This window comes from Streptomyces sp. NPDC048192 (assembly GCF_043202415.1).
Classification (GTDB): Bacteria; Actinomycetota; Actinomycetes; order Streptomycetales; family Streptomycetaceae; genus Streptomyces.
The window spans coordinates 12429-68362 of the sequence record NZ_JBIDAL010000022.1; the positions used below are offsets into that span (position 1 = coordinate 12429).

The 55934-nt window shown below is 72.5% G+C and carries 54 protein-coding genes (1 of these 54 only partly in view); 24 read left to right on the forward strand and 30 right to left on the reverse strand.

Translation table 11 applies throughout. The features are described 5' to 3' along the window. Window positions 1-362: 362 nt before the first annotated feature. Window positions 363-1187 (reverse strand): sugar phosphate isomerase/epimerase family protein, encoded by an 825-nt coding sequence (locus ACGFZN_RS35085; protein WP_393862606.1) that lies wholly within the window; start codon window positions 1185-1187, stop codon window positions 363-365. A gap of 114 nt (window positions 1188-1301) precedes the next feature. After that, window positions 1302-2234 carry a Ppx/GppA family phosphatase gene (locus ACGFZN_RS35090; RefSeq protein WP_393862513.1) on the reverse strand — a complete coding sequence of 311 codons (933 nt, stop codon included), beginning with the start codon at window positions 2232-2234 and terminating at the stop codon, window positions 1302-1304. A 71-nt stretch (window positions 2235-2305) separates the two neighbouring features. Here ACGFZN_RS35090 and ACGFZN_RS35095 point away from each other — a divergent pair, with 71 nt between their 5' ends. Further along, the gene (locus tag ACGFZN_RS35095; protein ID WP_393862514.1) at window positions 2306-3139 is read left to right on the forward strand and encodes a hypothetical protein; all 834 of its coding nucleotides are present in this window, start codon (window positions 2306-2308) and stop codon (window positions 3137-3139) included. A gap of 93 nt (window positions 3140-3232) precedes the next feature. Here ACGFZN_RS35095 and ACGFZN_RS35100 read toward each other — a convergent pair whose 3' ends face one another. Then, window positions 3233-4984, reverse strand: coding sequence for a hypothetical protein (locus ACGFZN_RS35100; RefSeq protein ID WP_393862515.1), 1752 nt, complete (start codon window positions 4982-4984; stop codon window positions 3233-3235). A gap of 197 nt (window positions 4985-5181) precedes the next feature. Here ACGFZN_RS35100 and radA point away from each other — a divergent pair, with 197 nt between their 5' ends. Together radA and disA are read left to right on the forward strand one after the other, a co-directional pair. After that, on the forward strand, window positions 5182-6591 hold the full coding sequence (gene radA / locus ACGFZN_RS35105) for a DNA repair protein RadA (RefSeq protein ID WP_393862516.1): 1410 nt from the start codon (window positions 5182-5184) through the stop codon (window positions 6589-6591). 81 nt (window positions 6592-6672) lie between these two features. After that, a complete protein-coding gene (disA, locus tag ACGFZN_RS35110) occupies window positions 6673-7797 on the forward strand; it encodes a DNA integrity scanning diadenylate cyclase DisA (RefSeq protein ID WP_330338559.1) in 1125 nt (374 codons plus the stop codon). Window positions 7798-7837: 40 nt separating this feature from the next. Here the strand turns inward: disA and ACGFZN_RS35115 are convergent, their stop codons facing one another. Beyond that, window positions 7838-8656 (reverse strand): hypothetical protein, encoded by an 819-nt coding sequence (locus ACGFZN_RS35115; RefSeq protein WP_393862517.1) that lies wholly within the window; start codon window positions 8654-8656, stop codon window positions 7838-7840. A gap of 180 nt (window positions 8657-8836) precedes the next feature. Between ACGFZN_RS35115 and ACGFZN_RS35120 the strand changes: the two genes are divergently transcribed. From ACGFZN_RS35120 to cseC, 5 genes are all read left to right on the forward strand, one after another. Then, window positions 8837-9712, forward strand: coding sequence for an A/G-specific adenine glycosylase (locus tag ACGFZN_RS35120; RefSeq protein ID WP_393862518.1), 876 nt, complete (start codon window positions 8837-8839; stop codon window positions 9710-9712). Window positions 9713-9989: 277 nt separating this feature from the next. Continuing rightward, complete coding sequence (locus tag ACGFZN_RS35125) at window positions 9990-10529, forward strand: SigE family RNA polymerase sigma factor (protein ID WP_330338561.1); 540 nt, start codon at window positions 9990-9992, stop codon at window positions 10527-10529. Then, window positions 10517-11167, forward strand: coding sequence for a hypothetical protein (locus tag ACGFZN_RS35130; protein ID WP_393862519.1), 651 nt, complete (start codon window positions 10517-10519; stop codon window positions 11165-11167). The genes ACGFZN_RS35125 and ACGFZN_RS35130 overlap by 13 nt, the downstream gene beginning before the upstream one ends. A gap of 34 nt (window positions 11168-11201) precedes the next feature. Further along, window positions 11202-11906, forward strand: coding sequence for a two-component system response regulator CseB (gene cseB / locus ACGFZN_RS35135; RefSeq protein WP_393862520.1), 705 nt, complete (start codon window positions 11202-11204; stop codon window positions 11904-11906). A gap of 10 nt (window positions 11907-11916) precedes the next feature. Beyond that, complete coding sequence (cseC, locus tag ACGFZN_RS35140) at window positions 11917-13272, forward strand: two-component system sensor histidine kinase CseC (protein ID WP_393862521.1); 1356 nt, start codon at window positions 11917-11919, stop codon at window positions 13270-13272. Window positions 13273-13312: 40 nt separating this feature from the next. Here cseC and ACGFZN_RS35145 read toward each other — a convergent pair whose 3' ends face one another. Continuing rightward, window positions 13313-13894 (reverse strand): TetR/AcrR family transcriptional regulator C-terminal ligand-binding domain-containing protein, encoded by a 582-nt coding sequence (locus ACGFZN_RS35145; RefSeq protein ID WP_393862522.1) that lies wholly within the window; start codon window positions 13892-13894, stop codon window positions 13313-13315. A 165-nt stretch (window positions 13895-14059) separates the two neighbouring features. Here ACGFZN_RS35145 and ACGFZN_RS35150 point away from each other — a divergent pair, with 165 nt between their 5' ends. Beyond that, window positions 14060-14812, forward strand: a complete 753-nt coding sequence (locus tag ACGFZN_RS35150; RefSeq protein ID WP_393862523.1) for an SDR family oxidoreductase — start codon at window positions 14060-14062, stop codon at window positions 14810-14812. Window positions 14813-15107: 295 nt separating this feature from the next. Here ACGFZN_RS35150 and ACGFZN_RS35155 read toward each other — a convergent pair whose 3' ends face one another. The 3 genes from ACGFZN_RS35155 to ACGFZN_RS35165 form a co-directional block, all read right to left on the reverse strand. Beyond that, window positions 15108-15554 (reverse strand): VOC family protein, encoded by a 447-nt coding sequence (locus tag ACGFZN_RS35155; RefSeq protein WP_393862524.1) that lies wholly within the window; start codon window positions 15552-15554, stop codon window positions 15108-15110. Next, entirely contained in the window at window positions 15551-16057 is a 507-nt protein-coding gene (locus ACGFZN_RS35160) for a helix-turn-helix transcriptional regulator (RefSeq protein ID WP_393862525.1), read from the reverse strand. Before ACGFZN_RS35160 ends, ACGFZN_RS35155 begins: the two co-directional genes overlap by 4 nt. A 124-nt stretch (window positions 16058-16181) precedes the next feature. Beyond that, window positions 16182-17750: an MDR family MFS transporter gene (locus ACGFZN_RS35165; RefSeq protein WP_393862526.1), complete on the reverse strand. Its 1569-nt coding sequence runs from the start codon at window positions 17748-17750 to the stop codon at window positions 16182-16184. 124 nt (window positions 17751-17874) lie between these two features. Here ACGFZN_RS35165 and ACGFZN_RS35170 point away from each other — a divergent pair, with 124 nt between their 5' ends. Beyond that, window positions 17875-18474: a TetR/AcrR family transcriptional regulator gene (locus ACGFZN_RS35170; protein WP_393862527.1), complete on the forward strand. Its 600-nt coding sequence runs from the start codon at window positions 17875-17877 to the stop codon at window positions 18472-18474. Window positions 18475-18650: 176 nt separating this feature from the next. Beyond that, window positions 18651-19271: an HAD family acid phosphatase gene (locus ACGFZN_RS35175; protein WP_393862528.1), complete on the forward strand. Its 621-nt coding sequence runs from the start codon at window positions 18651-18653 to the stop codon at window positions 19269-19271. 84 nt (window positions 19272-19355) lie between these two features. Here ACGFZN_RS35175 and ACGFZN_RS35180 read toward each other — a convergent pair whose 3' ends face one another. Further along, on the reverse strand, window positions 19356-21881 hold the full coding sequence (locus ACGFZN_RS35180; RefSeq protein WP_393862529.1) for an ATP-dependent Clp protease ATP-binding subunit: 2526 nt from the start codon (window positions 21879-21881) through the stop codon (window positions 19356-19358). A 430-nt stretch (window positions 21882-22311) separates the two neighbouring features. On the opposite strand from ACGFZN_RS35180, the gene ACGFZN_RS35185 reads away from it, so the two are divergent. Further along, window positions 22312-22962 (forward strand): SCO3374 family protein, encoded by a 651-nt coding sequence (locus ACGFZN_RS35185; protein ID WP_393862530.1) that lies wholly within the window; start codon window positions 22312-22314, stop codon window positions 22960-22962. On the opposite strand, the gene ACGFZN_RS35190 is transcribed toward ACGFZN_RS35185, so the two are convergent. The 10 genes from ACGFZN_RS35190 to ACGFZN_RS35235 form a co-directional block, all read right to left on the reverse strand. After that, on the reverse strand, window positions 22941-23276 hold the full coding sequence (locus ACGFZN_RS35190; RefSeq protein WP_059251614.1) for an Lsr2 family protein: 336 nt from the start codon (window positions 23274-23276) through the stop codon (window positions 22941-22943). The two genes, ACGFZN_RS35185 and ACGFZN_RS35190, sit on opposite strands and share 22 nt — an antisense overlap. A gap of 214 nt (window positions 23277-23490) precedes the next feature. Then, complete coding sequence (locus ACGFZN_RS35195; RefSeq protein WP_393862531.1) at window positions 23491-24024, reverse strand: amino-acid N-acetyltransferase; 534 nt, start codon at window positions 24022-24024, stop codon at window positions 23491-23493. A gap of 9 nt (window positions 24025-24033) precedes the next feature. Further along, window positions 24034-24450: a BlaI/MecI/CopY family transcriptional regulator gene (locus ACGFZN_RS35200; protein ID WP_393862607.1), complete on the reverse strand. Its 417-nt coding sequence runs from the start codon at window positions 24448-24450 to the stop codon at window positions 24034-24036. Window positions 24451-24624: 174 nt separating this feature from the next. Further along, window positions 24625-24801, reverse strand: coding sequence for a hypothetical protein (locus ACGFZN_RS35205; protein WP_393862532.1), 177 nt, complete (start codon window positions 24799-24801; stop codon window positions 24625-24627). 138 nt (window positions 24802-24939) lie between these two features. Further along, window positions 24940-25617: a hypothetical protein gene (locus tag ACGFZN_RS35210; protein ID WP_393862608.1), complete on the reverse strand. Its 678-nt coding sequence runs from the start codon at window positions 25615-25617 to the stop codon at window positions 24940-24942. 130 nt (window positions 25618-25747) lie between these two features. Beyond that, entirely contained in the window at window positions 25748-26545 is a 798-nt protein-coding gene (locus ACGFZN_RS35215) for a type III pantothenate kinase (RefSeq protein WP_330338577.1), read from the reverse strand. Window positions 26546-26550: 5 nt separating this feature from the next. Further along, a complete protein-coding gene (gene nadC, locus ACGFZN_RS35220) occupies window positions 26551-27528 on the reverse strand; it encodes a carboxylating nicotinate-nucleotide diphosphorylase (RefSeq protein ID WP_393862533.1) in 978 nt (325 codons plus the stop codon). 27 nt (window positions 27529-27555) lie between these two features. Then, window positions 27556-29253: an L-aspartate oxidase gene (locus ACGFZN_RS35225; protein WP_393862534.1), complete on the reverse strand. Its 1698-nt coding sequence runs from the start codon at window positions 29251-29253 to the stop codon at window positions 27556-27558. Then, window positions 29250-30251, reverse strand: a complete 1002-nt coding sequence (gene panC, locus ACGFZN_RS35230; protein ID WP_393862535.1) for a pantoate--beta-alanine ligase — start codon at window positions 30249-30251, stop codon at window positions 29250-29252. The genes ACGFZN_RS35225 and panC overlap by 4 nt, the downstream gene beginning before the upstream one ends. Next, the gene (locus ACGFZN_RS35235) at window positions 30248-31210 is read right to left on the reverse strand and encodes a Rossmann-like and DUF2520 domain-containing protein (RefSeq protein WP_393862536.1); all 963 of its coding nucleotides are present in this window, start codon (window positions 31208-31210) and stop codon (window positions 30248-30250) included. Before ACGFZN_RS35235 ends, panC begins: the two co-directional genes overlap by 4 nt. Before the next feature lie 276 nt (window positions 31211-31486). On the opposite strand from ACGFZN_RS35235, the gene ACGFZN_RS35240 reads away from it, so the two are divergent. After that, window positions 31487-32608, forward strand: a complete 1122-nt coding sequence (locus ACGFZN_RS35240) for a threonine aldolase family protein (protein WP_393862609.1) — start codon at window positions 31487-31489, stop codon at window positions 32606-32608. A 22-nt stretch (window positions 32609-32630) separates the two neighbouring features. Here ACGFZN_RS35240 and ACGFZN_RS35245 read toward each other — a convergent pair whose 3' ends face one another. Next, a complete protein-coding gene (locus ACGFZN_RS35245; RefSeq protein ID WP_393862537.1) occupies window positions 32631-33302 on the reverse strand; it encodes a response regulator in 672 nt (223 codons plus the stop codon). 81 nt (window positions 33303-33383) lie between these two features. After that, the gene (locus ACGFZN_RS35250) at window positions 33384-34589 is read right to left on the reverse strand and encodes a sensor histidine kinase (protein WP_393862538.1); all 1206 of its coding nucleotides are present in this window, start codon (window positions 34587-34589) and stop codon (window positions 33384-33386) included. A 118-nt stretch (window positions 34590-34707) separates the two neighbouring features. On the opposite strand from ACGFZN_RS35250, the gene ACGFZN_RS35255 reads away from it, so the two are divergent. After that, entirely contained in the window at window positions 34708-35895 is a 1188-nt protein-coding gene (locus ACGFZN_RS35255) for an SAM-dependent methyltransferase (RefSeq protein WP_393862539.1), read from the forward strand. A 46-nt stretch (window positions 35896-35941) separates the two neighbouring features. Here the strand turns inward: ACGFZN_RS35255 and ACGFZN_RS35260 are convergent, their stop codons facing one another. Beyond that, a complete protein-coding gene (locus ACGFZN_RS35260) occupies window positions 35942-37093 on the reverse strand; it encodes an NADH-quinone oxidoreductase subunit D (RefSeq protein WP_393862540.1) in 1152 nt (383 codons plus the stop codon). Between the two features lie 31 nt (window positions 37094-37124). On the opposite strand from ACGFZN_RS35260, the gene ACGFZN_RS35265 reads away from it, so the two are divergent. Then, window positions 37125-37628: a PH domain-containing protein gene (locus ACGFZN_RS35265; protein ID WP_393862541.1), complete on the forward strand. Its 504-nt coding sequence runs from the start codon at window positions 37125-37127 to the stop codon at window positions 37626-37628. A gap of 86 nt (window positions 37629-37714) precedes the next feature. Beyond that, window positions 37715-38998 carry a PH domain-containing protein gene (locus ACGFZN_RS35270; protein ID WP_393862610.1) on the forward strand — a complete coding sequence of 428 codons (1284 nt, stop codon included), beginning with the start codon at window positions 37715-37717 and terminating at the stop codon, window positions 38996-38998. Window positions 38999-39050: 52 nt separating this feature from the next. On the opposite strand, the gene ACGFZN_RS35275 is transcribed toward ACGFZN_RS35270, so the two are convergent. Both ACGFZN_RS35275 and ACGFZN_RS35280 read right to left on the reverse strand, forming a co-directional pair. Then, window positions 39051-40502, reverse strand: coding sequence for a hypothetical protein (locus tag ACGFZN_RS35275; protein ID WP_393862542.1), 1452 nt, complete (start codon window positions 40500-40502; stop codon window positions 39051-39053). A gap of 106 nt (window positions 40503-40608) precedes the next feature. Then, on the reverse strand, window positions 40609-41736 hold the full coding sequence (locus ACGFZN_RS35280) for an alpha/beta hydrolase (protein WP_393862543.1): 1128 nt from the start codon (window positions 41734-41736) through the stop codon (window positions 40609-40611). 228 nt (window positions 41737-41964) lie between these two features. Between ACGFZN_RS35280 and ACGFZN_RS35285 the strand changes: the two genes are divergently transcribed. From ACGFZN_RS35285 to ACGFZN_RS35310, 6 genes are all read left to right on the forward strand, one after another. After that, the gene (locus tag ACGFZN_RS35285; RefSeq protein WP_393862544.1) at window positions 41965-43779 is read left to right on the forward strand and encodes a phosphatidylglycerol lysyltransferase domain-containing protein; all 1815 of its coding nucleotides are present in this window, start codon (window positions 41965-41967) and stop codon (window positions 43777-43779) included. Window positions 43780-43918: 139 nt separating this feature from the next. Then, window positions 43919-44893 carry a dihydropteroate synthase gene (gene folP / locus ACGFZN_RS35290; RefSeq protein WP_393862545.1) on the forward strand — a complete coding sequence of 325 codons (975 nt, stop codon included), beginning with the start codon at window positions 43919-43921 and terminating at the stop codon, window positions 44891-44893. Further along, window positions 44890-45423 carry a nuclear transport factor 2 family protein gene (locus ACGFZN_RS35295; RefSeq protein WP_393862546.1) on the forward strand — a complete coding sequence of 178 codons (534 nt, stop codon included), beginning with the start codon at window positions 44890-44892 and terminating at the stop codon, window positions 45421-45423. The genes folP and ACGFZN_RS35295 overlap by 4 nt, the downstream gene beginning before the upstream one ends. A gap of 260 nt (window positions 45424-45683) precedes the next feature. Continuing rightward, window positions 45684-46043 carry a dihydroneopterin aldolase gene (gene folB / locus ACGFZN_RS35300; RefSeq protein ID WP_059251576.1) on the forward strand — a complete coding sequence of 120 codons (360 nt, stop codon included), beginning with the start codon at window positions 45684-45686 and terminating at the stop codon, window positions 46041-46043. Then, window positions 46040-46651, forward strand: coding sequence for a 2-amino-4-hydroxy-6-hydroxymethyldihydropteridine diphosphokinase (gene folK / locus ACGFZN_RS35305; protein ID WP_393862547.1), 612 nt, complete (start codon window positions 46040-46042; stop codon window positions 46649-46651). The genes folB and folK overlap by 4 nt, the downstream gene beginning before the upstream one ends. A 92-nt stretch (window positions 46652-46743) precedes the next feature. Further along, the gene (locus tag ACGFZN_RS35310) at window positions 46744-47232 is read left to right on the forward strand and encodes a DUF3180 domain-containing protein (protein ID WP_393862548.1); all 489 of its coding nucleotides are present in this window, start codon (window positions 46744-46746) and stop codon (window positions 47230-47232) included. A 25-nt stretch (window positions 47233-47257) separates the two neighbouring features. Here ACGFZN_RS35310 and folE read toward each other — a convergent pair whose 3' ends face one another. From folE to dacB, 6 genes are all read right to left on the reverse strand, one after another. Continuing rightward, window positions 47258-47863 (reverse strand): GTP cyclohydrolase I FolE, encoded by a 606-nt coding sequence (gene folE, locus ACGFZN_RS35315; RefSeq protein WP_393862549.1) that lies wholly within the window; start codon window positions 47861-47863, stop codon window positions 47258-47260. A gap of 134 nt (window positions 47864-47997) precedes the next feature. Continuing rightward, the gene (ftsH, locus tag ACGFZN_RS35320) at window positions 47998-50037 is read right to left on the reverse strand and encodes an ATP-dependent zinc metalloprotease FtsH (protein ID WP_393862550.1); all 2040 of its coding nucleotides are present in this window, start codon (window positions 50035-50037) and stop codon (window positions 47998-48000) included. Window positions 50038-50254: 217 nt separating this feature from the next. After that, entirely contained in the window at window positions 50255-50815 is a 561-nt protein-coding gene (hpt, locus tag ACGFZN_RS35325) for a hypoxanthine phosphoribosyltransferase (protein WP_031165039.1), read from the reverse strand. 115 nt (window positions 50816-50930) lie between these two features. Continuing rightward, window positions 50931-52097 carry a tRNA lysidine(34) synthetase TilS gene (gene tilS / locus ACGFZN_RS35330; protein ID WP_393862551.1) on the reverse strand — a complete coding sequence of 389 codons (1167 nt, stop codon included), beginning with the start codon at window positions 52095-52097 and terminating at the stop codon, window positions 50931-50933. Between the two features lie 192 nt (window positions 52098-52289). Further along, complete coding sequence (locus ACGFZN_RS35335) at window positions 52290-53423, reverse strand: zinc-dependent metalloprotease (protein WP_393862552.1); 1134 nt, start codon at window positions 53421-53423, stop codon at window positions 52290-52292. 87 nt (window positions 53424-53510) lie between these two features. Continuing rightward, window positions 53511-55112: a D-alanyl-D-alanine carboxypeptidase/D-alanyl-D-alanine-endopeptidase gene (dacB, locus tag ACGFZN_RS35340; protein WP_393862553.1), complete on the reverse strand. Its 1602-nt coding sequence runs from the start codon at window positions 55110-55112 to the stop codon at window positions 53511-53513. Between the two features lie 79 nt (window positions 55113-55191). On the opposite strand from dacB, the gene ACGFZN_RS35345 reads away from it, so the two are divergent. Together ACGFZN_RS35345 and ACGFZN_RS35350 are read left to right on the forward strand one after the other, a co-directional pair. Then, window positions 55192-55683, forward strand: a complete 492-nt coding sequence (locus tag ACGFZN_RS35345; protein ID WP_029381130.1) for an inorganic diphosphatase — start codon at window positions 55192-55194, stop codon at window positions 55681-55683. A gap of 115 nt (window positions 55684-55798) precedes the next feature. Then, window positions 55799-55934, forward strand: partial view of a threonine/serine exporter ThrE family protein gene (locus tag ACGFZN_RS35350; protein WP_393862554.1) — the 5' portion only. It continues 1520 nt past the right edge of the window; the window shows 136 of its 1656 coding nt (coding positions 1-136); it begins with the start codon at window positions 55799-55801; its stop codon lies beyond the right edge, outside the window.

The window sequence follows — 55934 nt, forward strand, 5'->3', positions numbered from 1 at the left end:
GCCACGGGCGGCCTGAGCGCCGCCCGGCACGGCGGACGGCTCGGTGCCAGAGACCCCGCCACGGCCGCGGGCCGGCTGCGCGTCGCCGGGCACGGCGGACGGCTCGGGGCGCGGGGACCTGCCCGGGCCACGGGCGGCCTGAGCGCCGCCCGGCACGGCGGACGGCTCGGTGCCAGAGACCCCGCCACGGCCGCGGGCCGGCTGCGCGTCGCCGGGCACGGCCGACGGCTCGACACCCCGGACCCTGCCCAGGCCGCGGGTGTCGGTGGGCTCGGTGCGCGGGGGCGTCCCCGGGGCACGGGCGGCCTGGGTGTCTGTGGGCGGGGGGCCGCTTCGGGCGGGGGGCGGTGGGGTGGGGGCGTTCATGGTCGGCGTACCCGGGCCGCCGACGACAGGTGCTTGCGGGTGAAGGCCAGGGCCTCGGCGAGGTCGGCCTCGCGTTCGGCGCCCGACATCGCCCGCCGGGTGTTGACCTCGATGACGACGTGGCCGTCGAACCCGGACAGCGTCAGGTGTTCCAGCACCTCGGCGCAGGGCTGGGTGCCGCGGCCGGGCACCAGGTGCTCGTCCTTGGCGGAGCCCCGGCCGTCGGCCAGGTGGACGTGGCCGAGCCGGTCGCCCATGCGGCCGATCATCTCCAGGGCGTCCGTGCGGGCCGTCGCCGCGTGGCTGAGATCGATCGTGAAGTGCCGGTAGTCGTGCCGGGTGACGTCCCAGTCCGGGGCGTAGGCGAGCATCTCGCGGTCGCGGTACCGCCACGGGTACATGTTCTCGACGGCGAACCGCACGTCCGTCTCGTCCGCCATCCGCCAGATCCCGTTGACGAAGTCGCGCGCGTACTGCCGCTGCCACCGGAAGGGCGGGTGGACGACGACGGTGGAGGCGCCCAGCTTCTCGGCGGCCGCCCGGGCGCGCTGCAGCTTGACCCAGGGGTCCGTCGACCAGACGCGCTGGGTGATCAGCAGGCAGGGGGCGTGGACGGCCAGGACCGGGATGCCGTGGTAGTCGGACAGGCGGCGCAGTGCCTCGATGTCCTGGCTCACCGGGTCGGTCCACACCATGACCTCGACGCCGTCGTAGCCGAGGCGCGCGGCGGTCTCGAAGGCCGTCGCGGTCGACTCCGGGTACACGGAGGCCGTCGACAGCGCGATACGCACGTCCGTTGGTTCAGCCACGTCGGCCACCATACGGCGTGGAGCGGTGCCGGTGTCGGGTGCCAATTCGCCGTTGTGAGCTTTGCCATTCGGGCGGGTGCGGCGCCGTCGCGGTGGCGCGCGCCGCCCTCCGCGCCCCACGGGGGCCTACGCGGACCCCATGTGATCGAGCCGCCGGAGGATGACGCCCTCCCTCAGGGCCCACGGGCAGACCTCCAGGCTCTCGACGCCGAACAGGTCCATCGCGCCCTCGGCCACCAGAGCGCCCGCGAGGAGCTGGCCCGCGCGGCCCTCCGAGACGCCGGGGAGTTCCGCGCGCTGCTGGGAGGTCATGCCGGCCAGGCGCGGAACCCAGGCCTCCAGGGACTCGCGCTTGAGTTCGCGCTGGACGTAGAGGCCCTCGGCGCTGCGGGCGGCCCCGGCGATGCGCGCGAGCTGCTTGAAGGTCTTGGACGTGGCGACCACGTGGTCGGGGGCGCCGAAGCGGCTGAACTCGCCGACCGTGCGCGCGATCTCCGTGCGGACGTGGCGGCGCAGGGCGCGTACGTCCTCGGGGGCGGGCGGGTCGCCGGGCAGCCAGGCCGCGGTGAGACGGCCGGCGCCGAGCGGCAGGGAGACGGCGGTGTCCGGCTCCTCGTCCATGCCATAGGCGATCTCCAGGGAGCCGCCGCCGATGTCCAGGACCAGCAGCTTTCCGGCGGACCAGCCGAACCAGCGGCGGACCGCGAGGAAGGTGAGGCGGGCCTCCTCCGCGCCGGAGAGGACCTGGAGTCGTACGCCGGTCTCGTCGGCCACGCGCGCGAGGACGTCGTCGGCGTTGGTGGCCTCCCGGACCGCGGAGGTCGCGAACGGCAGCAGGTCCTCGACGCCCTTGTCCTCGGCGGCCTGGAGCGCGTCCCGGACGACGGCGACCAGCTTCTCGATGCCGGTGCCGTCGATGGCACCGCTGTCGTCGAGCAGTTGGGCGAGCCGCAGTTCGGCCTTGTGCGAATGCGCGGGCAGCGGGCGCGCGCCGGGGTGGGCGTCCACCACCAGCAGATGCACCGTGTTCGAACCCACGTCCAGGACACCGAGTCTCATGTACGGAACGCTACTGCCAGATCGCTGGTCGGCGGTCCCCGGAACGGGGCCCGGCCACTTACCCTGGACGGGTGCCAAAGACGAAAAAGGCCAAGTCGGGCAAGGCTGCCAAGACCGACAAAGCTGCCAAGGGACCCGGGAAGGCGCCGCAGGTGAGCGACGAGAAGGGGCTCGACTTCGCGCGCGCGTGGGTGGAGTTTCCGGATCCCGCGGACGACGAACAGGTCTTCCGCTGTGATCTGACATGGCTGACCTCCCGCTGGAACTGCATCTTCGGCAGCGGCTGCCAGGGCATCCAGGCGGGCCGCGCGGACGACGGGTGCTGCTCGCTGGGCGCGCACTTCTCCGACGAGGACGACGAGAAGCGGGTCGCCGAGCATGTGGCGCGGCTCACGCCGGAGATCTGGCAGCACCATGACGAGGGCACCCGCAACGGCTGGGTGTCCGAGGACGACGAGGGCTCCCGGCAGACCCGCCCCTTCCAAGGCTCGTGCATCTTCCAGAACCGGCCGGGGTTCGCCGGGGGCGCGGGCTGTTCCCTGCACATCCTCGCGCTGCGGGAGGGCCGGGAGCCGCTGGAGACCAAGCCGGACGTGTGCTGGCAGCTGCCGATCCGGCGGACGTACGACTGGATCGACCGTCCCGACGACACGCGTGTGCTGCAGATCTCGATCGGCGAGTACGACCGCCGGGGCTGGGGTCCGGGCGGCCACGACCTGCACTGGTGGTGCACCTCGGCGACGTCGGCGCACGGCGCGGGCGAGCCGGTGTACGTCTCCTACCGCGCGGAACTGACCGAGCTGATGGGCAAGGCCGGCTACGACCGGCTGGTCGAGCTGTGCGAACAGCGCCTGGCCTCGCAGCTGCCGCTGGTCGCGCCGCACCCGGCCGACCCGGCGCCGTAGGCGGCGCGAGCACGGGCGCGGGCGGACGGGCACGGGGAACTTCCGCCCGGCCTGCGGTATCCGCACCCGCCTCCGCCGCACCTCCGCCGCACGTCACCCGCCGGACGGGCTCGGCGTCTCGCTGTCGCCCCCGGAGGACGGCGGCGTGGACGGTGTCGGCGTCGGGGTCGGGTCGGACGGGGACGGGGAGTCGGTGGGGGGCGGGGTCGGGTCGGTCGGGGTCGTCGACGGGGGGTCCGTGGGCGGAGTGCCCGGCGGTGTCGGTGTGGACGTGCCCGGTGGCGGGGTCGGGTGGTGGGTGGGGGCCGTGCCGTAGCCGTCGATGGTGACCACCGCGCCGGCCGGGGAGATGGCCACCTGAGCGTGCCAGGGGCCGGAGGGCTCGCGGAGGTGGTCGACGTACACCTTGATCGTCAACGTGTCGCCGGGGTCGAGGGTTCCCGTGGACTGGCTGAGGTAGAGCCACGGCGCCGAGGTGGCCGCGGACCAGCGGACCGGGGCCGAGCCGGACGCGCTGAGGGTGATCAGGGTGGTGTCGCCGTCGTTCGCGGCGCCGACCGTGAGGTGTCCGGCGCCCTTCGCGCCCGCTCCGGACACGCTGACGACCTCCACGGAGACGTCCGCCTTGCCGTCCTTGCCGACGCGCACGCCGGGCTTCACGCTCGCGTTCCCGGCGTTCTCGTAGCCGCCGGCCGTGTCGCTGTGCAGGACGTCGTGGCCCTGGGACTCGCGCGCGGTGGAGGAGGGGCCGCCGCCGTCCGCCGTGGGCGCGCCCCGGTAGGCGGCCCACAGGGCCAGGACGGGCGCGGCGACGACCGTGGCGACGACCGTCGTCGTCACCGCACGCGCGCGGAGCCGGTCGCGGCGGGCCGCGCGGTCCTTGGGGTCCATGGGGAAGCCGCGCCGGTCGAAGCGGGGCGCCGCCGCACCACGCGCGCGTGAGGGGTGTGCGAGCGCGACGTGCAGCTCCGCGCGGGGCGCTTCGAGGACGGGCAGCTCGGCGGGGGTGACCGTGGTGCCGGGCCAGCGGCCGGGGGCGGCGCGCTCGGCGGTACGGCGGCAGCGCGGGCAGTCGTCGACGTGCCGGACCAGTTCGCGGCGCAGGGCGCTGCTGAGCACGAGCCCGTTGTCGCCGGTGAGATGGGCCACACCGGGGCAGCCGCCGGTCTCCACGACGGCCAGGGCCGCGCGGGTGCGCTCGACCTCGCAGGCGGCGGAGGCCAGCAGTTCGCGTGCGGCCGCCGGTTCCATGCCGAGGACGGCGGCGACCTCGTGCGCGGCCAGGTGATGGCGGACGGCCAGCTCCAGGGCCTCGCGCTGCTCGGGGGTCGTACCGGCGGCCTCCGGCCAGGCCAGCAGGGCGAGTTCGCGGCGGCGCCGCTCCTGGGCCTCGGGGGAGACGGGCGGCTCGGGGGTCTCGCGCGGGCCGGCGGGGCGGCCTGCCGCGTGGGTGGCCTGACGTTTCTGCTTGGCCTCGGCCAGCTTGCGCAGGCACGCCCAGCGGGCCAGCGCGTACAGCCAGGCCCTGTGATCGCCGGTGTTCTCCGGGGCGCGGTGTCCGCGCCGCTCCGCGAGGGAGAGGACGTCGCCGAGGGCGGCCGTGGCGGCGTCGTGGTCGCACAGCACCGACAGACAGTAGGTGAACAGTCCGTCCAGGTACGGCTCGTAGCGCGCGGGCGGCCGCTGGGCGATGGTGCGGGCGGCGGCCCGGTCGCGCCGCTCGCCGGCCTCGCGCGCCGCTGCTTCTTCGCGCCCCTTCCGCGCCGCTCGTGCTTCACGCACCTCCCCGCGCGCCCGGTGCGCGCCGGTGGTGCGGACGGTGGTCTCCGGACTACTGCTCATCACCCGTGCGACCGTAGGCGGCGGCGCAGGGCCCCTTCCCGAAGCTTGAGCTCTTTTAATTCGTACGGGTGAAACGATCCCTCATAAGGGGACACGAGCCCCGGCTCCCGCGGCCGGATCCCGATGGGTGGTGGCCGATACCCGTTCACCCGCACGCGGCCCGGGGATCCGTTGTCAGTGCCGCGGGCTACGGTTTCCGCATGGCTGCCCGTACCAAGACCACCAAGGACCGCCCGTCCTACCGCTGCACCGAGTGCGGCTGGCAGACGGCCAAGTGGCTCGGCCGCTGCCCAGAGTGCCAGGCCTGGGGCACGGTCGAGGAGTACGGCGCGCCCGCGGTCCGTACGACGGCGCCGGGCCGGGTGACGTCGTCCGCGCTGCCCATCGGCCAGGTCGACGGCCGGCAGGCCACCGCCCGCACGACCGGCGTGCCCGAGCTGGACCGGGTGCTCGGCGGCGGCCTGGTGCCCGGCGCGGTGGTGCTGCTCGCGGGCGAGCCCGGCGTCGGCAAGTCCACGCTGCTGCTGGACGTGGCCGCCAAGTCCGCGAGCGCCGAGCACCGCACCCTCTATGTGACCGGCGAGGAGTCGGCGAGCCAGGTGCGGCTGCGCGCGGACCGCATCGGCGCCCTGCACGAGGAGCTGTATCTGGCGGCGGAGACCGACCTGTCCGCCGTCCTCGGCCACTTGGACGAGGTCAAGCCGTCCCTGCTGATCCTCGACTCGGTGCAGACGGTCGCCTCCCCGGAGATCGAGGGCGCGCCGGGCGGCATGGCCCAGGTGCGGGAGGTGGCGGGCGCGCTGATCCGCGCCTCGAAGGAGCGCGGCATGTCCACTCTCCTTGTGGGCCACGTCACCAAGGACGGCGCGATCGCCGGCCCCCGCCTGCTGGAGCACCTGGTGGACGTCGTCCTGCACTTCGAGGGCGACCGGCACGCGCGCCTGCGCCTGGTCCGCGGCGTGAAGAACCGCTACGGGGCGACGGACGAGGTCGGCTGCTTCGAGCTGCACGACGAGGGCATCACCGGCCTCGCCGACCCGAGCGGCCTCTTCCTGACCCGCCGGGACGAGCCGGTTCCGGGCACGTGCCTGACCGTCACCCTGGAGGGCCGCCGCCCGCTGGTGGCCGAGGTGCAGGCGCTGACCGTGGACTCCCAGATCCCCTCCCCGCGCCGGACGACCTCGGGCCTGGAGACCTCGCGGGTGTCGATGATGCTGGCCGTCCTGGAGCAGCGCGGCCGGATCAGCGCGCTCGGCAAGCGGGACATCTACTCCGCGACGGTCGGCGGGGTGAAGCTGTCGGAGCCGGCCGCCGACCTCGCGATCGCCCTCGCGCTGGCCTCCGCGGCCAGCGACACCCCGCTGCCGAAGAACCTGGTCGCGATCGGCGAGGTGGGCCTCGCGGGCGAGGTCAGACGGGTGACGGGCGTGCAGCGCAGGCTCGCCGAGGCGCACCGGCTGGGCTTCACGCACGCGCTCGTGCCGACCGATCCGGGCAAGGTGCCGGCCGGCATGAAGGTCCTGGAAGTCGCCGACATGGGGGACGCCCTCCGGGTGCTGCCGCGCTCCCGTCGGCGAGAGGCCCCGCGGGAGGCGGAGGACCGCCGGTAGACTTTGCCCTGGTCTCGCCCGTCCGTACGAACCGCGTGCGGCTCACGGGGGCGCGTCAGAACCTGCGACCGGAGGAGTGCAGTGGCAGCCAACGACCGGGCAGCAGCTCCCGGAAAAATCGGTGGGAGTGCCGGTTCCGATGGCCTGATGCGCGCCTCGCTGAGCGCCGTGGCTCCTGGTACGGCCCTGCGGGACGGCCTGGAGCGCGTGCTGCGCGGCAACACCGGCGGGCTGATCGTCCTCGGCTCCGACAAGACGGTCGAGGCGATGTGCACGGGCGGGTTCGTGCTGGACGTGGAGTTCACCGCGACCCGGCTGCGGGAGCTGTGCAAGCTGGACGGCGGCATCGTGCTGTCGTCGGACCTGTCGAAGATCCTGCGGGCCGGTGTCCAGCTCGTGCCGGACCCGACGATCCCCACGGAGGAGACGGGCACCCGGCACCGTACGGCGGACCGGGTGAGCAAGCAGGTCGGCTTCCCGGTGGTCTCGGTCTCCCAGTCGATGCGCCTGATCGCCCTGTACGTCGACGGTCAGCGCCGCGTCCTGGAGGACTCGGCGGCGATCCTGTCCCGCGCGAACCAGGCGCTGGCCACGCTGGAGCGGTACAAGCTGCGGCTGGACGAGGTGGCCGGCACCCTCTCCGCGCTGGAGATCGAGGACCTGGTGACGGTGCGGGACGTGTCCGCCGTCGCGCAGCGCCTGGAGATGGTCCGCCGCATCGCCACCGAAATCGCCGAGTACGTGGTCGAGCTGGGCACCGACGGGCGTCTTCTCGCGCTCCAGCTCGAGGAGTTGATCGCCGGCGTCGAGCCGGACCGCGAGCTGGTCGTCCGGGACTACGTGCCCGAGCCGACGGCCAAGCGCTCCCGCACGGTCGAGGAGGCGCTGTCCGAGCTGGACGCGCTGACCCACGCGGAGCTGATCGAACTCGGCACGGTGGCGCGGGCGCTGGGCTACACCGGCTCCCCCGAGACGCTCGACTCCGCGGTGTCCCCGCGGGGTTTCCGGCTGCTGGCCAAGGTTCCGCGGCTTCCCGGCGCGATCATCGACCGGCTGGTGGAGCACTTCGGCGGCCTGCAGAAGCTGCTCGCCGCGAGCGTGGACGACCTGCAGACGGTGGACGGCGTGGGCGAGGCGCGGGCGCGGAGCGTGCGCGAGGGCCTGTCGCGGCTGGCCGAGTCGTCGATCCTGGAGCGGTACGTCTGAGGCGGCGCCGGGCGCCTGAGGGCCCGGGGCGCCTCGGCCCTCAGTCCGCGGACAGCACGAACGACGTGTGCACCGTCGCGAACCCCGGTGTCTTCGCCTCCAGCAGGTAGGTGTCCGGCTTCGCCGAGCCCGCCGCGGGCGTCGCGCACTGGGGAGCGCTCGGCTTGCGGTCCCACTTCACCGTGTAGGTGATGCTCTGCCCCGCCGGCACCCGGAACACCAGGCTGCCCGCGCCCTTGGGGCAGTCGGCCGACGACCAGAACGTCTTGCCGCTCGTCGGCGTGATGGTCAACACCGCGCTCTTCGGCCCGAGATCGACCTTGCAGTCGGCGGACGAGGTGTTCTTCGCGGTGAGTTCGAAGGCCGGCGTCTGGTCCGGCGAGTAGGTGTTGTGCAGACTGCGCAGGCTCAGCGTCACCGCGGAGGCGGTGCACTCGGGCAGCGTGGACGACGCCGGGATCGTGTCGCCCGTACCGACGGCGCCGCCGCCGGATCCCGTACCCGAGCCGCCACCGGACCCGGACCCGGAGGAACCGTCGGAACCGGACGAACCGTCGCCCGAACCGCTGCCTCCCGAGCCGGAGTCGCTCCCGCCGGTGCCGCTGCCGCCGCCCGAGTCGTCGCGTCCGCCCGGGTGTTGGCTGATGGCGGGTCCGGACGAGGACGGCCCCGGGGTGATGGTGTGCGCGGGATTCTTGCCGTCGGACCCGCCGGCGTCGTTCTTGCCGCCCCCGCCGCCGGCGGTGACGATCCAGGTGATCAGCAGCGCCAACAGGGCGATCACCGACAGCAGTACGACCCTCCTTCGCCAGTAGATGGAGGAGGGAAGCGGCCCGACCGGATTGCGCAGAGATCCCACGGCGCAAACTGTACGAGAGATCGCCGTGCTCGCCTGCGCCACCCGCCGCGCGAGCGGCAACTTTTCCGGATCATCATCCCGGCAACTGCCGTCACGGCCAAGGATCTTCACCGTTCGGCACGCTGAGTGACCGCGCCGTCACCCTCGCCGGGTGCCGACCCGTGGCAGGATCGGAAGGCCATGACTGAGAAGCTGCACACCCCCGTGATCGCCTGGTTCGACGCCCATGCCCGCGACCTCCCCTGGCGCCGCCCGGAGGCGGGCCCGTGGGGTGTGATGGTCAGCGAGTTCATGCTCCAGCAGACCCCGGTCAACCGGGTGCTGCCGGTCTACGAGGAGTGGCTGTCCCGCTGGCCGCGCCCCGCGGACCTGGCGAAGGAGGCGCCCGGTGAGGCGGTGCGCGCCTGGGGGCGGCTCGGCTACCCGCGCCGGGCGCTCAGGCTGCACGGCGCCGCGGTCGCCATAACGGAACGGCACGGCGGGGACGTGCCGACGGAGCACGCGCAGCTGCTGGCGCTGCCCGGGATCGGCGAGTACACGGCCGCCGCGGTGGCCTCGTTCGCGTACGGGCAGCGGCATCCGGTGCTGGACACGAACGTGCGCCGGGTGCTCGCACGCGCGGTGACGGGGGTGCAGTACCCGCCGAACGCGACGACGGCCGCCGAGCGCAGGCTCGCCCGCGAGCTGCTGCCCGAGGACGAGAAGACGGCCGCGCGCTGGGCGGCGGCCTCCATGGAACTGGGCGCGCTGGTGTGCACGGCGAAGAACGAGGGGTGCGCGCGGTGCCCGATCGCCGCGCAGTGCGCCTGGCGGCTGGCCGGCAAGCCGGAGCACTCCGGACCGCCGCGCCGCGGGCAGACGTACGCCGGCACGGACCGGCAGGTGCGCGGCAAGCTGCTGGCGGTGCTGCGGGAGGCGCACGCACCGGTGCCGCAGGCGGTGCTGGACCGGGTGTGGCACGAGCCGGTGCAGCGCGCCCGGGCGCTCGACGGACTCGTCACGGACGGTCTGGTGGAGCCGCTGCCGGGCGGTCTGTACCGGCTGCCGCTCAGCTGACGCACAGCCAAGTCACTGCCTTCAGGGCTTCGTTACGGCCCCAGCCTCCCGACAAAGGCCTACGGAACGGGACATAACGGGTCACCCTTTTACCCCGTTCCTACGGCTGTTACACAACCGACGGACAGCCGATTGCCAGCCGCAGGCTGGAGCGGACAACGCCGTGACAACCGCTCCCTACCTTCGTTCCCGTGCCCGGCAGACCACCGGACACGGGGAAGGTACGCAGCACTTCAGGCACGGGCCGGAGTGAACGGGGAGACGGAGGCGGTCGATCATGGCGCAGGGAGAGGTGCTCGAGTTCGAGGAGTACGTCCGCACCCGGCAGGACGCGCTGCTGCGCAGCGCCCGCCGGCTGGTCCCGGACCCGGTCGACGCCCAGGACCTGCTGCAGACGGCGCTGGTGCGGACGTACGGCCGCTGGGAGGGCATCGCCGACAAGCGGCTCGCCGACGCCTATCTGCGCCGCGTCATGATCAACACCCGTACGGAGTGGTGGCGGGCGCGCAAGCTGGAGGAGGTCCCCACCGAGCAGCTGCCCGACGCGTCCGTGGACGACTCCACCGAGCAGCACGCCGACCGCGCCCTGCTGATGGACGTCATGAAGGTGCTGGCACCCAAGCAGCGCAGTGTCGTAGTACTGCGACACTGGGAGCAGATGTCCACGGAGGAGACGGCCGCCGCCCTCGGCATGTCGGCGGGTACGGTCAAGAGCACGCTGCACCGGGCGCTCGCCCGGCTCCGCGAGGAGCTGGAGGCCCGCGATCTGGACGCACGCGCGCTGGAGCGTGAGGAGCAGGAGCGTTGCGCGGCCTGACGGGGTCCGGATCCGAACGGGTCCGCGGCAGTGCACAGGCGGTGATCGCGGCGGGGGCCGTGCTCGCCGCCGTCGCCCTTTTCCTCGCCGCGTGCGGCACCGGGGGCACCGGCACCCGCGACGAGGGGCCGGCGCACGCCTCGGCGGTCGCGGGCGTCGTCGACTCCCCCTCGCCGAGCCCGTCCGGCGGCTTCCGGCGCGTGGACGCCGTCTCGCTGCTCAGGAAGGACCCGGCGGTGTCCGCCGCGGTCAAGCGCGACCTGAAGCCGTGCAGCGGCGGCGACTACCCGGTCGACGTCACCTACGGCTATCTGACCGGCGGATCCGTCAACGACGTCCTCGTCAACGTGTCGACCTGCGGTGACTGGGTCGGCATCGGCACCTACGTGTACCGGCGGGTGGAGGGCGCGTACAAGAATGTGTTCAAGGCGGAGGAATCGCCGGTCTACTCGGAGATCGACGGCACCGACCTGAGCGTGACCAAGCAGGTGTACGCGACGGACGACCCGGTGTCGAACCCGTCCCAGGAGACGGTGATCACCTACCGGTGGAAGGCGGGCCGGTTCACCGAGATCAACCGGCACGAGACCGACTACAGCAAGACGGGCGGCGACGCGGCGGCCACGACGGACAACTGACCCCCCACACACACGAGGACTTGAGAGCACCGGGATGGCAGACCAGACCCACGTCCTGTTCGTCGAGGACGACGACGTCATCCGCGAGGCCACCCAGCTCGCCCTGGAGCGGGACGGCTTCGCGGTCACCGCCATGCCCGACGGCCTGTCGGGCCTGGAGGCGTTCCGGGCGAACCGCCCCGACATCGCCCTGCTGGACGTCATGGTCCCGGGCCTGGACGGCGTCAGCCTGTGCCGTCGTATCCGGGACGAGTCGACCGTGCCGGTGATCATGCTGTCGGCGCGCGCCGACTCCATCGACGTCGTCCTCGGCCTGGAGGCGGGCGCCGACGACTATGTGACCAAGCCGTTCGACGGCGCCGTGCTGGTCGCGCGGATCCGGGCGGTGCTGCGCCGCTTCGGGCACGCCGGCGGCAACGACCGCGGCGAGACCGGCGAGGACCCGGTGACCGGCGGCGTGCTCACCTTCGGGGACCTCCAGGTCGACACGGAGGGCATGGAGGTGCGCCGGGCCGGGCAGCCGGTCGCGCTCACGCCCACCGAGATGCGGCTGCTGCTGGAGTTCTCCTCCTCGCCGGGCACCGTGCTCTCCCGCGACAAGCTGCTGGAGCGCGTGTGGGACTACGGCTGGGGCGGGGACACCCGGGTCGTGGACGTGCATGTGCAGCGGCTGCGCCAGAAGATCGGCCAGGACCGGATCGAGACGGTCCGCGGCTTCGGCTACAAGCTGAAGGCCTGAGCGGGGCGGCATGCGGGGGATCCTTCGGCACCCGGTCCGGCGGATGGAGCGGGCGGGCCTGCACACCGGGCTCAGATGGAAGCTCAGCGCGGCGATCGCGCTGGTGGCGGGCCTGGTGGCGATCGCGCTCAGCCTGGTCGTGCACAACGCGGCCCGGGTGTCGATGCTCGACAACGCACGCGACCTGGCCAACCAGCGCGTCCAGATCGCGCAGCGCAACTACGAGCTGAGCCGGCGGCCGAACTTCCCCAACATCAAGGTCGACGACCCGGAACTGCCGGACGCGCTGCGCGAGAAGGTCGAGGAGGGCCGCAAGGCCAGCGACGTCATCGACCACGGCCGCGCACCGGACATCTGGGCGGCCGTGCCGACCAAGGACGGGCACGTGCTGTCCCTGCACAGCCACATGCCGGACCGTTCCACCGACGTGATGAAGGACCTCGACCAGGCGCTGGTCATCGGCTCCGTCGCCGTGGTGTTCTGCGGCAGCGCGCTCGGGGTGCTGATCGGCGGGCAGCTGTCCCGGCGGCTGCGCAAGGCGGCCGCCGCCGCGAACCGGGTCGCCAGGGGCGAGACCGACGTCCGGGTGCGCGAGGCCATAGGCGGGGTCGTCCGCGACGAGACCGACGATCTCGCGCGCGCGGTGGACGCCATGGCGGACGCGCTGCAGCAGCGCCTGGAGGCCGAGCGGCGGGTCACCGCCGACATCGCGCACGAGCTGCGCACCCCGGTGACGGGCCTGCTCACGGCCGCCGAACTGCTGCCGCCGGGCCGCCCGACCGAACTCGTCCTGGACCGGGCGAAGGCGATGCGCACGCTCGTCGAGGACGTCCTGGAGGTGGCCCGTCTGGACGGCGCCTCGGAGCGGGCCGAGCTGCAGGACATCATGCTCGGCGAGTTCGTGGCCCGCCGGGTGGCGGCCAAGGATCCGGGCATCACCGTGCGGGTGGTGCACGAGTCGGAGGTCACCACCGACCCGCGCCGGCTGGAGCGGGTGCTGTTCAACCTGCTCGCCAATGCCGCCCGGCACGGCAGGCCGCCGATCGAGGTGACCGTCGAGGGCCGGGTGATCCGGGTCCGCGACCACGGTCCCGGCTTCCCCGAGGAGCTGCTCGCCGAGGGCCCGAGCCGCTTCCGCACGGGCAGCAAGGACCGCGCCGGTACGGGCCACGGGCTGGGCCTGACCATCGCGGCGGGCCAGGCCCGCGTCCTCGGCGCCCGCCTGACCTTCCGCAACGTACGCCCCGCCGGCGCCCCGCCCGGCGTCCCGGCGGAGGGCGCGGTGGCGGTGCTGTGGCTTCCCGAGCACGCCCCCACGGCGACGGGCAGCTATCCGGTGCTGCCGCTGCCCGAGGGCACGTCCTGAGGCCTGGCGGCCGCCCGGCGTACGGCGCTCGGGCAGGCGCTCACCGGAGCAGCGACTCGGTGAGCCGCTCGGCGGCGGCCGCGTCCAGCGGAGCGTGCCCCAGCAGGAAGCGGTACCAGAAGACGCCGTAGAACTGGTCGACCAGGAGGTCGAGGTCCCGGTCGGCGGCCAGTTCGCCGCGCTCCCGGCCGCGTTCGAGCACCGCGCGTACCGCCGCTCGGCGCGACTGGGTGAACTCCCGCATCAGCTCGGCCAGATGCGCATCGCGCGCCGCCTCCCGGACCAGGGTGCGCAGGGCCGGCCCGGACGGCGGTCGCTGGGCCGCCTCGAACGTGGCGACGGCCAGCTCGCGCAGGTCCGCCCCGAGGCTCCCCGTGTCCGGCGCCGGCACCTCCTGGGCGGCGCGGTCGAGGAGCGCGTCCAGCAGGACGGCGCCCTTGGAGGGCCACCAGCGGTACAGGGTCTGCTTTCCGACGCCGGCCGCGCGCGCGATGGTCTCGACGGTCACCGGGGCGCCGTCGGCGTCGGCGAGCAGGTCCAGCGCGGCGGTCAGGATCGCCCGGCGCGCGGCCTCGTTGCGGCGGCGCCCGGTGTGCGGGCGGGGTTCGTTGCTGTCGTGCACGGGCCCATCCTCTCCGAGGCGTGGCGGCGCCCCGAAAACGCTCCGAAAACGCTTGACGAGACTAACGGTCTCGGTAACACTTTAACGAGACCGGTGTTCTCGGCAAGCTCTCGGAGAAGGGCGCCGGGACCCGGTGTCCGCTTCGATTCCTGGGGGAGCCCTCTCATGAACACTGCGAACAGCTCTGTGCACCACCTCGCCGGACAGCGCGTCGTCGTGATGGGCGGCAGCTCCGGCATCGGCGAGGCCGCCGCCGCGTCCTTCGCGGCGGACGGCGCGGAAGTGATGATCACCGGTCGCGACCAGGACCGCCTCGACGCCGCGGCGGAGCGGATCGGCGGCAAGGTCTCGGCCTACCGGCTGGACGGGGCGGACCGCGCCGCGGTCGACGCCTTCTTCGCGCGGTCCGGGACCGTCGACCACCTGGTCGTCGCGCTCAGCGGCGCCAAGGGCGGCGGCCCCTTCGCCGAACTGGACCTCGCCGAGCTGGCGCAGGGCTTCGACGCGAAGTTCTGGCCCCACGTCCAGGTGCTCCAGGCCGCGCTGCCGGCGCTGCGCCGCGACGGATCGGTGACCCTGGTGACCGCCGCCTCCGCCCGCGCCGCCCTGCCCGGCACGGCGGGCCTCGCCGCGATCAACGGCGCGCTGGAGGCGATGGTCCCGCCGCTCGCGGTGGAACTGGCGCCGCTGCGGGTCAACGCCGTCTCCCCCGGCGTCGTCGACACCCCCTGGTGGCACGGCGTCCCGGCCGAACAGCGCCGCTCCCTCTTCGACGGTCTCGCGGCGATCACCCCGGTCGGCCGCGTCGGCCGCCCCGAGGACATCGCCCGCGCGATCCACCTGCTCGCGACGAACGGCTTCGTGACAGGCGTGGTCCTGGAGGCCACGGGCGGCGCGACGCTGGCGGCAGGACGCTGACGGGGGCCGGGCGGGGGACGAGCGTCGGGCGGCGACGGGTGCCGAGCGGGGACGGGCGCCGGGCGAGGGCGAGGGACGGGCGCCGGGCGAGGGTGAGGGACGGGCGTCGGGCGAGGGCGACGGCGAGGGACGGGCGTCGGCTGGGGGTCGCTGGGCCGCCGCGCACCCGCCGGGCGAGGGTGAGGGACGGGCGCCGGGCGGGGGTCGCTGGGCCCCCGCGCACCCGTCGGCCGAGCCGGTCAGGCGCCCTCGCCGCCGCCCGTGGCCCCGCGGGCCGGCTCGCGCTCCCCGCGGCTCAGCACGCCCACTCCCGGTCCAGGTCCAGCCCCTCCTTCCGGCGCTGTGTGAACGAGAACCAGTTGCCGGAGTCGTCGCGGAACAAGGCCTCCGTGCCGTAAGGGCGTTCCCGGGGTTCCTGGAGGAACTCCACCCCGCGCTCCTTGAGCTTCTGGTAGTCCCCGTGGATGTCGTCCGTCACCAGCACGCCCGCCCCCAGCGCGCCCTTCGCGACGAGCTTCTTCATCATCTCGGCGGACTCGGGGTCCATCGCCGGCGGCCCCGGCACCATGAGGGTCAGCTCGACGTCGGGCTGGTCGGGGGCGCCGACGGTCAGCCAGCGCGCGCCGCCCTCGCCCATGGTCATGTCCGTCCGGACCTCGAGACCGAGTTTCTGGGTGTAGAAGTCCTTGGCCCGGTCCTGGTCGAGGACCCAGACGGTGGTGATGGCAAGCCCCTTGATCATGGTTCGGCCCTCCTGCCGGTGGTGCTGACGGCGCTGGCGGTGCCGTCCGCGCCGGCGGACAGCCCTTCGCCACCGTAGGCAGAGCCGGGCCCGGAGCGCTTCTCCGATCTTGCGGTGCTGAATCCGCCGGCCCAGAGCATCGCGTAGCACCCGGGGATCAGAGCGGCGCCGCGTCTCACGTGCCGGGCGCGGTACTCGCTCGGGGTGAGTCCGGTGCGGGCCTTGAAACGGGCGGAGAACGTACCGAGGCTGCTGAAGCCGACCAGGGTGCAGATCTCGGTCACGGTGAGGTCGGCGCTGCGCAGCATCTCCTCGGCCCGCTCGATCCGCCGGTGGGTCAGATACCGGCCCGGCGTCTCGCCGTAGACGTCCTTGAAGGCGCGCAGGAAGTGGAACCGCGAGTACCCGGCGCGGGCCGCCACGGCGTCCAGGTCGAGGCCGGGGTCCGCCCAGTCCCGGTCCATGGCGTCCTTGGCCAGACGCATACGGCGCAGCTTGTCCATGCGACCGATGGTGACACGGGGCACTGACAGCGGCGCCGGCCTGCGCGGACGCCCTGAAAACGCCGCGAAAAGAAAGAAGACCCCGGGGCGGACACCGACCGGGGTCTTCCGTCTCAGACGGGCCTCACACGGGCTCGGCGACCTGCACCGGAGCCGCGTCCTCGCCGCTCTCCGCCGAGGGCTTGCCGGTCCGCAGCGGGACCTCCTTCACGAACAGCGACGCGACGAGCACGATCACCGCGATCCCCGAGCCCAGCAGGAACGCCGAGTGGGTGCCGGCGGACACCGCGTGCTGGTAGGCCTCGCGCGCCGTGGCGGGCAGCTTGGCCAGGCTCTTCGCGTCCAGCTGCGCGGACTTCTCGGTGACGCCCTTGCCCAGGGCGCCGGCCCGCTCGGCCATCACGTGCTTGACGCGGTCGTTGAACAGCGCGCCCATGATGGCCACGCCGAAGGAGGAACCGAGCGTACGGAACAGGGTGGTGGACGAGGACGCGACGCCCATGTCCTTCATCTCCACGCTGTTCTGCGCGACCAGCATGGTGATCTGCATCAGGCAGCCCATGCCCAGGCCCAGCACGGCCATGTAGATGCCCGAGGTCAGCCGGGTCGTGCCCGTGTCCATCAGCGACAGCAGATACAGTCCGGCGATCATCAGGGCGCCGCCTGCCACGGGGAAGACCTTGTAGCGGCCGCTGCTGGTGGTGACCCGGCCCGCGACCATCGAGGTCACGAGCATCGCGCCGAGCATCGGCAGCAGCAGCAGACCGGAGTTGGTCGCCGAGGCGCCCTGCACCGACTGCTGGTACAGCGGCAGGTAGAGCGTGGCGCCGAACATCACGAAGCCGGTGATGAAGCCGATGAGGGACATCAGGGTGAAGTTGCGGCTCTTGAACATGTGCAGCGGCAGCACCGGCTCGACGGCCTTGGTCTGCCACCACACGAAGCCGATCAGGGCGACGACGCCGAGGGCGATCAGCTCCATGATCCGGGCGGAGGTCCAGGCGTACTCGGTGCCGCCCCAGGTGGTGACCAGCACGATCGCGGTGATGCCGACGGTCAGCAGCGCGACGCCGAGGTAGTCGATGCGCGCCTGCGACCGCTTCCTGGGCAGGTGCAGCACGGCGCTGACCAGCGCCAGCGCGACGGCGCCGAGCGGCAGGTTGATGTAGAAGGACCAGCGCCAGCCCCAGTTGTCGGTGATGGTGCCGCCGACCAGCGGGCCGCCGATCATCGCCAGCGCCATGACACCGGCCATCATGCCGGTGTACTTGCCGCGCTCCCGCGGCGGTATCAGGTCGCCGATGATCGCCATGACGCCGACCATCAGACCGCCGGCGCCGAGACCCTGCACGGCCCGGAAGCCGATCAGCTGGTCCATGTTCTGGGCCATGCCGCTGAGTGCCGATCCGATCAGGAACAGCACGATCGAGCTGAGGAAGGCGCCCTTGCGCCCGTACATGTCGCCGATCTTGCCCCAGATCGGGGTCGACGCCGCGGTGGCCAGGGTGTAGCCGGTGACCACCCAGGACAGGTGCTCCAGGCCGCCCAGTTCGCCCACGATCGTCGGCATCGCCGTGCCCACGATCATGTTGTCCAGCATCGCGAGCATCATCGCGATCATGAGCGCGAGCAGGACCACGCGCACGCTCCTGGGCCGTTTACTCTCCGTGACGTTTTCTACTGTGTCCGCCATCTCTGCTCACTCCCCCTACGGCGGCTACTTACTTGCCGCCCGGCTAGTTCATTACACTGGGAAGGTAGCCCCGTAACTAGCCGGGCGTCAAGTAAGTTTCCGCGGGAGCGCGAGGAGTACGAGGATGGGCGGCACCATGGACGGCACCAAGCAGCAGCGCCGCGGCAACACCCGCCAGCGCATCCAGGACGTCGCGCTCGAACTCTTCGCGGAGCAGGGCTACGAGAAGACTTCTCTGCGCGAGATCGCCGAGCGTCTCGACGTGACGAAGGCGGCCCTGTACTACCACTTCAAGACCAAGGAAGAGATCATCGTCAGCCTCTTCGAGGACCTGACGCAGCCGATCGAGGACCTGATCGAGTGGGGCCGCAGCCAGCCGCACACCCTGGAGACGAAGCAGGAGATCGTACGGCGCTACAGCGCGGCCCTGGCCGGCGCGGAGCCGTTGTTCCGCTTCATGCAGGAGAACCAGGCGACAGTGCGGGAACTGCGCATCGGCGACACCTTCAAGGACCGGATGCGCGGCCTGCGGGACATCCTCATCGACCCGGAGGCCGACCTCGTCGACCAGGTGCGCTCGGTCAGCGCGATGTTCACCCTGCACGCCGGGATGTTCGTGATGCAGGACCTGGAACGCGACCCCGCCAAGGTGCGGCAGGCCGTGCTCGAGGTCGCCATGGACCTGGTCACCCAGGCGCACCAGCGCGCCCGCGGCGAGCGGTAGGCCGGCGTCCGCCGGCGCTCGCGGCCACGCCCGCGCCGAAATGTGACGCACGCCTCTGGTCACCTACCGTGCAGTAACCCTACGGTTCCCCTCGCGCCACCCGCACCTCAGATCATGCCCCTGACATTTCAGGACGCGTACGGATCGCGCGTACGGACGTGAGAGGACCCCCACCGATGACCAGACGCCCCTGGGCGCCCCGCATCTGCGCAACCGCCGTCTCCGTGGCCGCTCTGGCCGCCCTGGCCGCCCCGGCCCAGGCGGCGGACGGCACGGCGCCGGCCACGAGCACCTCCTCCGCGAAGGTCGACTACGCCACCTGGCAGAAGGACTGCCAGACGGTGATGGACCAGGCCCTGCCGTACCTGAAGGAACGCATCGCCGAGGCGGGGCCGGGCGAGAAGCAGGCGATCGTCTTCGACATCGACAACACCACGCTGGAGACCGACTTCGGCTTCAGCTACCCGCAGCCGGCCAACAAGCCCGTCCTGAACGTCGCGCGGTACGCCCAGGAGCACGGCGTCTCGCTGTTCTTCGTCACGGCCCGTCCGGGCATCATCTACCTGCCCACCGAGTACAACCTCGAACACGACGGCTACGACGTCTCCGGCCTCTACGTCCGCGGCCTGTTCGATCTGTTCAAGGATGTCGCCGCCTACAAGACCGCCCAGCGCGTCGACATCGAGAACAAGGGCTACACGATCATCGCGAACATCGGCAACAGCGCCACCGACCTTTCCGGCGGCCACGCGGAGAGGACCTTCAAACTGCCGGACTACGACGGTCAGTTGTCGTAGGCGCCCGTCACGCTCCAGCGCACGGAAAGGGGCCGGTGCTGAGCAGCACCGGCCCCTCTCGTGTTCGGCCGTCCGGCCGGAGGCTTACGCCTCCTTGCTCAGGTTCGGACCGGCGCCGCCGGCCGCCTGCTCGATCGGCGGGACGTCGGGCAGCGCCGACTTCTCCTCACCGCGGAAGGTGAACTTCTGGGCCTCGCCCTCACCTTCCGTGTCCACGACCACGATGTGGCCGGGGCGCAGCTCGCCGAAGAGGATCTTCTCCGAGAGCGTGTCCTCGACCTCGCGCTGGATCGTGCGGCGCAGCGGCCGGGCGCCCAGCACCGGGTCGTAACCCTTCTTGGCCAGCAGCTCCTTGGCGGACTGGGAGAGCTCGATGCCCATGTCCCGGTCCTTCAGGCGCTCGTCCACCTTGCTGATCATCAGGTCGACGATCCGCAGGATGTCCTCCTGCGTCAGCTGCGGGAAGACCACCACGTCGTCGACGCGGTTGAGGAACTCGGGGCGGAAGTGCTGCTTGAGCTCGTCCGACACCTTGTTCTTCATGCGCTCGTAGTTGGTCTTCGTGTCACCCGCGGCGGCGAAGCCGAGGTTGAAGCCCTTGGAGATGTCCCGGGTGCCGAGGTTGGTCGTCATGATGATGACCGTGTTCTTGAAGTCCACGACCCGGCCCTGGGAGTCGGTCAGGCGACCGTCCTCCAGGATCTGCAGCAGCGAGTTGAAGATGTCCGGGTGGGCCTTCTCCACCTCGTCGAACAGCACGACGGAGAACGGCTTGCGGCGCACCTTCTCGGTCAGCTGGCCGCCCTCCTCGTAGCCCACGTAACCGGGGGGCGAACCGAAGAGACGCGAGACCGTGTGCTTCTCGCTGAACTCCGACATGTCGAGGGAGATCAGCGCGTCCTCGTCACCGAAGAGGAACTCGGCGAGCGCCTTGGACAGCTCGGTCTTACCGACACCGGACGGGCCGGCGAAGATGAACGAACCACCCGGACGCTTCGGGTCCTTCAGGCCCGCGCGCGTACGGCGGATCGCCTTCGACAGCGCCTTGACGGCGTCGTTCTGGCCGATGACCCGCTTGTGCAGCTCCTCCTCCATGCGGAGCAGGCGGCTGGACTCCTCCTCGGTCAGCTTGAAGACCGGGATGCCGGTGGCCGTGGCGAGGACCTCGGCGATCAGCTCGCCGTCGACCTCGGCGACGACGTCCATGTCGCCGGCCTTCCACTCCTTCTCCCGCTTGGCCTTGGCGGCCAGGAGCTGCTTCTCCTTGTCGCGCAGGGAGGCGGCCTTCTCGAAGTCCTGCGAGTCGATCGCGGACTCCTTGTCCCGGCGGACGGCGGCGATCTTCTCGTCGAACTCGCGCAGGTCCGGCGGAGCGGTCATCCGGCGGATGCGCATCCGCGAGCCCGCCTCGTCGATCAGGTCGATCGCCTTGTCCGGCAGGAAGCGGTCGGAGATGTAGCGGTCGGCCAGGGTGGCCGCCTGGACCAGGGCCTCGTCCGTGATGGAGACGCGGTGGTGCGCCTCGTAGCGGTCGCGCAGGCCCTTGAGGATCTCGATCGTGTGCGGCAGGGACGGCTCGGCGACCTGGATGGGCTGGAAGCGGCGCTCCAGGGCCGCGTCCTTCTCCAGGTGCTTGCGGTACTCGTCCAGGGTGGTCGCACCGATGGTCTGCAGCTCGCCGCGGGCCAGCATCGGCTTCAAGATGGAGGCCGCGTCGATGGCGCCCTCGGCAGCACCCGCACCGACCAGCGTGTGCAGCTCGTCGATGAACAGGATGATGTCGCCGCGGGTGCGGATCTCCTTGAGCACCTTCTTCAGGCGCTCCTCGAAGTCACCGCGGTAGCGGGAGCCGGCGACCAGGGCGCCGAGGTCCAGCGTGTAGAGGTGCTTGTCCTTCAGCGTCTCGGGCACCTCGCCCTTGACGATGGCCTGGGCGAGGCCCTCGACGACGGCGGTCTTGCCGACGCCGGGCTCACCGATCAGCACCGGGTTGTTCTTGGTACGGCGGGACAGCACCTGCATGACCCGCTCGATCTCCTTCTCGCGCCCGATGACCGGGTCGAGCTTGGACTCACGGGCGGCCTGGGTGAGGTTCCGGCCGAACTGGTCCAGGACGAGAGAGGTCGAGGGGGTGCCCTCGGCCGGGCCGCCGGCGGTGGCGGTCTCCTTGCCCTGGTAGCCGGAGAGCAGCTGGATGACCTGCTGCCGCACCCGGTTGAGGTCTGCGCCCAGCTTGACGAGGACCTGGGCGGCGACGCCCTCGCCCTCGCGGATCAGGCCGAGCAGGATGTGCTCCGTGCCGATGTAGTTGTGGCCCAGCTGAAGAGCCTCTCGGAGCGACAGCTCCAGGACCTTCTTGGCACGGGGGGTGAAGGGGATGTGCCCGGACGGGGCCTGCTGGCCCTGGCCGATGATCTCCTCCACCTGCTGGCGGACCGCCTCAAGCGAAATGCCGAGGCTCTCCAGGGCCTTAGCGGCGACACCTTCACCCTCGTGGATGAGACCCAGGAGGATGTGCTCGGTGCCGATGTAGTTGTGGTTGAGCATCCGGGCTTCTTCCTGAGCCAGGACGACAACCCGCCGCGCGCGGTCGGTGAACCTCTCGAACATCGTTAATCGCTCCTCAGAGCGGTCAGGCAGTGGGGGGAACTTCCCCTCCCTGTCCTTCCGCAGCTTAGTCCCGCAAGCGGGGACCGCTCATTCCAACTGCCGACACCGTCGATGGCCTCCTGACCGTGTGCGCCGACATCTGCTCCAACCCGATGGTGCGAGACGATGTTCCCGCAGGCCAGGCAGTTACCCCACTCGCCACTACGCCGATGGCGAACGTGAGACGGCCTCTCCCGCGCGTCGCCCCCTCCCACTAGGCATGTCTTACCCGCAGCCACTGACACTCCATGCGGCGCGCACCGGTTCCCTCCGCTATGGGCGAACAACCTTGCGCCTCCCCGTACCCCCGCGCGCCCCCGTTTTCGCCACGGTGAGCAATCAACGAGGCACCCAGCGTAACCCGGTGGCCGATTCGGCGGTTGCACTTGGCATGGCCCGCTCGGTCCCCACAGCCTCAACGGTCCCCCTTCCCCGGCGCCCTCTCGATCCGGACGCCGCGGGCGCCCGCGCTCTCGCCGCCGGCCCCCGGGCCCGGGCCCGGCACTGGTACGAGAACGAACTGGGCTGGGCGACGGTGCCCGGACGGCCGCTGCGGCTGGTCACGGGGGTGCGGTTCGACGTGCTTGACGTGCCGGCCGAGGCGGGCGCGCAGGCGCTCCGGCATCTCGCGCCGGCCTCTCCGGTGGCCCTCCAGGGCGACCGGATGCGGCTGCTGGTGGCCCCGGGCAGCGCGGAGGAGCTGCCGGGCCTGCTGGACTGGCTGGAGTGGAGCGCCGTCACCCTCGATCTGCGGGCCCTGGGCGAGGGCGGGGCGATCGAGGCGCCGGCCCCGCCGGGAGCCGCTCTCCACTGGGCCGAAACCTCGCAGGGGGCCGCCGTGTGGTTGCGGCCCCCTGGGGCTGGAGGCGAGGTCGAGGCCTCGCTGCCGGCGCTGCCGGCCATGGGGCGCGGACAGCGCGCCCCCGATCTCGTACGGCTGCTGGACACGGTGGCAGCGCAGTGCCACCGGATCCGGCTGCGGCGCCCGCGCACCGGGCCGCCGGCCGCCTGCCGGCGGGATCAGCCGTTGGCCTTCTCGTAGGCCTCGCGAATGGACGCGGGAACACGACCGCGGTCGTTGACCTCGTAACCGTTCTCCTTCGCCCAGGCGCGGATCGCCGCGGTGTCCTGGTTGCCACCGGAAGCGGCACGGGCCTTTCCACGCCCGCCCGACGCCCGGCCACCGGTACGACGACCGCCCTTCACATAGGGGTCGAGAAGGCTGCGCAGCTTGTCCGCATTGGCGGTCGTGAGATCGATCTCGTACGTCTTGCCGTCCAGCGCGAACGTCACGGTCTCGTCCGCCTCGCCGCCGTCGAGGTCGTCGACAAGAAGGACCTGAACCTTCTGTGCCACCGGATTTCCTTTCATCGATAACGTTGAGGGCAAGGGGGTGTGCGGCGTCCGCCGTTTCGCCGCCCCTGTTATATGCAGTACTGCAGTACGTCGGAAAGCAAACCGCTTTTGCCGGAAAAACACAAACCCCTGGGAGAGCACCGGTAGAGGACCGGCAGGCCGCTCCTGCCCGGAAACATGCGCGTTTCGGACATAGGCCACCGGGCAATGACGATCACAGATGCAGAAGCATCCGGCTGTTGCCCAAGGTGTTCGGTTTCACTCGTTCGAGACCCAGGAACTCCGCGACGCCCTCGTCATAGGAACGCAACAGCTCCGTGTACACATCGGTGTCGACCGGTGTCTCCCCGATCTCCACGAAGCCGTGCTTGCCGAAGAAGTCCACTTCGAAGGTCAGGCAGAAAACGCGGCGAACACCGAGCCAGCGCGCGGTCTGCAGCAGCTTCTCCAGCAACCGGTGGCCGACGCCGGCGCCCTTGAGGCCGGGCTTCACCGCGAGAGTGCGGACTTCCGCGAGGTCCTCCCACATGACGTGCAGCGCGCCGCAGCCGACCACCTCGGCGTTGTCGTCGCGTTCCGCGACCCAGAACTCCTGGATGTCCTCGTAAAGCGTGACCGTGGCTTTGTCGAGCAGGATGCCGTCGCGGACGTAGGCGTCGAGGAGGCGGCGTACGGCCGGGACGTCGCCGGTCCGGGCACGCCGGACGGTGATGGCCCTCGCGGTGACTTCGGGACGCTCTGCAGACATGGACGGACGCTATCGCCCGTCGGTGCCCTGCGCCGAGTCGGGGTTCTCTTCACCGGGCTCGGGGTTCTCCCGGTCGCGATCGCGGATGGCATCCGCGATTTCCGGTCCCTGAACGATGCGTACGGCGTCCCTGAGGGCCTGACGCTGTTCCTCGCTCATCATCCCGAAGAAGGCGACGAGAGCGGCGGCCGGGTTGTCGCTCTGCGACCAGGCGTCGTTCATGAGGGCGGCGGCGTAGGCGGCTCGCGTCGAGACGGCCTCATATCGATAGGCGCGCCCTTCCGCCTCGCGACGCACCCAGCCCTTCTGATGGAGATTGTCCAAAACGGTCATCACGGTGGTGTACGCGATGGAGCGTTCCTGCTGGAGGTCTTCCAGGACTTCTCGAACGGTCACCGGGCGGTTCCACTTCCACACCCGCGTCATGACCGCGTCTTCGAGTTCTCCCAATGGGCGAGGCACAACTCAGAACAATAGTGGGAGAACCGGTCCATGGCGTGCCGGACGTGCCTCGATCCCGTGAATGAGAACAAAAAGGGCGCACGGCTCGAGGGCGCGCCGAGGCGCCGGGAGCCGTACGCGGACGAGGGGGGTGAGGGATCAGGCGTCGCGGGCGGAGGCCTGCCGCGCGTTCTCCGCGCGCGCGAGGGCGGCGTCGACGGCCGCGTCCTCCTTGGCCTTGGCGGCCCCGCCCTGGGTCTTCACGATCACCCTGACCACACCGATGAAGAACACGGCCATCACGACCGGGGGCACGAGCGCGGAGACGTAGTCCATGCCCACCAGAGTAGCCACGCCGCACCGGGCGAAAGGTCACGGGGTGCGCAAACCCCGCACGCGGGCGCCACCCCCGCCGGGGCCGCCCGCACCCGGCGACGATGCCCGCACAGCTGGCGGGTGGGAACCCGGTGCCGGTCAGCCCGCCGCCAGCTGGCGGGGTTCGGCGGCGGGGGCCGCCGGAGGCGTGGGCTTGCGGCGCGGGAAGACCTCGCCCGGCGTCGGAATGGGCCGCTTCGGCGCCGCCGGCTCCGCGCCGGGCCGCTCCCCGGGCGCCGGCGCGGGCTTCGGCGCCGGCTGCTTCTGCGGAGGCCTCTGGGCCGGCTTCTGCGGCTCTCCGGCCTGTTCGGCCGCCTGCCGGACCCCGGGCACTCCTCCGCCGCCGGGAAGGGCCGTCAGGCGGGTCCTGGAGGGCGGTACGGCGGGCGCCGGGACCTTGCGCGCGCCCTGCGCGAACCGGGCACGCACGTCCTGCTCGGCCAGCGCCTGGCAGCGGTCCAGCAGCGCGGCCGCCGCCGGGTTCCCGCGCAGCGCCCGCAGCGCCGCGAGATCGTCCGGCGTCGGCCGGTGTCCGGCCGAAAGCGCCTCCTCCAGGAGGGCGAGATAGCCGGTCACGGTGCCCGGCAGGGCGGCCCGGTACCGGCCGAGGTCGGCCACCAGGAAGGCGCGCAGTCTCGCTCCCTCGCGCATCGCCTCGTCGAGCGCCTCGGCGAGCCGGAAGCAGTCCTGCACGTCCTCGGCGGACGTCTGGCCGGGGTGAAGGGCGAGGGCGAGGGCGCGGCGGAGCACATGGAGCTCCTCCACGCCGAACGCCATGCCGCCGCGGGATCCGTATGGCGTGGGCATGCGGCGACGCTACCGCTAATCGGACAAAAGTGACGAACCTGGCATATTGGTTCGCCGCGTGTCGCTCCCGGTTCCCCCGACCGGGGTCATGCCGGTCGCCTCAGAGCCGGGCCACGTTGCGCTCGTACACCAGCCGCAGCCCGATCAGCGTCAGCCAGGGCTGGTGCTCGTCGATCACCGAGGACTCCCCCAGCACCATCGGCGCGAGCCCGCCCGTCGCGATCACCCGCACGTCGTCCGGGTCGTCGGCCAGCTCCCGCGCCATCCGGCTGACGACCCCGTCGACCTGCCCGGCGAAGCCGTACACGATGCCGGCCTGCATGGCCTCGACGGTGTTCTTGCCGATCACGCTGCGCGGCCGGGCCACCTCGATCTTCCGCAGCTGCGCGCCCTTGACGCCGAGCGCCTCGACGGAGATCTCGATGCCGGGCGCGATCACCCCGCCGACGTACTCCCCGCGCGCGGAGACCGCGTCGAACGTGGTCGCCGTACCGAAGTCCACGACGATCGCCGGGCCGCCGTACAGCTCGACGGCGGCGACCGCGTTGATGATCCGGTCCGCGCCGACCTCCTTGGGGTTGTCGGTGAGGATCGGCACGCCCGTCTTCACGCCCGGCTCGACCAGCACGGCGGGCACGTCGCCGTAGTAGCGCCGGGTGACCTCGCGCAGCTCGTGCAGCACCGACGGAACGGTCGCGCAGATCGCGATGCCGTCGATGCCGTCGCCCAGCTCGTCGCCGAGCAGCGGGTGCATGCCCATCAGGCCCTGGAGCAGCACCGCCAGCTCGTCCGCCGTACGGCGGGCGTCCGTGGAGATGCGCCAGTGCTCGACGATGTCCTCGCCGTCGAACAGGCCGAGGACGGTGTGGGTGTTGCCGACGTCGATCGTGAGGAGCATGGCCGTTACTCCGCCTCGCGCAGGTCGAGGCCGATGTCCAGGATCGGCGCGGAGTGGGTGAGCGCGCCGACCGCCAGGAAGTCCACGCCCGTGTCCGCGTAGACACGCGCGGTGTCGAGCGTGAGCCGGCCGGAGGCCTCCAGCAGGGCCCGGCCGCGCACGATCCCGACGGCCTCCGCGCACTCGTCGGGCGTGAAGTTGTCCAGCAGGATCAGGTCCGCGCCGGCTTCGACGACCTCCCGCAGCTGGTGCAGGGTGTCGACCTCGACCTCGATCGGGATGTCCGGGAAGTTCTCCCGTACGGCCTTGAAGGCCTGCGCGACGCCGCCGGCCGCGATCACGTGGTTGTCCTTGACCAGGGCCGCGTCGGACAGCGACATGCGGTGGTTGACGCCGCCGCCGCAGCGGACGGCGAACTTCTCCAGCGAGCGCAGGCCCGGGGTCGTCTTGCGGGTGTCCCGCACGCGGGTCCTGGTGCCCTCCAGCGCGTCCGCCCACGCGCGCGTGGCGGTCGCGATGCCGGACAGGCGGCACAGGATGTTCAGGGCGCTGCGCTCGGCGGTCAGCAGGTCGCGCGTGCGCGTGGTGACCGACAGCAGCTTCTGCCCGGCCTCGATCCGGTCGCCGTCCTCGACGTGCCGCTCGACCTCGAACTCGTCCGTGCACACCACGGAGAGCACGGCCTCGGCGACGCGCAGACCGGCCACGACACCGCCCTCGCGCGCGGTGAAGTCGCCGGTGGCGACGGCGTCCTCGGGGATGGTGGAGACGGTCGTCACGTCCACGCCGCCGTCCAGGTCCTCCTGGATGGCCACGTTGGCGATGTCCTCGACCTCCACGGGGTCGAGCCCGGCGGCGGCCAGCAGCTCGGCGAGCGCGGGGTCGAGCCCGCTCTCCAGGTACTCCTCGTCGCCCTCGGCGCCGCAGGCGCAGCCGTCGCCGCAGCCGCCGGTCGAGGCGAGGGGAAGGTCGTCGGTGCTCACGTTCGTCACTGCTCCTGGGCGCTGGTGTTACCGGGTCGGGGGGAAGTCTGCGGTGTCGGTGGTGTGCACGGCCAGCGACCGGTCGGGGTTCAGCCGTACGACGATGTGCCGCCGCCAGTGGGTGTCGTCGCGCTCGGCGCGGTCCGCGCGCCAGTGGCAGCCGCGGGTCTCATCGCGCATCCGCGCGGCGGCGACCAGGACCCGCGCGACGCACAGGAGGTTGGTGGCCTCCCAGGTGTCGACGCCCGGCTCGGCGGTCTTGCCGTTCTCGTCCAGGGCGTCACGGGCCTCGCCGTGCAGCCGCTGGAGCTGTTCGGCGGCCCTGGCCAGGGACTCCTCGGAGCGCAGCACGCCGGCGCCCTCGGTCATGATCCGCTGGATGGCGAACCGCGCCTCGGGGGCGAGCAGCGGGTGCGCGGGCCTGCCGGGCTCCGGGACCGGCTGGGGCACGCGCGCGTGGAGGCCGTTCTCCGCTCGGGTCCGAGCGATGTCTGCGGCGATCCGCTCGGCGTAGACGAGCCCCTCGAGGAGGCTGTTGGAGGCGAGCCGGTTGGCGCCGTGCACGCCGGTGCAGGCGACCTCGCCGCACGCGTACAAACCCGGCACGGTGGTGCGGCCGCGGGCGTCGGTGCGCACGCCGCCGGAGGCGTGGTGGGCGGCCGGGGCGATCGGGATGGGCTCGGTGACCGGGTCGATGCCGTTGGCACGGCAGGCGGCCAGGATCGTCGGGAAGCGGTGCTGCCACATCTCGGCGCCGAAGTGCCGGGCGTCGAGGTACATGTGCTCGGCGCCCTGCTCCAGCATCCGCCGCATGATGCCCTTGGCCACGATGTCCCGGGGCGCCAGCTCGGCCAGCTCGTGCTGCCCGGCCATGAAGCGCACGCCGTCGGCGTCGACCAGGTGGGCGCCCTCGCCGCGCACCGCCTCGGAGACCAGCGGCTGCTGGCCCTCCGCGTCCGCGCCGAGGAACAGCACGGTCGGATGGAACTGGACGAACTCCAGGTCGGAGACCTCGGCGCCCGCGCGCAGCGCCAGCGCCACGCCGTCACCGGTGGACACCGACGGGTTGGTGGTCGCGGAGAACACCTGGCCCATGCCGCCGGTGGCGAGGACGACCGCGGGGGCGTGCACGGCGCCCACGCCGTCGTGCTGGCCCTCGCCCATCACGTGCAGCGTGACACCGGCCGTACGGCCCTCGGCGTCGGTCAGCAGGTCCAGCACGAGCGCGTTCTCGATCGTGCGCACCCCACGCGCCTGGACGGCCTCCACGAGGGCGCGGGAGACCTCCGCGCCGGTCGCGTCGCCGCCCGCGTGCGCGATGCGCCGCCGGTGGTGGCCGCCCTCGCGGGTGAGCTGGATGTCGCCCTCGTCGTCGGTGTCGAAGTGGGCGCCGGTGGAGATCAGCCGCCGTACGGCGTCGGGGCCCTCGGTGACGAGGGTCCGCACCGCCTCCTCGTCGCACAGGCCCGCGCCGGCCACGAGGGTGTCCTGAAGGTGCTGCTCGGGCGTGTCGCCCTCGCCGAGGGCGGCCGCGATGCCGCCCTGCGCCCAGCGGGTGGAGCCGTCGTCCAGGCGGGCCTTGGTGACGACCACGGTGCTCAGGCCCGCGGCCTCGCAGCGCAGGGCCGCGGTCAGGCCGGCCACTCCGGAGCCGACGACGACCACGTCCGCGGAGATGGCCCAGCCGGGGGCGGGCGCGTGCAGTCGTATGCCTGTGCTGGTCACGAGGCGGCTCCGAGGGTTCCGAAGGTGAGGGGGAGGTTGTCGATCAGCCGGGTCGTGCCGACCCGCGCGGCGACGGCCAGGACGGCCTCGCCGGTGAAGTCGTCGCCGATCTCGGTGAAGTCGGACGGGTCGACGAGGGCGAGGTAGTCCAGTTCGAGCGGCGGGACGAAGCGCGCGGCCTCGTCCAGCACCTGGCGGGCGGCGGCGCGGACGGCGGCCGGACCGCCGGGGGACGCCGTGGCGACCGCGTGGGCGTCGGCGGCGGCACGGGACTCCCCGAGGGCGCTCAGCGCCTCGGCACGCGCCTGTGTGGAGGGCACTTCGCGGGCACGCGCGCGCAGCGCCTCCTGCGCGGCGTGCCGGTCGCGGCCCGCGAACAGCGCGCGGGACAGCGCGAGCGCGGTGGTGCGCTCGGCCGGCGAGAGGTAGCGGTTGCGGCTGGACAGGGCGAGCCCGTCCTCCTCGCGCACGGTCGGTACGGCGACGATCTCGACGCCGAAGTTCAGGTCCCGCACCATGCGCCGGATCAGGGCCAGTTGCTGGGCGTCCTTCTGGCCGTACAGGGCCGCGTCGGGACGGGTGAGGTGCAGCAGCTTGGCGACGACGGTGAGCATGCCGTCGAAGTGGCCGGGCCGCGAGGCGCCCTCCAGGCGTTCGCCCATGGGTCCGGCGCTGATGCGGACCCGGGGGGCGCCGCCGGGGTAGACCTCGTCCACGGAGGGCGCGAACACCACGTCCGCTCCGGCCTGTTCGGCGATCTTCACATCGGCGTCGAGGGTACGCGGGTAGCGGTCCAGGTCCTCGCCCGCGCCGAACTGCAGCGGGTTGACGAAGACGGTGACGACGACCTCGCCGTCCGCTCCCGCGATCCCGCGTGCGGTGCGGATCAGGGTGGCGTGGCCCTCGTGCAGGGCGCCCATGGTCATCACGACGGCGCGGCGGCCCCGGCGCACTCGCGCGTGCAGTTCGTCGGCGGTGCTCAGCAGGGCGGTGGTCATCGGTCGTTCCCCTCGGTGCCGGTGGTGCCCGGGCCGGTGCCGCCATTCGGGCCGGCGGCCCCGTCGGCCAGCACGCCGAGCAGGTCCTCGGCGAGTTCGGGCTTGAGCAGGCCGTGCGCGAGCGCCCGGTCGGCGGTCGCGCGGGCCATCGCCACATAGCCGGCGACGGTCTGCGGGGCGTGCGCGCGCAGCTCGGTGATGTGCGCGGCGACCGTGCCGGCGTCCCCGCGCGCGACGGGGCCGGTGAGCGCCGCGTCGCCGGAGCGCAGCGCGTTGTCGAGGGCGGCGCCGAGCAGCGGGCCGAGCATCCGGTCGGGGGCCTCGACGCCCGCGGTGCGCAGCAGCTCCATCGACTGGGCGACCAGGGTCACCAGGTGGTTCGCGCCGAGGGCGAGCGCCGCATGGTACAGCGGGCGGTTCTCCTCGCTGATCCACTCCGGCTCGCCGCCCATCTCGATGACGAGCGCCTGGGCGGCCAGCCGCAGCTCCTCGGGCGCGGTGACGCCGAAGGAGCAGCCGGCCAGGCGCTGCACGTCCACCGGGGTGCCGGTGAAGGTCATCGCGGGGTGCAGGGCCATCGGCAGCGCGCCCGCGCGCAGGGCCGGGTCGAGGACCTTGGCGCCGTACCGGCCGGAGGTGTGCACGAGCAGCTGCCCGGCCCGCACCGCACCGGTCTCGGCGAGTCCGGAGACCAGTCCGGGCAGGACGTCGTCGGGGACGGTGAGCAGCACCAGGTCGGCGCGGTCGAGGACCTCGGCGGGCGGCACCAGCGGCACGTCCGGGAGCATGGTCTCGGCGCGCCGCCGGGAGGCGTCGGAGACGCCGGAGACGGCCACGGGGCGGTGTCCGGCGAGCTGGAGGGACGCGGCGAGCGCGGGACCCACGCGGCCGGCGCCGACGACGCCGACGGTGAGCCGCGCGGGGCGGTCCCTGAGGTCTTGCTGGTGGACTGTACTCACGCGACGGCGGCCTTCCCGTTCCAGTCCGCTCTGGGTACCGGACGATTTCTCGTCATGTTAACGCTATCTCGGTCCGGAGCCGACCCGTCGTCCACAGGCTGTGGGTTACGCCACGCCCCGCAGGCCCGGGCGAGCGGTGCGGCAGCGCGTCCGCGCGGGGAAATTCGGCTGTCCGTCCGGGCCGCCGCACGGCATGATCCGCACATGACCGATGAAGCGCGACCGGACGCAGAGCAGCGGGACCAGCGGCAGGCGGAGCAGTCTCCGAGGGAGGCGATGCGGGCGCGGCGCCGGGCCGCCGTCGCGAAGGCGGAGCGCGTGCTGGCGCGGCAGGGCGCCGGGCGCACGATCCGGGAGCGGCTGGCGGACCTCCAGCAGGTGGCGCCCGAGGTGTACGACCTGGACCAGCCCGCGGACATCTACGGCAACGGCATCGTGGCGGACCTGGAGGAGCGGGTCGCGTCCCTGCTCGGCACGGAGGCGGCCGCGTTCTTCCCGACCGGCACGATGGCCCAGCAGGTGGCGCTGCGCTGCTGGGCGGGCCGCACCGGCGACCGCGCGGTGGCCCTGCACGCCCTGGCCCACCCGGAGGTGCACGAACGGCACGCCTTCAGCGAGGTCAGCGGGTTGCGCCCGGTGCGGGTGACCAGTGAGCCGCGGCTGCCGACCGCCGCCGAGATACGCGACTTCGACGAGCCCTTCGGGGCGCTGATGCTGGAACTGCCCCTGCGGGACGCCGGTTTCGTGCTGCCCGCCTGGGAGGAGCTGACCGAGGTCGTCGAGGCGGCGCGGGAGCGCGACGCGGTGGTGCACTTCGACGGCGCGCGCCTGTGGGAGAGCACGGTCCATTTCGGCCGCACGCTCGCGGAGATCGCCGACCTCGCCGACAGCGTCTACGTGTCGTTCTACAAGTCCCTCGACGGCTTCGGCGGCGCCGCGCTGGCCGGCCCGAAGACGCTGGTGGAGGAGGCGAAGACCTGGCGGCACCGGTACGGCGGCATGGTCTTCCAGCAGTTCCCGACGGTGCTGTCGGCGCTCGCCGGCCTGGAGCGGGAGCTGCCCCGGCTGCCGGACTACGTGCGGCACGCGCGCGTGGTCGCCGCCGCGCTGCGCGAGGGTTTCGCCGCGGCCGGCCTGCCGTGGGCCCGCGTGCACCCCGAGGAACCCCACACCCACGACTTCCAGGTCTGGCTGCCGTACGACCCCGACGTCCTCATGGAGGCGGCGGTGCGCCAGGCCGAGGAGACGGGGGTCTGCCTCTTCGCCGGACCCTGGGACCGTGGCGGCCCCGGCCTGTCCTTCACGGAGGTCGCCGTGCGCTCCGAGGGCCTTCGGTGGACGGCGGACGACGTGCGGACGGCCGTCGCCGGCTTCGTCACGCGCCTTCCGGCGGGGTGACCGGCGGGCCCGGCTCCCGGGCTCAGCCGTGGCCGCCCGCCCGCACCAGGCCGGTCTCGTAGGCCAGCACCACCACCTGGACCCGGTCGCGCAGGCCGAGCTTGGTGAGGATGCGGCCGACGTGGGTCTTCACCGTCGCCTCGCTCAGCACCAGCCGGGCCGCGATCTCGCCGTTGGACAGGCCCTGCGCGACCAGCACCATCACCTCGCGCTCGCGGTCGGTGAGCCGGTCCAGCTCCCTGGCCTGCGGCTCCTTGCCGGTGGAGGGCAGCATCGGGGCGAAGCGGTCCAGCAGGCGCCGGGTGGTGGACGGCGCCACCACCGCGTCGCCGCTGTGCACCGCGCGGATCGCCGCCAGCAGATCACCGGGCGGCACGTCCTTGAGCATGAACCCGGAGGCGCCCGCCTTCAGCCCGGAGAACGCGTACTCGTCCAGGTCGAAGGTGGTAAGGATCAGCACCTTCGGCGGGTCGGCCGCGGCGCAGATCCGCCGGGTGGCCTCCACGCCGTCCAGCTTCGGCATGCGGACGTCCATCAGGACGACGTCGACGGGCGTGGACTCCAGCACCCGCAGGGCCTCGACGCCGTCGCCCGCCTCCGCGACGACCTCCATGTCCGGCTGGGCGGCGAGCACCATCCGGAACCCGGTGCGCAGCAGCACCTGGTCGTCGACGAGCATCACGCGGATCGTCATCGGGCCTCTTTCGGTCGGTGAGGGGTGTGTCGTGGCGTCGGGCGGGGCGTGACAGGTGTCAGTCGAGGGCGTGCGGCTGTGTCAGTGCGCCGGTTTGAGCGGGAGCAGGGCGCTGATGCGGAATCCTCCGCCGGGCCGCGGTCCGGCGTCCAGGGTGCCGCCCACCATGCCGACCCGCTCGCGCATGCCGATCAGGCCGTGCCCCCGGCCGTCGGCGCCGCCCTCCTCGTACAGCTCGTGCGGGGCGCCCTTGCCGTCGTCCTCGACGAGCAGGCCGAGCCCGTCGTCGAAGTAGACCAGCCGCACGCTCGCGCCCGCGTTGGGACCGCCGTGCTTGCGGGTGTTGGTGAGCGCCTCCTGCACGATCCGGTACGCGGTCAGCTCCACGCCGCTCGGCAGCGGACGCGGGGTGCCCTCGACCTTGAAGTCGACCGGGAGGCCGGCGTTGCGGCACTGCTCGACGAGGTCGTCGATCTGCTCGACGTCCGGCTGGGGGACGTACTCCCCGCCCTCCTGGTGCTCCCCGGTGCGCAGCACGCCCAGCAGGCGGCGCATCTCGGCGAGCGCCTGGCGGCCGGTGGAGGAGATCGTCTCCAGCGCCTTCCTGGCCTGGTCGGGGGCGGCGTCCAGGACGTACGCGGCACCGTCGGCCTGCACCACCATCACCGACACGTTGTGTGCGACCACATCGTGCAACTCGCGCGCTATGCGGGCGCGTTCGGCGGCCACCGCCACCTTCGACTGCGCCTCGCGCTCCTTCTCCAGGCGGGCCGCGCGCTCCTCCAGCTGGGCGAAGTAGGCGCGCCGGGTGCGCATGGAGTCGCCGAGCACCCAGGCGAGCGCGAACGGCACCGTCTGGAAGGCGACGATGGCGATCCGCCCGAGGAAGCCCGCGTGCTCGGCCGGCCAGCGCAGCTGGGCGAAGGCCGCCGCGCACAGGCTGACGACGAGCGCGAGCCGGGATGCCCAGCGCGCACCGACCGCCGCCACCGTGTAGGTGATCACCAGCATCGCGAAGTCGGCGACGGTCGTCTCGACGTCCAGCACCAGCTGGACCAGCCCGGTCGCCAGGGCGACCAGCAGCATCGGCTCCGGGAAACGGCGGCGCAGCGCCACGACGACGCACAGCACGAACGACACGGCCATCCCGGCGGCGACCGACATGTGATGACCGGGCGCCCCGCTCAGATTGACCACGCTCACACCGGACAGCCCGAACAGGGCGACGGCCCAGAAGGTGTCGACCCACGTCGGGTGGCGGCGGAGGAAGTCATAGAGGCGCTGCACGTAACCCAGCGTAGGCAAACCAGATGCGTGCAGGGGTCAACCGGAGGGCCGATCCGCGTCCGGCGCGCGTACTCCGCAAGGTGGAGGAGGTGATCATCTGTGCGCCTAGTCTGGTGCGGTGACGGATGGGACGGCGGGGGAAACGGAACGGCGCGCCCGCGAGGGCGCCGCACCGCACGGCTGGCGCGCGGCGGCCGAGGCGGCGCTGTACGGCCCCGGCGGCTTCTACCGCCGTCCGGAGGGCCCGGCCGGCCACTTCCGTACGTCCGTGCACGCCTCCCCGCTGTTCGCGCGGGCCGTGGCCCGGCTGCTGTGCCGGGTCGACGAGGCGCTGGGCCGGCCGGCCGCGCTGGACTTCGTCGACATGGGCGCGGGGCGCGGCGAACTGGTGACCGGGGTGCTGGCCGCCCTGCCGGCGGACGTGGCCGCACGCGCGCGTGCGTACGCCGTCGAACGCGCCGGCCGCCCTGCCGGTCTCGACGACCGCGTCACCTGGCTGGACGCTCCCCCGGCCGCCGTCACCGGCCTGCTGTTCGCCAACGAGTGGCTGGACAACGTGCCCGTGGACGTCGTCGAGGTCGACCCCGTGGGCGTGCCCAGGCTGGTGCTGGTCGCCGACGACGGCAGCGAGCGGCTCGGGGAGCCGGTGACCGGCGCGGACGCCGACTGGCTCGCCCGGTGGTGGCCGCTGCCGCCCGAGGAAGGGCTGCGCGCGGAGATCGGGCTGCCCCGCGACCTGGCGTGGGCGTCGGCGGTGCACCGGGTGGTGCGCGGCCTCGCGGTCGCCGTGGACTACGCCCACACGGCCGACGCGCGCCCCCCGTTCGGCACCCTCGCCGGCTTCCGCGCCGGCCGCGAGACACCACCGGTGCCCGACGGATCATGCGACATCACGGCCCACGTCGCCCTGGACGCCTGCGCAACGGCTCCCATGGCCCAGGCGCCCTCGGGCACGCCGGGCACGCGCCCGGGCGGGGCGCACGCGCCTTCGCGAACGCCGGGCACCCCCTCGGGCGGAGCGCAGACGCCCTCTGGCACGCAGGGCACAGCTCCGGGCGGGGCGCACGTTCCCTCCGGGCCGGTGTGCGCTCTGCCTGCCGCGCGCCTGCTCACGCAGCGCGCCGCGCTGCGTGCTCTCGGCATCACCGGCGCACGCCCCCCGCTCGCGTTGGCCTCCACGGACCCCGCGTCCTACGTGCGCGCCCTCGCGGGCGCCGGGGAGGCCGCAGAACTCACCGCCCCGGGCGGGCTCGGCGACTTCGCCTGGCTGGTCCAGCCGGTCGGTATCGCCGACCCGCTCGCCTGAGCCCTCCGCCCCTCATCGGCCCTGCGCAGCCGCAGGAATTCGCCCCCTACTTGTCGATGTCGCCGACCACGAAGAACATCGAGCCCAGGATCGCCACCATGTCCGCCACCAGCGTCCCCGGCAGCAGCTCGGTCAGCGCCTGGATGTTGTTGTAGGAGGCCGAGCGCAGCTTCAGCCGGTACGGCGTCTTCTCGCCCTTGCTGACCAGGTAGTAGCCGTTGATGCCGAGCGGGTTCTCGGTCCACGCGTACGTGTGCCCCTCGGGTGCCTTCAGCACCTTCGGCAACCGCTGGTTGATCGGGCCGGGCGGCAGCTCGGGGATCCGGTCCAGGCAGGCGTCCGCGAGGTCGAGCGCGTTGTGGGTCTGCTCCAGCAGCACCTCGAAACGGGCGAGGCAGTCCCCCTCGACACGGGTGGCGACCTTCAGGGTGCCCCCGAGGTCGCCGTACGCCAGGTACGGCTCGTCGCGGCGCAGGTCGAAGTCCACGCCCGAGGCGCGCGCGATGGGCCCGCTGACCCCGTACGCGTGCACGGTCTCCGGCGCGAGCACCCCCACCCCGCCCGTGCGGCCGCGGAAGATCTCGTTGCCGAGGACCAGGTGGTCGAAGACGTCCATGCGCGAGCGCACGTCGGCGACGGCGGCACGCGCGCGTGCGGCCCATCCGGCCGGCAGGTCCTCCTTGAGGCCGCCGACCCGGTTGAACATGTAGTGCATGCGCCCGCCGGAGACCTCCTCCATGACGTTCTGGAGCACCTCGCGCTCCCGGAACGCGTAGAACACCGGCGTGATCCCGCCCAGCTCCAGCGGGTAGGAGCCGAGGAACATCAGGTGGTTCAGGACCCGGTTCAGCTCTGCCAGCAGCGTGCGCGTCCACACCGCCCGCTCGGGCACCTCCATGCCGAGCATCCGCTCCACGGCGAGGACCACGCCCAGTTCGTTGGAGAACGCCGACAGCCAGTCGTGGCGGTTGGCCAGCACGATGATCTGGCGGTAGTCGCGCGCCTCGAAGAGCTTCTCCGCCCCGCGGTGCATATAGCCGATCACCGGCTCCGCGTGCACGATGCGCTCCCCGTCCAGCACCAGCCTGAGCCGCAGCACACCGTGCGTGGACGGATGCTGAGGCCCGATGTTGAGCACCATGTCGGTGCTTTCCGCGGCGCCGCCGATTCCGACCGTGGTCTCCGTCGTAGGAGTCATGGCCCCAGTTTCCCCTACGTACGCTGGCCCCATGGAGACGGGGAGCCTTGACGAGACCGGTATACCGGGGGCCGAGCCGGTGTGGCGGGGCCTGGAGCCCGCTCTGCTGCGGATGCGGCTGATGCTCGTGCTGGTCTGGGCGGCGGGGCTGGCCCTCGCCACCGGGCTGGTCCTGGGGCTGGCCGTGGGGCCCGCGTGGGCGGCGTTCGCGCTGGTGCCGGCGGCCGGCGGCGCAGGGGGCCGGCGGCTGGTGCGGCGGAACTGGCGCTCGTGGCGGTACGCCGAGCGCGCGGACGACCTGCTGATCAGCCGCGGTGTCCTGTGGCGCGAGGAGACGGTGGTGCCGTACGGGCGGATGCAGCTGGTGGAGGTCACCTCCGGGCCCGTCGAGCGACGCTTCGGGCTGGCCACCGTGCAGCTGCACACGGCGGCCGCCGCGACCGACGCCACCATCCCCGGCCTGGACCCGGCCGAGGCGGAACGGCTGCGCGACCGGCTCACCGAGCTGGGCGAGGCACGTTCGGCGGGCCTGTGACCACCCCGGACCGCGGCGACGCGGCGGACACCGCGCCCGCGTACCCCGCGGACGCCGCACACGCCTGTCCCTCGGACCGCGCGGCCGTGACGGAGCGGCGGCTGCACCCCGTCACGCCCTTCCGGCGGGCGTGGGCGCCGGTCGCCGTGCTCGCCGGATGGGCGGTGCACGACCCGGACGCGACGCAGGCGCAGCTGACGCGGCTGACCACCACCGCGCTGCTGCTCGGCCTCGCGGTGCTGGTGCCCGCGGCCGGCCTCTACGGCTTCCTGTCCTGGTGGTTCACGCACTTCGCGGTCACCGACACCGAACTGCGCATCCGCACGGGCCTGTTGTTCCGGCGCACCGCGCACATCCGGCTGGAGCGCATCCAGGCCGTGGACGTCTCCCGTCCCCTCCTCGCGCGCGTGGCGGGCGTCGCCAAACTGCGGATCGACGTCGTCGGCGCCGACGACAAGGACGAACTGGCCTTCCTCGGCGAGCAGGAGGCCCGCGCGCTGCGCGCGGAACTGCTCGCGCGCGCGGCGGGCTTCGCGCCCGAGACGGCGCGTGACGTCGGCGAGGCACCGGCGCACGTACTGCTGCGCGTGCCCCCGCGCGCGCTGGCGCTGTCCCTGGTGCTGACGGGCGCCACCTGGTTCTCGCTGTGCGCCGCGCTCGTCGTGCCGGCCGTGCTGTGGCTCATCACCCACAGCCTGTGGACGGTTCTCGCGACCGCCCTGCCGCTGTTCGGCGCGGCCGGCGCCCGCAGCGCGGGACGGTTCGCCGCCGAGTTCGACTGGACGGTGAGCGAGTCGCCGGACGGGCTGCGCATCGACCGGGGGCTGCTGGACCGTACGCACGAGACGGTGCCGCCCGGCCGGGTGCAGACCGTGCGGCTGGTGGAGCCGCTGCTGTGGCGGCGGCTCGGCTGGGTGCGGGTGGAACTGGACGTGGCCGGGTCCGCGAACCCGGTGCTGGTGCCGGTCGCGCCCGGCCCGGTCGCGGAGTCGGTCCTCACGCGCGTGCTGCCGGGCGTGACGGTGCCTCAGGAGCTGTCGGGGCCGCCCCGGCGGGCCCGCTGGTGCCTGCCGGTGTGGTGGCGCGGGCACCGCCTCGCGGTCACCGGCTCCGTGTTCGCCGCCCGGCACGGCCTGCTGCGGCGCCGGCTGGCGCTGGTTCCGCACGCCAAGGTGCAGAGCGTACGGCTGACCCAGGGGCCCTGGCGGCGGCTGTGGCGGCTCGCCGAGGTCCATGTGGACACGGGGGCCGGCAGGACCGTCACGGCCGGGCTGCGGGACGCCGAGGAGGCCGTACGGCTGCTGCACGCCCAGGCGGAGCGGTCCCGCACGGGCCGCCGCGACGCCCGCCCCGACCGCTGGATGACCTGAGGCCCGGCTTCCGCGCGGGAAGCCGGGCCTCGTGCATCCGTCTGACGTCGCGTCAGGATGCCGCGCTGCGCAGCCCCTGGACGTCGATCTGCTCGGTCTCGTCGTGCGCCGTCAGGTCGATGACCTGCCCGGCGCCGTCCGGCCGGGCATGGGCCTGCTTGAACCCGGCCTCGGCCTCGGCCTTGTGCACGGCGAGCGCCTCCTGGCCGACGACGTCCGCGAGGTCCTCGTTCTGCACCGACTCCAGCGCGGCCTTCGGCGCACCTTTCTGAGTGCCGAAGAAGTCGAAGCCGCCCTCGACCACCGGTCGCCGGACGGGCGCGGCCGGTACGACGGCCACCGCGGTCGGCACCGTGAAGTGCCCGGCGGGCGGCGGGCCCACGGGCGTGGCGGGCTCGGTCGGCGTCATGGGGGTGGCGGCCGCGCGCGCGTGCCCGTCGGCCGCCTCGGGCTTCCCCTGCGCCTCCTCCTCCTGGGCGGCCGGCGCACCGGCCTCGCTCCGGGAGGCCCCGGCGCCGTCCGCCCTGCCGTCCCGGGCGCCTTCCGCCGCGGCAGCGGCAGCGGCTTCCGCCTCGGGCGCGCCTGCCGTACGGACGGCGTCCGCCTTGCCCGTCGCAGCCGCTCCCGTGCCGGCCTTGGCCGAACCGCCCTGGGGCTCACCGCCCTCCGGCTCACCGCCCTCGGCGCGCGCCGCCTGCGGGGCCGTGTCCGCAGAAGCCTCCGCCTCGGCCTCCGCCGCCTCGGAAGCCTCGGTACCGGAAGCCGTCGTGCCGGAGACCGCCGCCTCGGAAGCCTCCGCCGTGGCCGTCTGCCCGGCGTCCGTGCCGGAGTCGCCGCGGGTGTCGCTGCCGAAGCGGGCCAGGGCCGTCAGGGCCTGCTGGTAGAGCCAGGCGCCCTCGCGGGAGAAGACCGCGCAGGCCACCGGCTCGTCCCCGGAGTCCGTCTGCGCCTCGGCGGCGGTCTGCTCCGGGTCGGCCCCGGCGGTCGCCCCGGCCGGCTCGGGCTCGGCGCGGCGCGCGGACGGCAGCGCGGGCGAGGACGAGGGCGCGGTCGCCTCGATCTCCAGCAGCCGGCGTCCCTCCAGGGCGCTCGCGCGCTCGGTCTCCGCCGTGGCGTACCGGCGCAGCAGGGCCGCGTGCTCGTTGCGCAGGCCGGCCAGCTCGGCGCGCTTGGCGCGCAGCCGCTGCTCCAGCTTGGCGCGCAGCTCGCGCGACTCCTCCAGGTCGGTCTCCAGTTCGGCGACCCGCTCCTCGTACCGCCATTCGTCGCCGGCACGCGCGCGTGTGAGCTCGGCGACCCGCTTGCCCGCCTGCGCGTCCCAGCGGCGCATCACGACGGCGCCGACGACCGCGGTCGCCGCGGCGGCGGCGGCCAGCGCGCGCAGCACCATGGTCTCGGAGAACACCCAGGGACCCAGCGCGCAGACGACGGACACACCGGCGATGGCCGTCGGAGGCAACAGCCGGTGCAGAGGTGGGGAATGGCGGTGGCGTCCACGTGGCATGGCCAGAAACTTACCGCGCGTAGGCGAATCGCGGACCCCCGCCCCGTAAAAACACGGCCACAACACCGGCTTCACGAGAGGTCGGACCCACCCGGTTCCTCCTGGTTCAGTGGGCGACCAGCCGCTGGCTCAGCCACTGCAGCATCGGCGGGATCTCGCGCCGCCAGGTGTTGAAGTTGTGCCCGCCGCTCGGGAGGATGATCGACGAAATCCTGGTCACGTTGGTCGCCTGCACGCTCTTGATGAACGCGAGCGTGTCCTTGTAGTTGTGCTCGCCCACCCGGCTGCTGGTGACGAGCAGCGACGTCTCGGGCGCGGACTGGTGCGTGATCGCCCAGAAGAGGTTGGCGCGATTCCGCAGATTCGTATCGCCTCGGAACAGGTCCCCGGTGGTGGGGTCGAGCGGCGCCTTGTAGTACGGCGACAGGCCGGCGGCGGCCGCGTACGACTTCGGGTGGTGCATGGCGATCTTCAGCGCGCAGTAGCCGCCGGTCGAGTCGCCGGCGATGCCCCAGCTCGCGGGCGTCTTGTCGACCCGGTAGTGGGCGGTCACCGCCTCGCGCAGGTCCCGGGCGAAGAACGTCTCGGTCTGCGGTCCGCCGGGCACGTCCACGCACTCGGTGTCCCGCGGCGGCGCCACGGTCGGACGCAGCATCACCAGGATCATCGGCTGCATCTTCCCGGCCTTGGCCAGCTGCAGCGCCGTACTCGGGTAGTGCAGCTTGTCCACCAGCGCCTGAGCCGTGCCGGGGTAGCCGGTGAGGATGACGGACACCGGGAAGGTGCGCGTGCGGTTCTGCGGCTGGAAGTACTCGGGCGGCAGATACACGAACGCCGGCGTGGCCAGGTGCGTCGTACGGCCGATGATGTCCACCTTCTGGACCTGCCCGGCGACCTGCGGCAGTGCGCTGCCCGTCCCGATGACCCGGGACGTGGACACCACTTGGACGGGACTGCCTGCGCCGCCGCCCGCTATGTGGTCGACGACCACTCCCTGCCCGGTCTCCTGGCCGAACAGGTCGGCCCAGCTGGCGTAGAAACCGAAGGCCTGGTTCACGGCGAGGCCCACCGACGCGAAGAGCGCCAGCTGGGTGCCGAGCAGCAGCCCGACACGCCCGCTGACGGCCCGCCAGTTCCGCCTGGCCAGCCGCGGCCACCACGACACCGTCCCCAGGAACAGTACGACGGCGAGGACGACCGCCAGCGCCAGCACCTTGTTGCTCGTCAGACCCATGGGCTGTTACCTGCCTGCGCTCTCCGCCCGGCGCCCGCCCGCACGTCGTCGCACAGGCTTGCCCGGGGCTTTCCTTGGCCTTTGACCCGACTTTCCGGTGGGGAGTGAACCTGTCTCCCCGAGACACCGTCCTAGAGGGCGCAATGTCGCCGGATGCCCGTATCGGGCCCGGGTCCAAGGTCTCTCGCAGAACTACGGGATGCGATGTCTGTCAGGATAGATGGGGAAATGTCGGGCGGGGTTCCGAGCCGATCCAGCCGGGCGCGGCGCATACTGCGCGGCCCGCGCCCCGAGGCCGTCCCCGCGCTCGTCGGCAGGGCCGCCGCCCTCGTGGGCGTCCTGGACATTGCCGCGGGCGTGTTCCCGCGCTTCCGTCACAGCCGTATGCACGCCATCGCGGAAGTGCTGCCCGGCTCGTTCGGGCCGTTCGCGGCCGCGCTCTCGCTGAGCGCCGGCGTGCTGTTGCTGCTGCTCGCACACGGGCTCAAACGGCGCAAGCGCCGGGCGTGGCGGGCCGCGGTCGCGCTGCTGCCGGCGGGCGCGGCGGCGCAGTTCGCGTACCGGCACTCGCTCGTCGGCGTGCTCATCGCCGTCGCGCTGCTCGTGCCGCTGCTGCTCCACCGCGACCAGTTCGCCGCCCTGCCCGACCCGCGCAGCAGGTGGCGCGCACTCGCCAACTTCATCCTCATGAGCGCCGGCTCTCTCGTCCTCGGACTCGTCATCGTCAGCGTCCACCCGCACCGGACGATCGGCGACCCGAGCCTGGCCGATCGGCTGACGCACGTCGTCTACGGCCTGTTCGGCTTCGAGGGACCGGTCGACTACCAGGGCAACACCTCCTGGACCGTCGCCTTCTCCCTCGGCGCCCTCGGCTGGATCACCGCCGCCACCACCATCTACCTCGCCTTCCGCCCCGAACACCCCGCCGCCCGCCTCACCGAGGAGGACGAGTCCCGGCTGCGGGCCCTGCTGGCCAAGCACGGCGGACGCGACTCCCTCGGCCACTTCGCGCTGCGCCGCGACAAGGCCGTCGTCTTCTCCCCCAGCGGCAAGGCCGCCGTCACCTACCGCGTCGTCTCCGGCGTGATGCTCGCCAGCGGCGACCCCATCGGCGACGTCGAGGCCTGGCCCGGCGCCATCGAGCGCTTCATGGACGAGGCCAGGGCGCACTCCTGGACCCCCGCCGTCATGGGCTGCTCGGAGACGGGCGGCGAGGTGTGGACCCGCGAGACCGGCCTGGACGCCCTCGAACTGGGCGACGAGGCGGTGGTGGACGTCGCGGATTTCTCGCTCGCCGGACGCGCGATGCGCAACGTGCGACAAATGGTCAAACGCATCGAGCGAGCCGGCTACGAAACCCGGGTACGGCGCATCCGTGACCTCGGCGACGCCGAACTGGAGCGCATCCGGCGGGCGGCGGAGGACTGGCGCGGCACCGACACCGAACGCGGCTTCTCCATGGCGCTCGGCCGCATCGGCGACCCCGCCGACGGCGACTGCCTGATCGCCACCGCGCACAAACAGGACGACGAACCCGGCGAGTACGGCGACCTGAAGGCGATCCTGCACTTCGTGCCCTGGGGCACGGACGGCGCGTCGCTCGACCTCATGCGCCGCGACCGCAGCGCCGACCCCGGCATGAACGAACTGCTCATCGTCGCCGCCCTCCAGGCCGCGCCGAGGTTCGGCATCACCCGGATCTCGCTCAACTTCGCGATGTTCCGGTCCGCCCTCGCCCGCGGCGAGAAGATCGGCGCCGGCCCGGTGCTGCGCGCCTGGCGCGGACTGCTCGTGTTCCTCTCGCGCTGGTTCCAGATCGAGTCGCTGTACAAGTTCAACGCCAAGTTCCAGCCGCGCTGGGAACCCCGCTTCGTCGTCTACCGCAACAGCGCCGACCTGCCCCGCATCGGCTTCGCCGCCATGCAGGCGGAAGGCTTCGTCGACCTCGCCCTGCCGCTCCCGCGCTTCCTGCGCCGGCGCAGGGCGGCCGCCGAGCGCCCCTGCGCGCACACCGTGGCGGAACGGGACGTCCGCGCGGCCTGAGCCGCGCGGACAGGGCACCGCGCAGGTGAACGGTGCGGCCGGATACGGGCCCGGGCGGACGCCCCTCCCCCTCCAGCACGGGGACGGCCGCCCGGGCCGCCGCGCGTTCCGGACACCCCGCTGGGCCTACGCTGAACGTATGAACAACCTCAGCGGACGCGGGCACGTCGCAGGCCTTCCCGTATGGGACCGGTGCGCGGTCATGGGTGTCGTCAACGTGACCCCCGACTCCTTCTCCGACGGCGGCCGCTGGTTCGACACGACCGCCGCCGTCAAACACGGCCTGGACCTCGTCGCCCAGGGCGCGGACCTGGTCGACGTCGGCGGCGAGTCCACCCGCCCCGGCGCCACCCGGGTGGACGAGGACGAGGAACTGCGGCGCGTCATCCCGGTCGTCCGGGGCCTCGCCTCCGAAGGCGCCGTCGTCTCCGTCGACACCATGCGCGCGTCCGTCGCCGAGCAGTCCCTCGCGGCCGGCGCGTCCCTCGTCAACGACGTCAGCGGCGGCCTCGCCGACCCCGCGATGATCCCCGCGGTCGCCGACGCGGGCGCCCCCTTCGTCGTCATGCACTGGCGCGGTTTCCTTCAGGGCGGCAACGTCAAGGGCGCCTACGACGACGTCGTCACCGAAGTCCTGGACGAACTGCACGCGCGCGTGGAGGCCGTTCTGGCCGGAGGCATCGCCCCCGACCGCGTCGTCGTCGACCCCGGCCTCGGCTTCTCCAAGGACGCCGAGCACGACCTCGCCCTCCTCGCCCACCTCGACCGCCTGCACGGCCTGGGCCACCCCCTGCTCGTGGCCGCCTCCCGCAAGCGGTTCCTCGGGCACGTCCTCGCCGGCCCGGACGGCGCACCCCCGCCGGCCCGCGAACGCGACGCCGCCACGGCCGCCGTCTCCGCGCTCGCCGCGCAGTCCGGCGCCTGGGCGGTGCGCGTGCACGCGGTACGCGCCAGCGCCGACGCCGTACGCGTCGCACGCGCCGTGGAGGAGGCGCGCACGGCAGGCCTGGTGCCGGGGGCGCAAGCGCTGCGCGCGGAGCGCGAACACGGGGTGTGCGGCAGCGGACGCGCGCCGGGCGTCAGCGGCCGGCTCGGGGCGGAAGGAACCCGGTGAGCGCCCCTCACACCGACGTCGAGCAGGTGGAGGCCGCCAACACCGCCTTCTACGAGGCGATGGAACGCGGCGACTTCGAGGAACTGTCCTCCCTCTGGCTCACCCCGGCCGACCTGGGCGTGGACGAGGAGTACCACGACCCCGCGGACACCGGGGTGGTCTCCTGCGTGCACCCCGGCTGGCCGGTGCTCACCGGGCGCGGCGAGGTCCTCAGGTCGTACGCCCTGATCATGGCCAACACCGACTACATCCAGTTCTTCCTCACCGACGTGCACGTCTCCGTCACCGGTGACACCGCGCTCGTGACCTGCACCGAGAACATCCTCAGCGGCGGCCCCGCCCCCGAGGACGGCGCGGAACTCGGCCCGCTGGTCGGCCAGCTCGTCGTCGCCACGAACGTGTTCCGGCGCACGCCCTCCGGCTGGAAGCTCTGGTCGCACCACGCCTCCCCCGTCCTCGCCGAGACCGACGACGAGGACGAGGAGACCGGCGTGAACGGCGTGAACCCGGACGACGGTCCCTCCGCCTGAGCGCGCGGCCGCGGCACGGCTGCCGCGCCTCGGCCGGGAAGTGGTTGGAATCACCTACCCCTGGGTAGAAGCCGCTACCAGCCCATGACACCGCCGGGTTTCTCCGGGGAAACGCGAGATGAACGCTCGTGGTCCGGACGCGGGCCCGTCTCCCGCGGCCCGGCTTTGTCAGTGCCCGCAGGTAGATTCGTCCTCAGGCCGGTGTGCCGCCCGCACGCGGTACGGACCGGTCCTTCCCGACGATTGCAGGAGTGATTCGCGTGGATCGTGTCGCGCTGCGCGGCCTGAAGGCCCGCGGGCACCACGGTGTGTTCCCCAAGGAGCGCGAGGAGGGCCAGACCTTCATCGTGGACCTCGTCCTGGGGCTCGACACCCGTCCGGCCGCGGCCGACGACGACCTGGCGAAGACCGTCCACTACGGCATCGTGGCCGAGGAGGTCGTGGCCGTGGTCGAGGGCGAGCCGGTGGACCTCATCGAGACCCTCGCCGAACGGATCGCCCGGACCTGCCTGAAGCACGAAGGGGTACAGGAGGTCGAGGTCTGTGTCCACAAACCGGACGCGCCGATCACCGTCCCCTTCGACGACGTGACCGTCACCATCACCCGGAGCCGAGTATGACCCGACCTTTCCTCCAGGGTCACAGCGACCCGACCGTCCAGCCGGTGCCCGCCTCGGTCGTCGAGAAGGTCGACGCCGCCGACACGACCCTGCAGAACCCGAAGCGGGCCGTCATCTCCATCGGCGCCAACCTCGGCAACCGCCTGGAGACCCTCCAGGGCGCCGTCGACGCGCTCGAGGACACCCCCGGCGTCCGCGTGAAGGCCGTCTCGCCGGTGTACGAGACCGAGCCGTGGGGCGTGGCGCCCGGCAGCCAGCCGTCGTACTTCAACGCGGTCGTGGTCCTGAAGACCACCCTGCCCCCGGCCTCCCTGCTGGAGCGGGCGCACGCCATCGAGGAGGCGTACAAACGCGTCCGCGACGAGCACTGGGGCCCGCGCACCCTGGACGTCGACATCGTCGCCTACGCCGACGTCACCTCCGACGACCCGCAGCTCACCCTGCCCCACCCGCGCGCCCACGAGCGCGCCTTCGTCCTCGCGCCCTGGCACGACGTGGACCCCGAGGCCCGGCTGCCCGGCCGCGGCCCGGTGGCCGAGCTGCTGTCCGCCGTCACCCGTGCGGGCGTCGAACCCCGAGCGGACCTGGAACTCCGACTGCCGGAATAGTCGTTAAGGTCAAGACGACTCAGGACGACTGAAGACGACAAGGTCGCGTGGGACCACGGTCCGCACCGGTCCGGGGGAGCTGAAGGGACACCGTGAGAGAGCTGCGCATCAGGGTGCTGGCGGGCGTGTTCGTCGTGGCCGGGATCCTGTCCTGGGCGGGCGCCCGCCTCTGGAACTCGATCGGGACCCTGCCCAGCGTCCCCCTGGCCGCCCCCATCGTCCTCGCGCTGATCGCGGTGGTCCTGCTGTCGACGGCGCTCTCGCTGCGCGCCCGGCTGAAGGCCCAGCGCGAACGCCGCCCCGGCGCCAAGGGCGTCGACCCGCTGATGGCCGCCCGCGCGGTCGTCTTCGGCCAGGCCAGCGCCCTGGTCGCCGCGCTCGTCGCCGGCATGTACGGCGGCACGGGCATCTTCCTGCTGGAGCTCCTGGACATCCCCACCCGCCGCGACCAGGCCATCTACGCCGGCTTCTCGGTCCTGGCCGGCATCGGCGTGATAGCGGCGGCCCTGTTCCTCGAGCGCGTCTGCAAACTCCCGGACGACGAGGACCAGAACACCCCGGGCGCGGAACCGGCGGCGTGACCGCCGGTTCCGGTCAGCACCCGCTTCAGCGCGCCATGATCAGACTCATGGCCTCGTTCCGCGTCGCCGCGTCCCGCAGCTGCCCGCGCACGGCGGACGTTATGGTCTTCGCGCCCGGCTTGCGGATACCGCGCATGGACATGCACATGTGCTCGCACTCGACGACCACGATGACGCCCCGCGGCTCCAGGATCTCCATCAGCGAGTCCGCGACCTGGGTGGTGAGTCGTTCCTGCACCTGAGGCCGGCGGGCATAGACGTCCACCAGACGGGCCAGCTTCGACAGACCGGTGATCTTCCCGGTGACGGACGGGATGTAACCGACGTGGGCGACGCCCCTGAACGGCACCAGATGATGCTCACAGGTCGAGTACACCTCGATGTCCTTCACGAGCACCATTTCGTCGTGCCCGAGGTCGAACGTCGTCGTGAGCACGTCCTCGGGCTTCTGCCACAGGCCCGCGAAGATCTCCTTGTACGCCCGAGCCACCCGCCCGGGAGTCTCGCGCAGACCCTCCCGGTCCGGGTCCTCCCCGACCGCGATCAGCAGTTCCCGTACGGCGTTCTCGGCGCGCTTCTCGTCGAAGTCGCCGACAGGGCCCTCGCCGTCCAGCGTCACGGGGTCGGTCATCTGGTTCCTCGTTCCTGTACCTCTTGCGCGTGGCGGCGGCCACGCGTCGGTTCTGCGGACATACGAACGCCGCGCCCTCCAGGCTAAAACCTGGTGGGCGCGGCGTTCATTCCAGGCCGGTTGGCCGGAAAGCGTCAGCTCTCCGGGCGTTCGTCCGGGGTCTGGTCCGTTACCGGGGTGGACTCCGTGGCCGTGGACTTGGCCGTGCTGATCGCGGCCGTCGCGCCGTTCGCACCGTTGGTCAGTGCCAGCTCCTTGGGGGAGAGCACCGGCGGGCGGGTGGACGGGGTGCGCCGCGAGGAGCCGGTCCACGCGGGCCGCGGCGGGCGCTTGACGACCGGGGCGAAGATCTCGGCGATCTCCTCCTTGCCCAGGGTCTCCTTCTCCAGCAGCTGGAGAACGAGGTTGTCGAGCACGTCGCGGTTCTCGACCAGGATCTCCCAGGCCTCGTTGTGAGCGGTCTCGATGAGCTTCTTGACCTCTTCGTCGACCAGCGCGGCGACCTCTTCCGAGTAGTCGCGCTGGTGAGCCATCTCACGTCCGAGGAAGGGCTCGCTGTTGTCGCCGCCGAACTTGATGGCGCCGAGCCGCTCGGTCATGCCGTACTGGGTGACCATCGCGCGGGCCAGGTTGGTGGCCTTCTCGATGTCGTTCGCGGCGCCGGTGGTCGGGTCGTGGAAGACCAGTTCCTCGGCGGCGCGACCGCCCAGCATGTAGGCGAGCTGGTCGAGCATCTCGTTGCGCGTGGTCGAGTACTTGTCCTCGTCCGGCAGGACCATCGTGTAGCCGAGGGCGCGGCCGCGGGACAGGATGGTGATCTTGTGGACCGGGTCGGAGTTCGGTGAGGCCGCCGCGACCAGGGCGTGACCGCCCTCGTGGTACGCGGTGATCTTCTTCTCCTTGTCCGACATGATCCGGGTCCGCTTCTGCGGGCCCGCGACCACGCGGTCGATCGCCTCGTCCAGCGCCTTGTTGTCGATCAGCTTCTGATCGCCTCGGGCGGTGAGCAGCGCCGCCTCGTTGAGCACGTTCGCCAGGTCGGCGCCGGTCATGCCGGGCGTGCGGCGGGCGACGGCGGCCAGGTCGACGTCGGGCGCGACCGGCTTGCCCTTCTGGTGGACCTTGAGGATCTCCAGACGGCCCTGGAGGTCCGGCGGGTCGACCGCGATCTGGCGGTCGAAGCGGCCGGGCCGCAGGAGGGCCGGGTCGAGGATGTCGGGCCGGTTGGTGGCGGCGATGAGGATCACGCCGCCCTTGACGTCGAAGCCGTCCATCTCGACGAGCAGCTGGTTCAGGGTCTGCTCGCGCTCGTCGTGACCACCGCCGAGGCCGGCGCCGCGGTGGCGGCCGACCGCGTCGATCTCGTCGACGAAGACGATCGCCGGGGCGTTCGCCTTGGCCTGCTCGAACAGGTCGCGGACCCGGGAGGCGCCGACGCCGACGAACATCTCGACGAAGTCGGAGCCGGAGATCGAGTAGAAGGGGACGCCCGCCTCGCCGGCCACGGCACGGGCGAGCAGCGTCTTGCCGGTGCCCGGGCGGCCGTAGAGCAGCACGCCCTTGGGGATCTTGGCGCCGACGGCCTGGAACTTGGCCGGCTCCTGCAGGAACTCCTTGATCTCCTGGAGTTCCTCGACGGCCTCGTCGCAGCCGGCGACGTCGGAGAAGGTCGTCTTCGGGGTGTCCTTGGTGATGAGCTTGGCCTTGGACTTGCCGAAGTTCATGACCCGGGAGCCGCCGCCCTGCATTTGGTTCATCAGGAACAGGAAGACGACCACGATCAGGACGAAGGGGAGCAGGGAGAGCAGGACGCCGACGAACGGGTTCTGCTTGGACGGCGACACGGTGTAGCCGTCCGGGATCTGCTTGTCCTGGTACTTGGTCTGCAGGTTGCCGGCGAGCTGGGAGCCCTGGTCGCCGATGTAGCTCGCCTGGATCTTCGAGCTGCCGTCGACCTTGTAGCCGTCCTTCAGCGTGACCTTGATGCTCTGCTCGTCACCTGTGGTGAGCTTCGCCGACTGGACCCTGTTGTCATTGATCGCCGCAACGACCTGGCCGGTGTCCACCGTCTTGTAGCCGCCGGACGAGCCGACGACCTGCATCAACACGACCACGGCAAGGACGGCCAGCACGATCCACATGACCGGCCCACGGAAGTATCGCTTCACGTCCATCCATACGGAGCGGTGCCGCCCCGTCCCTCCTGCCATAGTGAGTTTGATAAGACAGTTCTTCTGACGGTACCCCAGCGTGGTGGTCCGAAGCCGAACGAAGTCCGCTTCGAGGGCCGGGGAGGCCGTCTCTGCATGCTTCAACGGCGCGGAACCCGCCGGGGTTCCCGATCGTCCTGCAAGGCTTGAGCCGAGTGGCTCAGCTCACGTCCTGCCCGGCTCAGCCGCCGTAGACGTGAGGCGCGAGCGTACCCACGAACGGCAGGTTGCGGTACTTCTCGGCGTAGTCGAGGCCGTAGCCGACGACGAACTCGTTCGGGATGTCGAATCCGACCCACTCGACGTCGATGGCGACCTTCGCGGCGTCCGGCTTGCGCAGCAGCGTGCACACCTTCAGGGAGGCGGGCTCGCGGGAGCCGAGGTTGTTGATCAGCCAGGACAGGGTCAGGCCGGAGTCGATGATGTCCTCGACGATCAGGACGTGCTTGCCCTTGATGTCGGTGTCGAGGTCCTTGAGGATCCGCACGACACCGGAGGACTGGGTGCCCGCGCCGTAGGAGGACACGGCCATCCAGTCCATGGTGACGGGGGTGGACAGCGCCCGGGCGAGGTCCGCCATGACCATCACCGCGCCCTTGAGGACGCCGACGATGAGCAGGTCCTTGCCCGCGTACTCCGCGTCGATCTTCGCGGCCAGCTCGGCCAGCTTCGCGTCGATCTCTTCCTTGGTGATGAGTACCTGCTGGAGGTCGGCACCCATGTCTTTCGCGTCCACCCGCATCACTTTCGGTCGTCCCGCACTTACGGCCGCGAGCCACGGCCTCCGGCTGCGACCGTGTGCACGGCCGCCGGCTGCCCGGACCGGCCGCCGGAGGGTCGCTCCGCGGGGCCGGGTTTCAGCCTTGCCGAATCACCAGTCTGCCACCCTGCCGCTGGGCGACGACCCGGCCGGGGAGATTGATGGCTCCCTGGCCTCGCCAGCCGGTGATCAGGCGGTCGACTTCCTCGATGTGGCGGGCGAACAGCGAACCGGCCGGGGCGCCGGCCTCGATGGCGGCGCGGCGCAGGATGCGGCGGCGTACGGCGGGCGGGAGGGCGTAGAGCTTGGCGCACTCCAGCAGGCCCGCGGCGTCGCGTACGGAGGCTTCCGCCTGGCTGGCCCAGGCGTCGAGGGCGTCGGCGTCGTCGCGGGAGAGCTGGGCGGTGCGGGCGAGCGCCTCCACGACCCCTTTGCCGAGGGCCTTCTCCAGGGCGGGCAGGCCTTCGTGGCGCAGCCGGGAGCGGGTGTAGGCGGGGTCGGCGTTGTGCGGATCGTCCCAGACGGGGAGGGACTGGGCCATGCAGGCCTTGCGGGCGGTCTGCCGGTCGAGCTCCAGGAAGGGGCGCCGGTAGCGGCCGCCGGCCCCCGAGACCGCGGCCATGCCGGACAGGGAGCGGATGCCGGAGCCGCGGGCGAGGCCGAGCAGGACGGTTTCGGCCTGGTCGTCGCGGGTGTGGCCGAGCAGGATCGCGGTGGCGCCGTGGCGTTCGGCGACGGCGTCGAGGGCGGCGTAGCGGGCGTCGCGGGCGGCGGCTTCGGGCCCGCCGTCGCGGCCGACGGTCACGGCGACGGACTCGACGGGGTCGAGGCCGAGTTCGCGCAGGCGCAGGGCGACCTCGTCGGCGCGGAGGTCGGAGCCGGGCTGGAGGCCGTGGTCGACGGTGACGCCGCCGGCGCGGAGGCCGAGCTTGGGCGCTTCGAAGGCGAGGGCGGAGGCGAGGGCCATGGAGTCGGCGCCGCCGGAGCAGGCGACGAGCACGAGCGGGGAGCCGAGCGTGGAGGGGGGCCGCTCGGCCATCCGGTGCGGGTGCCGTCCGTCGGCCTGCCGGCCGGGGCCGCCGGTGACCGGGCGCGCGGGGGCGTCGGCGGTCAGCGCGCCGGGGCGGCCGGCGAAGGCCTGCCCGCCGAGGCCGCCGAAGGCCTGGGGTCCGGGGACGCCGGAGGTCTGGTGGTCGTTGAGGATGTCATGGAGGACGCGGCGAACCGCCAGGCGTATCGCCGCGACCGCAGGATGGGGACCCATGTCCGGTTCCCTTCATGAAGTTTTCGGGGGGCGGGCCCGAGTTCGGTCACTCAGAGTGTGTAGATGGTGACAGAACCGGGGCGTTCCCCGAGCATTGCACGCCTACGCATGGCTCACGGTCCCTCGGACGGGTGATTGGAGGGGCGTTCGCCTGTCGTCGGCCGGATTCGTTTCACGACGTGTCCATGCCGTTCACGACTCGGCCTTGCGGTGCACCCTTGCGACCCAGTCCGCCGGTTTGGCGATCTCCGCCTTCGTGGGCAGGGTGTTGGGCGAGGTCCACACGCGGTTGAAGCCGTCGGTGCCGACCTGTTCGACGACGGCCCGCACGAACCGTTCGCCGTCCCGGTACTGCCTCAGTTTGGCATCCAGGCCGAGCAGCTTGCGCAGGGCGAGGTCGAGGCGGGAGGCGCCCTTGGCGCGGCGCTGCTGGAACTTCTCGCGGATCTCCGCGACGGTCGGTACGACGCTGGGGCCGACGCCGTCCATCACGTAGTCGGCGTGGCCCTCCAGCAGGGACATCACGGCGGTGAGGCGGCCGAGGATCTCCCGCTGGGCGGGGGTCTGCACCAGCTCCACGAAGGAGCGGCCGCCGTCCTCGTCCTCGCCCTCGGGGCGGCCGCCGGCGAGGGACTGGGCGGCTTCCCTGATGCGCTCCAGGAAGGTCATCGGGTCGACGTCGGTCTCCGCCAAGAACGACTGGATTTCGCCCTCCAGGTGGTCGCGCAGCCAGGGCACGGCCGTGAACTGGGTGCGGTGGGTCTCCTCGTGCAGGCACACCCACAGCCGGAAGTCGTGCGGTTCGACGTCGAGTTCGCGCTCGACGTGGACGATGTTCGGCGCGACGAGCAGCAGCCGGCCGCCGCCGTTCTCGCCGGCCGGCAGGTCACGGCCGGCCGGGGCGAACGTCTCGTACTGGCCGAGGACGCGGGAGGACAGGAACGACAGCAGCATGCCGAGTTCGACGCCCGTGACCTTGCCGCCGACGGTGCCGAGGACCGCGCCGGCGGGGTTGCCGGACCGGCGCTGCTGCATCTTCTCCAGCAGCGGCCGGAGGATCTCGCGGAAGCCGGCGACGTTGGCGCGGACCCAGCCGGGGCGGTCGACCACCAGGACCGGGGTGTCGTGGATCTCGTCGGTGCCCATACGAGTGAAGCCCCGGACGTGTTCCTCCGAGGCCTTGGCGTGCCGGCGCAGCTCCGCGACGACGGCGCGGGCCTCGTCGCGGCTGACGTCGGGGCCCGGGCGCACGAGCCGCGTCGCGGTCGCCACCGCGAGGTTCCAGTCGACCATCCCGGGAGATGCGGTGCCACCGAAGCCAGTCATGCTGCCAACCGTACGGGAACGTCCCCACTTGGGGCAGTCCGTGTGAGCCCGGCACGGCCCGAGGGACCGGGGGCGGAGCCTCGTGAGTCAGTGGCAGCCGCAGGCCGCCAGGGCCGTCGCCGCCTTGTCCAGGGCCGACTCCGCTGCCAGGGGGTCGGTGGTGCCGGACGCCATGAAGGCGAAGGCGAGGAGGCGGCCGTCGGCGTCGACGACGGTGCCGGCGAGCGTGTTCACGCCGGTCAGGGTGCCGGTCTTGGCGCGTACGACGCCCGCCGCGCTGTCGGTGTAGCGGTCGGCCAGCGTGCCGGTGAAGCCGGCCACGGGCAGGCCGGTGAGGACGGGGCGCAGGCCGGGGCGGCCGGGGTCGCCGGCGGTGACCAGGAGGCCGGTGAGGAGGCCGGCGGTGAGCCGGTCGTCGCGGTCGAGGCCGCTGCCGTCGTGGAAGGAGGCCCCGGACATCGGCAGGCCCAGCTTGGTCAGCCGCGCGGCGATGGTCTTGGCGCCGCCCGCGAAGCTGCCGGGCTGTCCGCTGGTGAGGGCCGTCTGGCGGGCGAGGGCCTCGGCGATGTCGTTGTCGCTGTTGGTCAGCATGCGCTCGACGATGTCGGACAGCGGGGGTGAGGAGACCGTGGCGAGGGTCTGCGCGCGCGTGCCGGCCTTGGACGGGCCGGGGGGCGTGCTGGTGATGCCGGCGTCCTTCAGGAAGGCCGCGAACTTGGTCGCCGCGTCCTTCGCGGGGTCGCTCACGCGGGGCGCCGGGCCGCTGCTGGAGCCGTCGGTGCGGCCCTCGTCGGCGATCAGGGGGCTGACCGGCGCGAGGTTGTCGTTGACGCCGATGGGGTGCAGCTGGGGGCCGGAGTACAGGGTGGTGTCGTAGGAGAGCGTGACGTCGCGGATGCCGCGCCGGTGCAGGGCCTGGGCGGTGTGCGCCGCCAGGTCGCGCAGGCTGGCCCAGCCGTCGCTGTTGCTGCGGGCGGTGAGCGTGGGGTCGCCGCCGCCTACGAGGACGAGTTCGCCGGTGCCGGGTTCGATGGCGGTGCGGGTGGTGAAGCGGTGGTCGGGGCCGAGCGCGGACAGGGCGGCGACGGCGGTGGCGATCTTCGTGGTGGAGGCGGGGGTGAGGGCCGCGTCGGCGTCGGTGCCGTAGAGGCGCTTGCCGGTGGCCACGTCGACGACGGCCGCCGCGCGGGTGCCGCCCAGCGCGGGGACGCCCAGGAGGGGCTCGAGGACGTCGGAGAGGGGTTGTCCGGCCGGCGGGGCCTTCTTGGTGCCGACGGCCTCCACCGGGCCGTCCAGGCCCACCAGGACGGGAGCGGCGCTCGGCGCGGGCCGGGCCGTGCCCGCCGCCGTGCCGGAGCGGCCGTGATCTGCGCCACCCGGCTGCTCCAGGGCGACCGCCCGGTCCCGCTCGGCCGTACGCTGACCGTTGGCGTCCCAGGGTCCGGCCGCGGTCACCACACCGGCGGCGAGCGCCAGGCCGGCGGTGGCGGCGCCCGCGGTGTACTGCCAGGTCCTGACCGCTCCCGGACGCGGGAGACGCGGGGTCCGGGGCCGCAGGGCCCGCGCCAGCCGCGCGACCCGCGGCCCGGCGGCGGCACCGGCCCGCGCCAGACGCGGTCGTACGGCGTTCGCGATCCGCTCCACCTGCGGTCTCGCGGCCCGCCACGGCCTCAGCTCTGGCACGACCACCAGCCCCTTTCGCGATCACACACCTGCGTGAGGGACACTTAACCACCAGAACTATGTGCTGATCATGGAGGAGCCACCGGTGGAGTTCGACGTCACGATCGAGATCCCGAAGGGTTCGCGCAACAAGTACGAGGTGGACCACGAGACCGGTCGGATCCGCCTGGACCGTCGTCTCTTCACCTCGACCGCCTACCCGACCGACTACGGCTTCGTCGAGAACACCCTCGGCGAGGACGGCGACCCGCTGGACGCGCTGGTCATCCTGGACGAGCCGACCTTCCCGGGCTGCCTGATCCGGTGCCGCGCGATCGGCATGTTCCGCATGACGGACGAGGCGGGCGGCGACGACAAGCTGCTGTGCGTTCCGGCCACCGACCCGCGCGTGGAGCACCTGCGCGACATCCACCACGTGTCGGAGTTCGACCGCCTGGAGATCCAGCACTTCTTCGAGGTGTACAAGGACCTGGAGCCCGGCAAGTCGGTCGAGGGCGCCAACTGGGTCGGCCGCACGGACGCCGAGGCGGAGATCGAGCGGTCGTACAAGCGCTTCAAGGAGCAGGGCGGCCACTGACCGGCCGGTTTGTCTTCCGCGGGCCGCGGCACCCTGCCCGGGGTGGCGCGGCCCGTTTGCGTACTCATGCGCATACTGAGGCCTACGGAAGGTGTCGTTCAGGAAGCGGTGCGAGGTGACGGAGGCGGAGGACCGCAAGCCGCGGTCCGACGAGGCGCGGTACGACCCGGAGATCACGTCCGAGTTCGCGATTCCCGAGGGCATCGAGGTACCCGAGGGCGGCGGTGAGCCGGAGACGACATCGGAGTTCG

Coding starts and splice junctions, on each gene's coding strand:
- ACGFZN_RS35195 (WP_393862531.1), bottom strand. CDS start 24,024: ATGTCTGCAGAGCGTCCCGAAGTCACCGCGAGGGCCATCACCGTCCGG.
- ACGFZN_RS35240 (WP_393862609.1), top strand. CDS start 31,487: ATGCGGGCGCGGCGCCGGGCCGCCGTCGCGAAGGCGGAGCGCGTGCTG.
- tilS (WP_393862551.1), bottom strand. CDS start 52,097: ATGGGTCCCCATCCTGCGGTCGCGGCGATACGCCTGGCGGTTCGCCGC.
- ACGFZN_RS35200 (WP_393862607.1), bottom strand. CDS start 24,450: ATGACGCGGGTGTGGAAGTGGAACCGCCCGGTGACCGTTCGAGAAGTC.
- folK (WP_393862547.1), top strand. CDS start 46,040: ATGACCCGACCTTTCCTCCAGGGTCACAGCGACCCGACCGTCCAGCCG.
- ftsH (WP_393862550.1), bottom strand. CDS start 50,037: ATGGACGTGAAGCGATACTTCCGTGGGCCGGTCATGTGGATCGTGCTG.
- ACGFZN_RS35285 (WP_393862544.1), top strand. CDS start 41,965: ATGTCGGGCGGGGTTCCGAGCCGATCCAGCCGGGCGCGGCGCATACTG.
- ACGFZN_RS35260 (WP_393862540.1), bottom strand. CDS start 37,093: ATGACTCCTACGACGGAGACCACGGTCGGAATCGGCGGCGCCGCGGAA.
- folE (WP_393862549.1), bottom strand. CDS start 47,863: ATGACCGACCCCGTGACGCTGGACGGCGAGGGCCCTGTCGGCGACTTC.
- cseC (WP_393862521.1), top strand. CDS start 11,917: ATGCGGGGGATCCTTCGGCACCCGGTCCGGCGGATGGAGCGGGCGGGC.
- ACGFZN_RS35150 (WP_393862523.1), top strand. CDS start 14,060: ATGAACACTGCGAACAGCTCTGTGCACCACCTCGCCGGACAGCGCGTC.
- ACGFZN_RS35170 (WP_393862527.1), top strand. CDS start 17,875: ATGGGCGGCACCATGGACGGCACCAAGCAGCAGCGCCGCGGCAACACC.
- ACGFZN_RS35165 (WP_393862526.1), bottom strand. CDS start 17,750: ATGGCGGACACAGTAGAAAACGTCACGGAGAGTAAACGGCCCAGGAGC.
- ACGFZN_RS35205 (WP_393862532.1), bottom strand. CDS start 24,801: ATGGACTACGTCTCCGCGCTCGTGCCCCCGGTCGTGATGGCCGTGTTC.
- ACGFZN_RS35215 (WP_330338577.1), bottom strand. CDS start 26,545: ATGCTCCTCACGATCGACGTCGGCAACACCCACACCGTCCTCGGCCTG.
- ACGFZN_RS35085 (WP_393862606.1), bottom strand. CDS start 1,187: ATGGTGGCCGACGTGGCTGAACCAACGGACGTGCGTATCGCGCTGTCG.
- ACGFZN_RS35120 (WP_393862518.1), top strand. CDS start 8,837: ATGACTGAGAAGCTGCACACCCCCGTGATCGCCTGGTTCGACGCCCAT.
- panC (WP_393862535.1), bottom strand. CDS start 30,251: ATGACCACCGCCCTGCTGAGCACCGCCGACGAACTGCACGCGCGAGTG.
- ACGFZN_RS35175 (WP_393862528.1), top strand. CDS start 18,651: ATGACCAGACGCCCCTGGGCGCCCCGCATCTGCGCAACCGCCGTCTCC.
- ACGFZN_RS35210 (WP_393862608.1), bottom strand. CDS start 25,617: ATGGCGTTCGGCGTGGAGGAGCTCCATGTGCTCCGCCGCGCCCTCGCC.
- ACGFZN_RS35275 (WP_393862542.1), bottom strand. CDS start 40,502: ATGCCACGTGGACGCCACCGCCATTCCCCACCTCTGCACCGGCTGTTG.
- folP (WP_393862545.1), top strand. CDS start 43,919: ATGAACAACCTCAGCGGACGCGGGCACGTCGCAGGCCTTCCCGTATGG.
- ACGFZN_RS35265 (WP_393862541.1), top strand. CDS start 37,125: ATGGAGACGGGGAGCCTTGACGAGACCGGTATACCGGGGGCCGAGCCG.
- ACGFZN_RS35155 (WP_393862524.1), bottom strand. CDS start 15,554: ATGATCAAGGGGCTTGCCATCACCACCGTCTGGGTCCTCGACCAGGAC.
- ACGFZN_RS35160 (WP_393862525.1), bottom strand. CDS start 16,057: ATGGACAAGCTGCGCCGTATGCGTCTGGCCAAGGACGCCATGGACCGG.
- cseB (WP_393862520.1), top strand. CDS start 11,202: ATGGCAGACCAGACCCACGTCCTGTTCGTCGAGGACGACGACGTCATC.
- ACGFZN_RS35180 (WP_393862529.1), bottom strand. CDS start 21,881: ATGTTCGAGAGGTTCACCGACCGCGCGCGGCGGGTTGTCGTCCTGGCT.
- ACGFZN_RS35185 (WP_393862530.1), top strand. CDS start 22,312: ATGGCCCGCTCGGTCCCCACAGCCTCAACGGTCCCCCTTCCCCGGCGC.
- hpt (WP_031165039.1), bottom strand. CDS start 50,815: ATGCGGGTGGACGCGAAAGACATGGGTGCCGACCTCCAGCAGGTACTC.
- ACGFZN_RS35335 (WP_393862552.1), bottom strand. CDS start 53,423: ATGACTGGCTTCGGTGGCACCGCATCTCCCGGGATGGTCGACTGGAAC.
- ACGFZN_RS35090 (WP_393862513.1), bottom strand. CDS start 2,234: ATGAGACTCGGTGTCCTGGACGTGGGTTCGAACACGGTGCATCTGCTG.
- ACGFZN_RS35125 (WP_330338561.1), top strand. CDS start 9,990: ATGGCGCAGGGAGAGGTGCTCGAGTTCGAGGAGTACGTCCGCACCCGG.
- radA (WP_393862516.1), top strand. CDS start 5,182: ATGGCTGCCCGTACCAAGACCACCAAGGACCGCCCGTCCTACCGCTGC.
- ACGFZN_RS35280 (WP_393862543.1), bottom strand. CDS start 41,736: ATGGGTCTGACGAGCAACAAGGTGCTGGCGCTGGCGGTCGTCCTCGCC.
- ACGFZN_RS35245 (WP_393862537.1), bottom strand. CDS start 33,302: ATGACGATCCGCGTGATGCTCGTCGACGACCAGGTGCTGCTGCGCACC.